Source organism: Cupriavidus sp. WKF15, assembly GCF_029278605.1.
Classification (GTDB): Bacteria; Pseudomonadota; Gammaproteobacteria; order Burkholderiales; family Burkholderiaceae; genus Cupriavidus.
On record NZ_CP119573.1, the window covers coordinates 1,131,955 to 1,188,139 of the forward strand.

The window sequence follows — 56,185 nt, forward strand, 5'->3', positions numbered from 1 at the left end:
AACTGGTAGGTGGTGCCGCCCACCACGCCGCTGGCGGTGGCCACCGCCGCCGCCGTGACCGAGCCGGCGCCGAGCGCTACGCTGTTGGCGTCCGATGCCACGGCGTTGCGGCCGAGCGCGAGTGCGCTGTCGCCGGTGGCCGTTGCGTTGTAGCCCACCGCTGTCGATCCTTGCCCCTGAGCGTAGGCGTCGGCTTGCGGCAGCCCCGTGTCGTTGGTGCGGACATAGCGGATGCCGCGCCCGTTCTGCTCGGTGTACTCGGTCGACTGGTCGCCAGCGAAATTGTTGATGACGGCGTTGGTCTCGTTGAGTTGCGACATGTTCACCGCGTCGCTGTCATTGACGCCGCGTGCCACATTGGTGATCTTCGTGCCTCCGGCCTTGGTCACCGAATTGTACGTGTCGCCGCCCATCGTCACGCTGTTGTAATTGACCGTGCCATCGGCATTCGTGTCGTACTTTACGGCGCCCTGGTCCAGGGTCGAGATGTTCGACGCGATCTGCTCGATGGCCTGGTTTGTCGCATACAGCTGGGAACCGTTGACAGCATCGGTGCTGTCGGCACTGATGCGGCCAGCGGCCACATTGGTGATGGTGCGCTCGGCGCCGGCGGCGCCGACGCTGACGGTGCTGGTCGGCGCGGTGCCTGCAAAAGTGTAGTCCTTGCCGGCGATGGTCACGTCCGTGGTGGCCACCGCGGCGGCGGTGACCGAGCCAGAGCCGAGCGCAACATCGCCCGCATTGGCGGCGACGCTGTTGTGGCCGATTGCCACCGCATCCGCTCCGGCCGCATTGCTGTCGCGTCCCATGGCCACGGCACTGTCCCCGGATGCCTGCGCGTTATAGCCGACTGCGGTCGAGGCCTGCCCCTTGGCGTAGGCGTCAGCCTGCGGCAGACCAGTGTCATTGGTGCGGACGTAGCGGATGCCGTGGCCGTTCTCTTCCGTGTACGTGGTCGACTGGTCGCCGGCGAAGTTGTCGACCGTATTGGTGATGCTGGTCACGTCGGCCTTGACTTCATTCAGCTGGGACACGTTCACCGCATCGCTGTCAGCCACGCCGCGCGCCACGTTGGTGATTCTCGTGCCGCCGGTCTTGGTCACCGTGTCATACGTCTCGCCCCCCATCGTCACGCTGTTGTAATTGACGGTGCCGTCCGCAAACCGGTCGTACTTGACCGCGCCCTGGTCCAGGGCCTCGATGGCCTCGTTGGTCGCATAGAGCTGCGAGCCGTTGATGGCATCGGTGCTGGTGGCGCCGATGCGGCCGGCGGCTACGTTGGTGATGGTGCGCTCGGCGCCGATGTCGCCAACGCTGACCGTGCTGGCCGGCGCGGTGCCGGCGAAGGTGTAGTCCTTGCCGGCAATCGTCGTGCCCGCCGTGCCAACCGCGGCCTGCGTCACGGAACCCGCGCCGAGTGCCACGTCGTTGTCGTTGGCGGCCACGGCATTGCGGCCAAGCGCCAGCGCATCGCCGCCGAGTGCGACGGCGTTGTAGCCCAGTGCGGACGAGCCGACGCCTTGCGCGTGCGCATCGTCCAGCGGCAGGCCGCTGTCGTTGGTGCGCACATAGCGGATGCCGCGGCCGTTGTCGTCGATGTACGTATCGGACTGGTCGCCGGCAAAGTTGTTGATGATGGCGTTGGTCTCGTTGAGCTGCGACATGTTCACCGCATCGCTGTCGTCCACGCCGCGCGCGACGTTGACGATCTTCGTGCCGCCCGTCCTGGTCACCGGGTTGTAGGTATCGCCACCTAGCGTCACGCTGTTGCGGCTGCTGTCGTCGTACAGGACCGCATTCGCCGTGGCAGCCTGCAACTGGCTTACGTTGACAGCGTCGTTGGCCGCCGTGCCGGCGGTCAGGCCGGTGATCTTGCCGCTGCCGCCGTCATTGACGGTGACGTTGCCGAATTTCGGCGCGTCGGCCAGCTGCAGGTTGATCGCGCCCGAGATCGGGTCGGTTACGGTTTTCAGGTTGCCGCCGGAGTAGGTGCCGGCGGTGGTGGCGGCACCGGTGATCGCCAGCGTGTCGCCGAGATGGCGGTCGACGCTGCCGCCGCTGTTGCCGCTGAAGCTGAGCGGCTTGTCCAGTTCCTGTGACACGGCATGCAGTTGCGAGCCGTTGATGGCGTCGGTGCTGGTGGCGCTGACCTGGCCGGCCGCAACATTCTGGATCTGCCGGGGAGCCGCCGCGGAACCTACGCTCACCACATCGCCCGCCGCCAGCGACCCGCCGGCAAAGGTGTACGCAACGCCATTCACGGTCATGCCGGGTGTGGGCGTGGCCGCGGACACCGTGGCATTGTTGCCCAGCACGACGGCACCGCTCAGGCCGGCCGGAACGGACACATTGTTGCCCACCACGAACGCATTGTCGGCGTCGATGGTGTTGTTATTGCCCAGTGCGTAGCTGCCGGAGCCGTTGATGGTGTTGGGGTCGCCGATGGCGCCGGAATGATCTCCGTTGACGAGGTTGCCGGCGCCGATGCTGATGGATTGCACACCAAGTGCCTGCGCCGCCTTGCCCACGGCAATGGCCTCGGTATTCGCTGACTTTGCGCCATCACCGGCGGCGATGGACGACGTGCCGCTTGCGAAGGCATAGTCACCCAGCGCAAGCGCCTGGTCGCCGGCCGCTGTCGAGAGCACGCCCACGGCGACAGCGGCGTTGTGCGAGGCAACGGCCCCACGCCCGAGCGCGACGCTGTAGTTGCCCGTGGCAAACGCCGCGGTACCGACGGCGGTACCGTCAAGGGCTGCGGACGAATCCACCCCGAGCGCTACGGCGCCATCACCGGAGGCACTGGTGTTGCTGCCGAACAATGTCAACCCTGCATGCTCGTTCGCGTTGGCGTTGTTGCCGACAATGGTCGAACCCGCGCGAGGCAGCGGGCTTCCCCATGGGTCGGTGGTCATGGTGGGATAGAAGTAAGTCGGGTACGAGATGCCCGCCGCGTTGTCGCCGATGACGAGGTCGCTGGAAGCGCCGGTCGCGTTGTCCCCGATCGGCTGGAATGCGTAGGCGCCTTGCATGGCGCCTTGGGCAGCCATGGCAAGCACCGCGACGACAATCGTGCGGCGGGCGAGCTTGAGGCGCCCCTTGGCGGTTTCGGGCGCGGCGACCCATGTACCCGTGGATGCGTTGTAGACGCTGCGGTATGTCTTGTTCATGATGGCTTCCTGTTGGCTAGGGACGGCAGGGCAGGCGCTCGACGCCAGTGGCCTTGCCTGGGGCAACCCACATAAACCGGGCGTGAGTTCGCCCCTGCCGCATGCGCGGCATGTTCAAAAAGTGGGGGAATGGAAGGGATCAGCCGGTCGTCACCACGCCGGCCGGCCGGTGCGCTACTTCACGCCGGTGGAGCGGATCTCCACGCGCCGGTCGGGCGCCAGGCACGCAATCAGCCGGGTCCGGGGCATGGCGCCGCAGCGGCTGACGGGGTTGGCCTCGCCACGGCCTTGTGCCGTTACCACGCGGCTGTCCACGCCTCGCGCGACCAGCAGGTTCTTCACCGTCTCCGCGCGCCGTTGCGCCAGGCGCTGGTTGTAGGCGGCGGAGCCGAGGCGGTCGGTGTAGGCGTACACGTCGACATGCCTGAGCGATTTCATCGCGGCCAGCTCCCTGCCAAGTGCATCGACCAGGCGGCGGCCTCCCGGCAGAAGGTCGGCCGGACCCGAGCCGTTGAAGGCGAACAGGGCATCGGCGCCCAGCGTTGTGGTTCGTTCGGTGACGGCAGGCATCACGGCGGGGGCTGCCGGCGCGGGCGTGTCCGGGTACTTCAGGAATGACGCGCACGATTCGGGCGCCCAGTAGTACGAGCGCGACAGCATGTCCGTGTCGAACAGCACCTTCATCTGGCATTGCACGACATCGTCCAGTGCTGCGTTGCCGGTGCGGAAATTGAACAGGTAATCCCACTCGCGCACATCGAGCATGCCCTCCTTGAAGTGCGGGCGGCCGATCAGCGCGTAGTGCTGGTCCTTGGTCATGCCAGGGCGCAGCTGCCGCAGGTTGTCGAGGTTGGCGAAGGTGCCCTGCGCGGGCCACGCGCTGGCCTTGTCGGGGAATACGACCTGGCTCGACGTGCCCTGGTGGGTTGGGGGGCTGGAGGTCGTGGAACATCCGGCCACGATGGCGGTGGCCATGGCTGCCGCGGCGAGGGAAGAGGTAGTCAATCTCATAGTGATGCCTCGGTTTGATCGAAGAATTCCGATCCGCGGCAAGCACTGTTCTCGGCCAGACGATCTGACCGGGAGATTGGGTTCAGTCGGAAAGAGAGCGGGCGATGTTGTCGCCGCGCCGGGTCTCCCGCCGCGCCGATCACTCGGGTGACCAGCGCGGCGTCGATGGAGACCGGTGCTGAATGCTGCGGATCTTCGCCTCGTAGACTAGGGTTCCGCAGCAACGGAAACTATAGAAGGACTTCGATTCTGCGCGGGTTTCGTGTGCGGGCGGATGCCGCGGTTGCCGCGGCTGGGTGGGGCGCGTTGATCGCTGATGTCGTGCTGATGCGCTGGCTGTTCAGATAGCGCCTTCCGCGCGCAGCGCATCCACCTGCGCGTCGCTGAATCCCAGCGCACCGAGAATATCCGCCGAGTGTTCGCCGAGCGCAGGCACGCTGCCCATGCATGCCTGCGCGCGGGACAACGTGGCGGGAGGCAGCAGCGCCTGCTCCGGCCCGGCCGGCGTGGCGACTTCGCGCCAGCGGTCTCGCGCGGCGAACTGCGGATGCGCCCAGACCTCGTGCATATCGTTCAACGGCGCATTGGCAATGCCGCCCCGGTCGAGACGTTCGATCAGCTGGTCGCGCGTCATGTGCGCAAGGCACGCGCCGATCTCGGCATCGAGCGCGGCACGGTTGGCCACGCGCTGCAGGTTGGTCGCGAAGCGTTCGTCCGCGGCGAGCGCCGTGTCGCCGAGCACCTCGCGGCAGAAGCATTGCCACTCGCGATCATTCTGCAGGCCGAAGATCACGCTGCCGCCATCGCCGGCCCGATACTGGCCGTACGGTGCGATGGCCGGATGGGCAAGGCCGGTGCGCGCCGGCGGCGTGCCGCCATAGTGGGCGAAGTTCAGCGGGTACGACATCCATTCGCCCAGCGCTTCGAGCATGGTGACCTCCACGCGCTGGCCCTTGCCGGTGCGCGCGCGTGCCAGCAAGGCCGAGAGGATGCCCGAGTAGGCGTACATGCCGGCCGCGATATCGGCAATCGAGATGCCCGCGCGCGACGGGAAGGTTGGCAGAAGTACCTGCTACGCAAGCGCTTGCCGGCGCAAGGCTGATATCCCTGCGGCGGCGGTGGGCGACAGCGAACTGGCTATCATCGCCTGTCGCATGCACTACGGCGATCGGTAGTTCGCATGGCCGCTGGCTCGCGGCCGAAAGCGAGTTTTCAGGCCACCGGCGGCGCCGCTGTCGACCCACGCACAATCAGTTCAGGCTTCAGCTCGACCGTCACAGCGTCGGCCCCAGGCTCGCGGATCTGCTTGAGCAGCAGCCGCGCCGCTTCTTCGCCCATTTCATGGACGGCAATGCGCACCGTGGTCAGCGGCGGAGTCAGCGCGTCGACGAACGGCATGTCGTTGTGGCCGATCACCGAGATGTCTCCGGGGCAGCGCAGGCCGCGCGCGCGCAGGCAGTCATAGCAGCCCATGGCGATCAGGTCATTGCCGGCGGCAATGGCCGTGATGTCCGGGAATTCGGCCAGCAGCCGTTCGCAGGCTTCGCGGCCGGCATCGCGTGAATAGCTGGCCGCCTCGATGACCTGCCATTGCCCGGCCCGCAGGCGGTGGCGCCGCACGGCGCGGACAAAGCCCTCGCGGCGCAGGAAGCCGGTCGAGAGCGTGGCGGGCCCCGCAATGTGGCCGATGTTGCGGTGCCCGAGCCCGACCAGGTGGTCCACGGTCAGGCGCATGGCCAGCAGGCTGTCGCTGACCACGCACGATGCGCGGCCGGTGTCCTCGCCGCGGTTCACCATGACCACGGGAATGCGCTGGGCCACGCAGTACTCTAGGACAGGGTCGTCGCGCTCGGCGGTGGCCAGCACCAGCCCTTCGACCTGCCGCCCGAGCAACTGGTCGATGACGTAACGCTGGCGTGCCTTGTCCGTGCCGGCATTGACCACGATCGGCACATAGCCTTGCTGGCTCAGCACCGCTTCAATGCCCGCCAGGATCGGCGGGAACACCGGGTTGGCGATATCGGGCAGCACCACGCCGACCAGTCCCGAGCGCTGCGTGCGCAAGCCTGCCGCGATCCGGTTCGGCCGGAACCCGCGTTCGTCGGCCAGCGCCAGCACGCGCGCCGCCACGTCTTCCGCCACCAGGTGCCGCGTCGCCGGGTTCATCACGCGCGACACCGTCGAGTAATGCATATTGATCTCGGCGGCGAGGTCTTTGAGGGTCAGGCGTTTGCGCTCGGACATGTCGGCGGAAGGCGGTGCGGCGGCGCCTGGGGCGCTGGGCGAACTGGGAATGCGCCATTCTACGGCACCCGCTACAGCCAGCGGGCGCCGCGCCGCCCGCGCTGGCGTTCTACTGGCCGCCCTTGACGCCCGACTGCTTCACGACCGGCGCCAGCTTCGCGATCTCCGCCTGGATGTACGTGGAGAACTCCTGCGGCGTGGATGTCCTGGGCTCGGCCCCCTGCACCGCGAGCTTTTCCCGGACGTCGGCAGAGGCCAGCGCCTTGCCGATCTCGGCATTGAGCGCGTTGACGATCTCCTTCGGCGTGCCGGCGGGGGCGAGGATGCCGAACCACGAATCGAAGGCGTATCCCGGCAGGCCGGATTCCGCCACCGTCGGAATATCGGGCAGGGTGCCGGCCCGCTTCGCGGTGGTCACGGCCAGGGCCTTGAGCTTGCCCTGGCGCACGAACGGCATGGCCGACACCGTCGGCGCGAACATCATGTCGCCACGGCCGGCCATCACGTCCGTGAGCGCCTCGCCGGTGCCCTTGTACGGGATATGGACCACGTCGATGCCGGCCTGCATCTTGAACATCTCGCCGCTCAGGTGCGTGGAGCTGCCCGAGCCGGCCGAGTCGAAGTTCATGGCACCGGGATTGGCCTTGGCCGCGGCGACGATGTCGCGCACGGAGTTGTACTTGCTGGCGGCATTCACCACCAGCACATTGGGCACGCTCGCCACCAGCGACACCGGCGCGAAGTCCTTGACGGTGTCATAGGCCAGCTTCGGGTACAGCGTGGCGTTGATGGCATGGCCGACCGAGACCAGGATCAGCGTGTAGCCGTCCGGCGCGGCCTTGGCGACGCCGGTGGCGCCCAGCGTGCCGCCGGCACCGGGGCGGTTGTCGACGATGATCTGGTAGCCGGCGTTCTGTCCCATCCTGGTCCCGATGATACGGGCCAGGATATCGGTCGCGCTGCCGGCCGAGAACGGCACCACGAGGCGGATCGGCTTGGACGGGTATTGCGGCTGCGCCATGGCGCCAGGGGCTGTGGCCAGCATGGCCGCAGCGGCCGGCAGCGTGAACAGGGCACGCAGGGTCTTGCGACGAAGGGGGCGGTTCATCGTATGTCTCCTCACAACAATGGGTTCAGAAGAAGTGGGCCAATCGCGAAGGTCTGCGGGTCCGCACCGGCGCTCATACCGAGTTCGTTGATGGCGAAGTCGTAGCTCGCGTTCTTCTTGTTGTCGATGCGGCTGTAGTAGTGGGTTGTCTCCCCTACCTGTGATGCTTGTTCTGGAAGAAGGTCCCCGCAATGTGGAGGACGGCGCCATGCCGTGGCGCCGGATACTGCGCACTGCCTGTCGTGGCTGCCGGCTCAGGCCTTCGGGTAAGGCATGGCCAGCAGCAGCATGGCCGGGCGGTTGCCCGGGTTTGACACCTGCCGCGCTTCGCCCGGCGCGAGCCGGACCGAATCGAACTGCTGCAGCGTCACGGCCTCGTCGGGTGTGCGGATGCAGACTTCGCCTTCGAGCACGACGTAGTGCTTCTCGACGGCGGACGCATCCATGCTGGTGTGTCCACCGGGCAGCAGCACCGACACCCCCAGCCACAGCGACTCGGATGGCCCGGCCTCATGCCCTTGCAGGCGCAGGCAATGCATGCCGTCGTGGTTGGGCGGAAAGTACGCCGGCGCCTGGGCGAAGCGGGTCGTGTTCATGGCTTGAGCACCACGCGTTCGGTCGCACCCTGCAGCACGGCGCGGTAGGCCTCGGCAGCGTCAGCCAGCGCGTAGGTGTACTCGGGCAGCACGGGGAACGGCTTCAATGCGCCGGACGCGAACATCGGCGCGAGCTGGTCGAGGATGCCCGCGCAAGCGCTGCTGTCCAGCGCGAGCGTATCGACGCCCACGTAGGTGTGCTGGCCGCGGTAGAACGCGAAGATGTCGAACGGAACCGGGCGCTCGATGGTGGAGATGAAGATCTGCGCCGCGCCGATCGCCATGGCCTGGTTGGCCTGCTCGAAGTACGGGCTGCCGACGGTGTTGTAGACGATGTCGGCGCCGTGGCCGTCGGTCTCGTCGCGCACCACCGTGGCGATGGCTTCATTGCTGGCATCGATCATGCGCACCGGCGCGCTGGCGTGGCCGCGATAGCGCTCGGCGGTGCGTTCCACGGCGAACACGCGCGCGCCCAGCGCGGTGGCGATCTGGATCGTGGCCTGTCCGACCTTGCCGTTGCCGCCGCACACCAGCACGACGCTGCCCGGCTTCGGCATGCCGGCGCGGCGCAGGCCTTCAAAGGCGGTGATGAAGGGCACGCCGACCGCGCCGGCTTCCAGCAGCGAGACCGTGGCCGGCTTTTCGCGCACCGCTTGCGCGGCCACGCGCAGGTACTTGCCGTGCGTGCCGTCGCGGCGGATGCCCAGTTCGCCGCCACTGCCCCATACCTGCAGGCCGACCAGGCCGCTCGGGCCGTCGATCACGGTGCCCGCATAGTCGCGGCCTGGCGTGCGCGGCCACACTGCATGCGGCATCAGGCCAAGCGTGGCCTTGACGTCGCTGGGGTTGACGCCGGCGCTGGCCACTTCGATCACGCACTGGCCGTCGCCGGCCTGGGGGCGCGGCGTACCCACCAGTTGCAGTTGCAGGGTGTCGATGCCGGCGGCTTTCTCGCTGACGCGAATCGTGTTCATGTTGTCTTCCTTGTTCAGTGTCTGTTGCCGTGTCCGGCTTGGTTCAGGCTTCGCGCAGGCCAAGCGTGCGACGCGCCTCCTGCGATGACGCGATCTCGCCGCCGAGCGAGCGGACGATGTCGCGCGCCTTGGCGACCAGTGCGGCATTGCTCGGTGCGAGCACGCCCTTTTCCAGGTAGATGTTGTCTTCCAGCCCGACGCGGACATGGCCGCCTGCGAGCCACGCCTGCGCCACGATCGGGAACTCCGCGCGGCCGATGCCGAAGGCCGACCAGTGCGCGCCGGGCGGCAGCATGTTGCGCGCATAGAAGATGGTTTCCGGCGTCGGCGCGAAGCCGTATTTGACGCCGAGTACGAAGGTCCACAGGCCGGGGCCGTCGAGCACGCCTTCGCGGATGAAATCGAGCGCCATGTTGAGGTCGCCCGAGTCGAAGATCTCCAGCTCCGGCATGACGCCGGCCGCGCGGATCACGGCCGCCATCTTGCGGACATTGGCCGGCGTGTTGATGACCACGTCGCCGCCCGAGTTCATGGTGTTCAGGTCGAGCGAGCACACGTCGGGACGCAGCGCGGCGATGTGCTCCACGCGCTTGGCCGGGTGCAGCAGCGTGGTGCCCGGGGCGGCCACGCGCGGTTCGTCCTCGCTCGGCACGAAGCGGCCGCCGGGGCCGGTGGTCAGGTTGATGATCAGCGTGCGGTTGCGCTTGCGGATGCGGTCGATGACGTCGTCGTAGTACTCGAGCGACATCGACGGACGCCCGGTCTCGGGATCGCGCACGTGGATGTGCGCGGCCGCGGCGCCGGCTTCGGCGGCCTCCAGCGCGGCATTGGCGATCTGCTCCGGCGTGACCGGCAGGTTGGGGTATTGCTCGGGCGTGACGATGTTGCCGGTCACCGCGCAGGTGATGATGGTCTTGCGTGCGTGCATGGTTGCGTTGGCGAATGAGTGGAAAGCAATCAGCCGAGCTGGCGTCCGCCGTCGACGACGATGGTGGTGCCCGTGGCAAAGCGCAGCGACGTGGCGCAGGCGACGACGGCGTCGGCCACGTCCTGCGCCTGGCCGATGCGGCGCAGCGGCGTGGTCCTGGCCGCGCGTTCGTTGAAGCTTTCGTCGCGGCCGGGCACGAAGCCCGTGTCGACCACACCCGGCGAGACGTTCAGCACGCGGATGGCCGGCGCCAGCGCGCGGCCCAGCGACATGGCCATGACGTCCAGCCCGGCCTTGGCCGCGCAGTACGCCACGTTGCTGCCCTGGCCCGTGCGCCCCGCGATCGAGCCGACATTGACCACCAGCCCGTCGCCGTTGGCGCGCAGGTGCGGCGCGAATGCGCGGATCGCCGCGAACTGGCCGCGCCAGTTGATGGCGAACAGTTCGTCGATCAGGGCATCGTTGAGCGCATCAAGATCGGCGTGTGGAATCGCCCGCGTAAAGCCGGCGGTATTGACCAGGATGTCGACGCGCCCGTAGTGGCGGCTGACCTCGTCGGCAAGCGCGTTCAGTGACGCGGTGTCGCCGATCTCGGCGGCCGCGCCCATGTGATTGCCGGCCGGCAGCGATGCGGCCGCGCTGTCCGCGCTGTCGCGGTTGCGGCCGGTCAGGACGACGCTGGCGCCGAGCTGCGCCAGCGCATTGCCGGTAGCCAGGCCGATGCCGCCGGTACCGCCGAGGATCACGGCAACCTTGCCGGAAAGGGAGAAGAGGCTCATGGTGTTCAGTCGTGCTGCGTGAAAAGCGAGGGGGCCGGGCGGTCAGTCGATCGGCGGCTTCGGGAAGGTCTGTTCGCCGGGTTCGAGGGTGAAGTCGAAATCGAGCGTGTAGAACGGGGCGGGCAGGTTGCCCCAGGGGCTTTGGCCATGTTCGACGTGTTCGAGATGGCCGACGAGCTGCCGGTGCACGCCGAAGGTCACGTCGGATTCCAGCGCTTGCGGCTCGTCCACGAACACCTGCGTCACCAGCGTGCGATAGCCCGGCGCCGCGACGATGAAATGGATATGCGCGGGCCGGTACGGATGGCGCTGCTGTGCGTCGAGGAGCGTGCCGATCGGGCCGTTGGTCGGCACCGGATAGCCGGCCGGGCGTACGGTGCGGAAGTGGTAAGCGCCTTGCTCATCGGTATGGAAGCAGCCACGCAGGTTGCGGTCGGGCTGGCGCGGATCCTGGTTGTCGTACAGGCCGACCGGAGAGGCCTGCCAGATTTCCACGAGCGCGCCGGACAGCGGCATGCCATCGGTGCCGCGCACGGTGCCGCGCACGAATAGCGGCAGGCCGGGGGCGTCGTCCTGGACCACGCAGTCGCCGCAGGCATAACGCGGGGCGTTGGCGCGGTAGAACGGGCCCAGCAGCGCGCCGGGGGTGCGGCCGTCCGTGGTGTTGTTGTTCATCACGGTCACCAGCGTGGACAGGCCCAGCACGTCGGCGGCCAGCACCACTTCATTGTTGGTCGCATGGGTGGCGTGACCCAGTGCGGCGATGAATTCCAGCGCCTGTTCGAACTCCTCGTCCGTGGGGCGTACCTCACGCAGGAAATCGTGCAGGTGCTGGACCAGCAGGCCCATGACGAAGCGCAGCCGCGGGCTGGCGGCCTGCGTCATGGCGGCCTGGACGATCTGGGTGACGGAATGCTCGTCCTCGATCAGGCGAAGGGGGTGGGGTGGCTGGGGCTGTTGTCTGGTCTCCATCTTTCTGCTCCTTGCAAACGTTTGCAGCAAACGTTTGCAATTATGCGTCAGGAATGGCGTTGGTCAAGGGGATTTTTTGGGAGTTAGCCGGCGGGGAGGATGTGCCGGGTTAAAAACGCAGGAAAAACAAGGGATTGCCGAGGGTGGGGCGAACCCTTATGGTTCTTGGCGGGGCTGCCTATACGAGTCATCCGGCTTTCGATGGAGGGAGGAATCAGAGGGGATGCAATGGGGAACCAGGGTCATCGAGCCACGATCGAGCCGTCGCAGCGGCTCCCCGGTCCCTAAACCCCCCGGCGCTATACTGACCCCCTCCATCAAAGAGGACGACCCGCTTGCCCGATCCCGACCTCTCCAGGCTGAAAATCGACCGCGGCCCACTCACCGCACCTTCGCGGCGGCGCCGCTGGCTTCCGTATATCGCCATCGCGGTGGTGCTGGCCGCGGCGGCCGCCGTCACCTTCAAGCTGGCCAGCCCCACGGCAGTGGAAACCGTGACGGTCTCATCGGCCTATCCCTCCCAGAACTACACCCTGCTCAACGCTACCGGCTACGTCGTGCCCCAGCGCAAGGCGGCTGTCGCTTCGAAGGCGCAGGGCAGGTTGGAATGGCTGGGTGTGCTGGAGGGCTCCCGCGTGAAGAAGGGCGAGATCATCGCCCGCATCGAAAGCCGCGACGTGGACGCCACGCTCGCGCAGTCGACCGCGCAGGTGAAGGTCGCGCAGGCCAATCTGGAGCTGCAACTTGCCGAGCTCCGCGACGCGGATGTGAACCTGCGCCGCGACGAACAGCTGCTGGGCCCGAAGGCGATCTCCGTCCAGCAGTACGACGCCGACCTGGCCCGCTTCAGGAAGGCGCAGGCCTCGGTCGCCAATTCGCGCGCGGCGATCGTGTCGGCGCAGGCCAGTGCGCGGGCCGCCCAGGTGGCTGTCGACCAGACCGTGATCCGCGCGCCGTTCGACGGCGTGGTGCTGGTCAAGCATGCCAACGTCGGCGACAACATCACGCCGTTCTCGTCGGCGTCCGACACCAAGGGCGCGGTCGTGACCATTGCCGACATGGATACGCTGGAAGTCGAGGCGGATGTCGCCGAATCCAATATCGCGAAGATCCGCGCGGACCAGCCTTGCCTGATGCTGCTCGACGCGCTGCCCGATGTCCGCTTCGCGGGCCAGGTGTCGCGCATCGTGCCGACGGTCGACCGCTCCAAGGCGACCGTGCTGGTCAAGGTGCGCTTTGTCGACCGCGACGCGCGCGTGCTGCCCGATATGAGCGCCAAGATCGCGTTCCTGTCCAAACCGCTGCCCGAGCAGGACCGCAAGCCCGTCGTGGCCGTGCAGCCCGCTGCCATTGCCACGCGCGACGGGCGCAAGGTGGTGTTCGTGATCCGCGACGGCAAGGCGCATGAGACGGCAGTGACGACCGGCGAGCGCATCGGCGAACTGGTGGCCGTCAGTGGCGTGGCCGCCGGAGCTACGGTGGTGCTGGCGCCGGCCGACAAGCTGCGCGACGGCGCCAGCGTCACGGCGAAGAAGAAGTAACGTGGCAGCCGATCCGCTCGTACGCATCCGCCATCTCGCCAAGTCGTACCGGCGCGGCATGCAGACCGTGCCGGTGCTGACCGATATCACGCTCGATATTGCCGAGGGCGACTTCATTGCGCTGATGGGGCCGTCGGGCTCGGGCAAGAGCACGCTGCTCAATCTGATCGCGGGCATCGACCGGCCCGACAGCGGCGAACTGCTGGTGGCGGGGCAAGACATTACCCATCTGGCGGAGTCGGAGCTTGCCGCCTGGCGCGCGGCCAACGTCGGTTTTATCTTCCAGTTCTACAACCTGATGCCGGTGCTCACCGCCTTCGAGAACGTGGAGCTGCCGCTGATGCTCACGCGCCTGTCGCGCCAGGAGCGGCGCGCGCGCGTGGAGATGGTGCTCGGCATGGTGAACCTGGCCGACCGCATGAGCCACTATCCGTCGGAACTGTCCGGCGGGCAGCAGCAGCGCGTGGCCATTGCCCGCGCACTAATCACCGACCCGGTGCTGATCGTGGCCGACGAACCCACGGGCGACCTCGACCGGAACGCCGCCGCGGACATCCTGGCGATGCTCCAGCGGCTGAACCGCGAGGCCGGCAAGACCATCATCATGGTCACGCACGACGCGCATGCCGCCAACGCGGCGCGCTCGCTCTTGCACCTCGAGAAAGGGGAACTGAACCATGGCAACAGCGCCTGAACGGCACTGAACGGACGCGCCATGTTCGTGCTCAAGCTGATTGCCCGCAACGCGCTGCGCCACAAGCTGCGCACCGCGCTGACCGTGACCGGGCTGGTGGTCGCGGTGCTGGCCTACGGGCTGCTGCAGACCGTGGTGGACGCCTGGTACGCGGGTGCGGCCGCGGCTTCGAGCGGGCGGCTGGTGACGCGCAACGCGATCTCGCTGGTGTTCCCGCTGCCGCTCAGCTATGAAAGCCGCATCCGCGGCGTGGACGGCGTGACGCTGGTAGCGCGCTCCAACTGGTTCGGCGGCGTCTACCGCGATCCCAAGAACTTCTTCGCGCAGTTCGCCGTCTCGGACAACTACCTCGACCTGTACCCCGAGTTCGTCGTCACGGCGCAGCAGCGCGCCGATTACCAGCGCGACCGCAAGGGCTGCCTGATCGGGCGGCAGCTCGCGGACCAGTACGGCTTCAAGGTCGGCGACGTGATTCCCATCAAGGGCACGATCTATACGGGCACGTGGGACTTCATCGTGCGCGGCATCATGGAGGGGCGTGATGAAAGCACCATCACGCGCCACATGGTGTTCCACTGGGAATACCTGAACGAGACCGTGCGCAAGCGCTCGCCGAAGCAGGCCGACCAGGTCGGCGTGTACATCCTGGACATCGACAACCCCGACAACGCCGCCGCGATCTCGCGCGGCGTGGATGCGGTGTTCCGCAATTCGCTGGCCGAGACGCTCACCGAGACCGAGCAGGCGTTCCAGCTGGGCTTCGTGGCCATGTCGAACCAGATCATCGCGGCCATCCGCGTGGTGTCCTACGTGGTGATCCTGATCATCATGGCCGTGATGGCCAACGCGATGGCGATGAGCGCGCGCGAACGCACCACGGAGTACGCCACGCTCAAGGCGCTCGGTTTCGGGCCCGGCTTCCTGGCGCTGCTGATGTTCGGCGAATCGATGTTCATCTGCCTGGTGGGCGGTGGCATCGGCATGCTGGCCACGCCGCCGATGGCCGCGATATTCAAGCAGGCGGTCGGCGGCGTGTTCCCGGTGTTCACCGTGTCGCGCCAGACCATGTGGATGCAGGCGGCCTGCGCGCTGGCCGTGGCGCTCGTCGCCGCCGTGGTGCCGGCCGTGCAGGCGGCGCGCGTGCGCATCGTGGAAGGCCTGCGGGCCATCGGCTAGGCGAGCGCATGGCGATCCCGTTCAGCTACATCGCGCGCAACCTGTGGGCCCGGCGCCTGACCACGGCGCTGACGGCCGGCGGCCTTGCGCTGGTGGTGTTCGTGTTTGCCACCATGCTGATGCTTGACGCGGGGCTCAAGCGCACGCTCGTCACCACCGGCGAGCCGGACAATGTGGTCATGATCCGCAAGGGCGCAGAGACTGAGGTGCAGAGCGGCATCAGCCGCGACCAGGCCAGCATCATGGAGATGCACCCGTCGGTGGCGATGGACGGCAACGGCCGGCCCATGGCCTCGAAAGAAGCGGTGGTGCTGATCTCGCTGACCAAGCGCGGGTCGGATACGCCTGCCAATGTCGTGATCCGCGGCGTGTCGCCGAAGGGCCTGGGATTGCGGCCGCAGATCCGGCTGGTGGCGGGGCGCACGTTCCGGCCGGGCTCGTCGGAGATCATCGTGGGCAGCAGCGTGGCCCGCGGCTTCACCGGGGCGCAGCTTGGCGGGCGCCTGCGCTTTGCCCAGCGCGACTGGACCATCGTCGGCGTGTTCGACGCGGGCGGCAGCGGCTTCGATTCGGAGATCTGGGGCGACGCCGACCAGCTCATGCAGTCGTTCCGCCGCACCAGCTATTCGTCGATGGTGGTGCGGCTGTCGCGGCCGGAAGCCTTTGCGCGCCTGCGCGCCGACATCGACGTCGACCCGCGCCTGACCGCCGAGGCCAAGAGCGAGCAGGCCTTCTACAGCGACCAGTCCAAGGCGCTGTCGACGTTCATCAACATCCTGGGCCTGACGCTGTCGACGATCTTCTCGATCGCGGCGATGATTGGCGCGATGATCACCATGTATGCGTCGGTGGCCAACCGTGTTGCGGAGATCGGCACGCTGCGCGCGTTGGGTTTCCGGCGCACCAACGTGCTGGCCGCATTCCTGGTCGAGGCGCTGCTGCTCGGGCTGGCCGGCGGCGTGGCCGGGCTCTGCTGTGCGGCGCTGATGCAGTTTGCGTCGTTTTCCACGACCAACTTCCAGACGTTCGCGGACCTGTCGTTCCGCTTTATCCTGACGCCGGGCATTGTGGCAAAGACGCTCGGGTTCTCGATGGCGATGGGCCTGGTCGGCGGCTTTCTGCCGGCGCTGCGCGCGGCCCGCATGAACATCGTCGATGCGCTGCGGGCGCGCTGACGTTCGCCGATCAGCTCGCGGCAAACTCCTGGGGCGCAGGCGCGCGCCGCGCCAGCCCGAGCGTCAGCATGGTGCCGCCGGCGAGCAGCGCGGGCACGCCGATCAGCACGAACAGCGTGGGCATGCCCAGTCCCAGCGACAGCATGGTGGCACCGCCGACGGAGCCGACCACCGAACCGAGACGGCCCACGCCGTTGGCCCAGCTCACGCCCGTGGCGCGGCAGTCAGTCGGGTAGAAGCCTGCCGACAGCGCGTTGGCGCCGACCTGCGACCCCGATACGCAGAAGCCCGCGAAGAACACCGCGACACTGGCCAGCGCAGGCGTATCGGCGAGACTGCCGATAGCGGCGACGAACACGCCGGCCAGCGCGTAGCTGACGGCCAGCACGTAGTGCGGGTTGAAGCGGTCCATCAGCCAGCCCAGCACGATGGCGCCGAGCGTGCCGCCGACCTGGAACATGGTGGTGACCAGCGCCGCGGTGCGCAGCGACAGGCCGGTGCCGCGCAGCAGGGTCGGCAGCCAGCTCGAGAGCAGGTAGATCACCAGCAGGCTCATGAAGAAGGTCAGCCAGAACAGCAGCGTGCCGCGCACCAGTTCAGGCTTGAACAGGTGCCGCACCGGAGAACTGGTGCTGCGCGTCTCGGCCACGGTAAAGGTCGCGCCGCGCAGGTCGGCCTGCGGGGCAATGCGCTGCAGCGTGGCGGCGATGCGTTCCGGCGCGCGGCCTGCCATCACCAGGTAGCGCACGGACTCCGGCAGCAGCAGCGCCAGCAGCACTGACAACGCCAGCGGCAGCACGCCGCCGACCACCAGCACCGAGCGCCAGCCGTAGGCTTCGATCAGCCCGGCAGAGGCCAGCCCGCCCAGCGCGGAGCCGAGCGTGAAGCCGCAGAACATGGTCGTGACCAGGAACGAGCGGCGCTTTTCCGGACAGAACTCGGACGTCAGCGTGATGGTATTGGGCATGGCGCCGCCCAGGCCAAGGCCGGTCAGGAAGCGCAGCGCGATCAGTTCCCACAGCTCGCCCGACCACGCCGATGCGAGGCTGGCCAGGCCGAAGAACAGCACCGAGAACACCAGCACGCTCTTGCGGCCGAAGCGATCGGCCAGCGGGCCGAACAGGAAGGCACCGGCCATCAGGCCGCCGAGCCCGGCGCCGAACAGCGGGGCCAGGTGTGCCGGCGTCAGCTGCCATTCGGCGCGGATGGCCGGCGCGATGAAGCCGATCGCGGCGGTGTCGAAGCCGTCGATGGCGACGATCAGGAAGCACAGCACCACGATCATGACCTGGAACGCCGATAGCGGATGGCGGTCGATGAACGCAGAAATATTGATTCTCTGGCTGGCAGGCATGGGTTGTCTCCTCCTCGTTGCCTGTTTCGGGACAAATTCGGGCTGGCGGCCGTGTCGGCCGCCAGTCACCGCGGTGGTCACTGCATGGTCTTCCGGAAGTTCAGAGCCAGGGCGTCGGGCTCAGGCAGCGTTCGGCACGCCAGCCGTGCAGCCACTGCAGCGCGTCGTAGTACTGCGCCTGCGTGCGGCCGGTCCACAGCGTGTTGCGCACCATACGGTCGACACCCTTGGCGTGGTACACGCGGCCCATGTCGCGCGCGGCGTAGAGCACGCGTGCGGTGCGCGGGATGCGCGCCTGTTCGTACAGCTTGAACGCCGCTTCGAAGTCATTGCCGGCCGCTTCCACCGCGGTGCCCAGCGTGACAGCATCTTCGAGCGCCTGGCAGGCGCCCTGCGCGACGTATTGCGTCATCGGGTGCGCGGCATCGCCCAGGATGGTCGCGCGGCCGAAGCTCCAGCGTTCCACCGGATCGCGGTCGGCCGTGGCCCAGCGCTTCCATGAGGTCGGGCGATCCAGCATCTGGTGCGGCAGCGCGTGGATGCCGTCGAAGTACGACAGCACTTCTTCCTTGCTGCCTTCGCGCACGCCCCAGGTCTCCTGCTCGCGGCTGTGGAAGGTCACGACCAGGTTGTACTGCTGGCCGCCGCGCAGCGGGTAGTGCACCAGGTGGCAGTTCGGGCCGGCCCAGACCACGGGCGCGTTGACCCGCAGGTCCTTCGGCATGTTGTCGACCTCGACCACCGCGCGATACACGACGTGGCCGGTCACGCGCGGCGCGTCGCCGATCAGCGCCTCGCGGATGGCGGACTTGACGCCGTCGCAGCCGACCACGGCATCGGCATGGTGGCGTTCGCCGCGCTGGTCGATGACGGTGACGCCGCGCTCGTCCTGCTCCAGCTTCTCGACGCGCGTGGCGGTGCGGAAGCTGATCAGCGGGTGGTCCTGCACGGCCTCCAGGATCGACAGGTGGATGTCCGCGCGGTGGATCACCGCATACGGGTTGCCGAAGCGCTCGCGGTAGGGCGTGCCGACATCGACGCGGGCGATCTCGTGCGTGTCGATCGCGTCGCGCAGGCTCAGGTAGTCGGTGAAGACCGCCCGGCCGCGCGCGGCCTCGCCCACGCCGAGCGCGTCCATGGCCGCGAAGGCGTTGGCTGCGAGCTGGATGCCTGCGCCGATCTCGCCGATCTGCTCGGCCTGCTCCAGCAGCTCGATGCGAATGCCCTTGCGCGCGAGCGCCAGCGCCGCGGCCAGGCCGCCGATGCCGCCGCCGATGATCAGGACTTTGCGCCCCGTGTCTTGTGGTGTGTTCATGCTTGTCTCCTGGCCTGGATCGGTCGATCAGGCCGTGTAGTCCGGTTGCTGCGTGGGCGCCGCCTTGGCGAAGGCGGGGTGTGCGCTGGCGTGCGCATACACCGCCAGGGCGCGCGGGTAGGCCGACAGGTCGCAGCCCATGCGCTGGGCGTTGGCGACCTGGGGCACCAGCGTGACGTCGGCGAGAGTCGGGCTGTCGCCAAAGCACCACGGGCCCTTGCCGTGCAGCGCGAGCAGGCGTTCGACGCCGGCCATGCCTTCGTCGATCCAGTGGCGGTACCAGGCGTCCTTCTGTTCCGGCGTCACCTTCAGCACATCCTGCAGGTAGCGCAGCACGCGCAGGTTGTTGACCGGGTGGATGTCGCAGGCGATCAGGCTGGCCAGTTCCAGCACGCGCGCGCGCTGCTCCGAGTCCTGCGGCAGCAGGCGCGGTTCCGGGAAGCGCGCATCGACGTAGTCCATGATCGCGAGCGACTGTCCGAGCGTGAATTCGCCGTCCACCAGCGCGGGCACCGAGGCGGACGGGTTGATGCCCTGCACGTACTCCGCCTCGCGGTGCTGGCCGGTGCGGATGTTGACCGGCAGGGTCTCGAAGGGTAGGCCCTTGAGCGCCAGCGCAATGCGCACGCGGTAGGACGTGGAGCTGTTGAAGAAACTATAGAGCTGCATGATGGCTTCGCTGCTTGCCGTATTCCGGATTCAGACCACGCGGACCTTGAGTTCGCCGAGACCTTCCACGCCGGTCACCATGGTGTCGCCGGTCTTGACCGCGCCCACGCCTTCCGGGGTGCCGGTGAAGATCACGTCGCCCGGTTCCAGGCGGAAGAACTGCGACAGGTAGGCCACCGTTTCGGCCACCGACCAGATCAGGTGCGTGACATTGCTGCGCTGCTTGTCCTGGCCATTGACGGCCAGCCAGATCGCTGCCTGCTGCGGGTGGCCGATATCGCTGGCGCGGTGGATCGGCGCGATCGGCGCGGACGCGTCGAAGGCCTTGCCGATTTCCCACGGGCGGCCCATCTCGCGCATCTTCATCTGCAGGTCGCGGCGGGTCATGTCCAGGCCCACGGCGTAGCCCCACACGTGCTCGAGCGCCTGCTCGACCGGGATATCGGCGCCGGCCTTGCCGATCACGGCCACCAGTTCGGCTTCGTAGTGGTAGTTCTGCGTCTGCGCCGGGTAGGGCAGCTCCAGCGTCTGGCCGTCTGCCACGGGCACGATGGCGTCGGCCGGCTTGCAGAAGAAGAACGGTGGCTCGCGGTCGGGGTCGAAGCCCATTTCGCGCGCATGGGCGGCATAGTTGCGGCCCACGCAGTAGACGCGGCGCACGGCGAACTGGTCATCGGTGCCGGCGACGGGAATGGCGACGGTGGCGGGAGGCGTGAAGACGTAGGACATGGTCGGTTCGGTCAGTCAGGAGGTGTAAGGGGCCGGGGTGCCGCGCCATGCGCGCACCCGGGCATCTGGATTCGGACGAGTTGGGTTTAGAAGGGGCTCAGGTGCGCGCTTCGCGCAGCAGGTTCAGCGCCGACAGCACGGGGCGGTCGGAGTAGCTGAACAGCACCGCGTCTTCCATCGCGCCAAGCTGCACCGGCGCCCATGACGGCGCCACGAACACGTCGCGCGGCTCGAACTGGAACTGGGCATCGCCGATGCGCACTGTGCCGCGGCCTTCCACCACGCTGTAGACGGTGGCGTCGGTGCTGCGGTAGGTCTTGCCCTGGAAGCCGGCCGGCAGGTACTGCATGAAGGTGGCGATGGTGGGCATCGGCCAGCCGCCCGTGGCCGGGTTGACGTAGCGCAGCTTCACGCCGTCCCACGCATCGAGTTCACCGTTGCGGTAGAGCTGGTCGAGCGCCTCGCGCGAGCGGTCGTACGGATAGCTGAAGACCGGCGAGGTCGGGTCGGTGACCTTGTGGCGCACCGGCATCATGTTCTGGCCGAAGCGCGCAAAGCTGTCGCCCTCGGCGCGCGTGACGGGTTGCTGGGACTCGGGGTAGTTCTCGGCAAAGCCGGCGTCGAACTGCTGCACCAGCGGGATGTCGAGGCCGTCCAGCCACACCACCGGCTCGCCGCTGTCCTCGAGGCTCGGGTTGCCGTGGTCGTGCCAGGTCCACGACGGCGTGATGATGAAGTCGCCCGGATGCATGGTGGTCCGCTCGCCATTGACGGCGGTCCAGGCGCCCTTGCCTTCGACGATGAAGCGCAGCGCCGACTGCGTATGGCGGTGACTCGGCGCGATCTCGCCCGGCAGGATCAGTTGCAGGCCGGCGTAGAGCGTCGACGTGATGCTCGACTTGCCCGGCAGTCCCGGGTTCTCCAGAATCAGCACGCGGCGCACCGCCTCTTCGGCGCTGATGACCTCGCCGGCCTGCATGACCAGCGGGCGCAGGGCGTCGTACTTCCAGATAGCCGGGACGATCTGCGGGCGCGGCTGGGGCGGCACCAGGCTGTGCAGCGATTCCCACAGTGGTGTCATGTGGCAGCGGCCGATTTGCTCGTAATAGGCGGTGCGTGCGGGATCAGGCGTATGGTCGGACATGCTGTCTCCGTGGCTTTCTGTGGTCTCCGGCGGCATTGCCGGGCTGTTGCTTGGAGTTATACGTCGGTCGATATAAGATTTGAAATGAAGAATTACTCTTATCCATACGATTAATCGTATAGGTGAACCCGACGATCAGACATGGACTGGACCCAGCGACTGCGCTTGCGCAACTTGCAGATGCTTCTCAGCCTGGCCGAGACCGGCAACATGAGCCAGTCCGCGGCGCTGCTCAATACGACCCAGCCCGGGCTTTCCAAGTGGCTCAAGGACCTCGAGGACGACATCGGGCTGCCGCTGTTCGAGCGCCAGGCACGCGGGCTGCAGCCCACACCGTATGGCGAGTCGCTGATCGAGCACGCGCGCCGCATTGCCGCGCAGCTCGACACCGCGCGCGACGACCTTGCCGCCATGCGCGAAGGCGGCAGCGGGCTGGTGGTGGTCGGCACGTCGGGGGCATCGGCGGCCGACACCGTGCCGCTGGCGGTGCTGCTTCTGTTGCAGCGCATGCCGCGCGCGCAGGTGCGGGTGGTCGAAACGACCATGGACCGGCTCATGAACCAGCTTGCGCACAATGAGCTGGATATCGTGGTGGGGCGTTCCGCGCCCGAGCTGCAGGACGCGCAGACCGTTGGCGAATCGCTCTACCTCGAGCCGATCCATTTCGTCGCGCGTCCGCGCCATCCGCTGGCCACGCAGGAGGCGGTAACGTGGGACGCGCTGCACGGCTACCGCTGGGTGGTATGGCCGCGCGGCACCCCGATCCGCAATGCGCTGGAGGCCGCACTGGCCAGCGCCGGCCGGCCGTTGCCGCCGGACTGCGTGGAGTCGAACTCCACCGTGCTGAACCTCACGCTGCTCAACAACAGCGACATGATCGGCCTGGCCTCGCACCGGACCGCGCGCCGGCTGGAAGCGATGGGCGCACTGCGCATCGTGCCGCTGCGGCTGGCCGGTTTTGGTTCGGTGTCGATGTACTGGCGGGAGGACACGATCAAGCGCTCGGCGGTCGCGGCCATGCTCGACAGCCTGCGGCGCGCGGCCGACCGGGACGTGCCGGACGCCGTCGTCTCCGCGCCTTGAGGGCCAGCGCTCTGGCGCCTACATTGGAGGCTCACGCCGGCGCCCCGGCGTACTGCACATCCACCATGGAGGCGAGACATGGAGTTCCTGAATTCCGGCAAGGTCCTGCCAGCAGGACTGCCATTTTCCGAAGCGGTCCGCATCGGGAATGTGCTCTACCTGTCAGGCCAGTTGGGCATCGTGCCCGGCAGCACGCGGCTCGTTCCGGGTGGCATTCGCGAAGAAGCGAAACAGGCCTTGATGAATATCCGCACCACGCTGGAGGCGCATGGCGTGACGATGCGGGATGTGGCCAAGTGCACGATCATGCTGGCGGATATTGGGGAGTGGCAGGTTTTTAATGAGGTTTATAAGGAGTTCTTCGAGGCTCCTTATCCGGTCCGGAGCGCGCTTGGCGCCAATGGACTGGCGTTGGGGGCTAGGGTGGAGGTGGAGTGTTTGGTGGTGATTGGGGGGGCGTAGATTTGGGGGTTTTTGTGCTTGGCGGGCGCTGCTGCAGCGCCCGCCAAGCACGCGGACCTACCCAGCCCGCCAAACGGGTCAGCGCACCGCTGGGTATGTGCCGGCCCGAATACCGGCGTCTGCACTTCGGGATTTGACTGCGGGCCACAGCGTCTAAACTGCAGCCGGATCAACCCGGAGACGTTCATGACACAACAGGCCCATTACGAACTGCTGCACGCTGGCAAGGGCCACCCGGTCAAGATGTGGACCCGCGGCGTCCCGGTGGAGGAAGAGGCGCGCCGCCAGCTCGCCAATACCGCGCAGATGCCATTCATCTTCCACCATCTGGCGGTGATGCCGGACGTCCACCTTGGCAAGGGTTCGACCATCGGCTCGGTGATCCCCACTGTTGGCGCGGTGATTCCCGCCGCGGTCGGCGTGGACATCGGCTGGTCTTCCGACATCAATCTGTTACCTCGGAACTTACCTGCTCTGCTGTGGGGGGTGTTGAGTAGCCCAAGCCTCTTTTAGAGGCGAGTAGCCCTGTTTTTCGCATTATGAAAAAGTAATTCCAAAGGCGCTCACGCCCGAAGGCGCCACGACTTTTTCAGACTTGCCTTTCGAAGAGTCTGTTGGGGTTGCCCGCGTGCCGGCTCCTAGGCGGTAACACGGTGCTACGCTTTAGTGCGAAAAGACGGAGGTTTGTATGGCGCTGACACCTGCCCGCTGGGAACACTTCCGGCACGACGCAGATGTCGGCGTGCGTGGCATTGGTGCGACCGCCGAGATTGCATTTGAGCAGGTCGCAGTCGCCTTGACGGCCATCGTGGCTGAGGTCGAGCACGTGCGAGCAAACGATGCGGTGGAGATTGCCTGTCAGGCTCCAGACCTCGAATTGCTGCTAGTGGAATGGCTAAACCGCATCATCTTTGAGATGTCGGTACGACGGATGCTTTTCAGTTCGTTCCGCGTGACGCTGCAGCCTGGCGGGCTCTCCGCTGTGATAGGTGGAGAATCCATCGATATTTCTAGACACCAACCAGCGGTGGAGCCCAAGGGAGCCACCTATACGGCGCTCAGCGTAAGACAGGATTCAGACGGTTCGTGGCTGGCGCAATGCGTCATCGATGTCTAATGGCGTTGGAGGATGCGACCATGGAATCGGCTAACCTGACCCGCCATGGCGAATATGAGTGGCATATATCCCCAGTGCGCGGAATGCGTGTACCCGGCGTCATTTTTGCGGACAGTCACCTCATCCACGGTATGGACGACAAGGTCTGTCAGCAGGTCTGCAACGTAGCCAAGCTGCCCGGAATCGTCGGCGCCTCGTTTGCCATGCCAGATGCGCATTGGGGCTACGGGTTCCCAATCGGCGGTGTCGCAGCATTCGACCCCGACGAGGGCGGCGTCGTCTCGGCAGGCGGCGTTGGCTTTGATATTTCCTGCGGCGTAAGAACTTTGCGCACGGGGCTCGAACGTGAAGCGCTTGAAGGCGTCAAAGCCCGTCTGGCCGATGCACTATATACCGCAATTCCTGCTGGCGTCGGCAGCACCGGCGTAGTTCACCTCTCGCACGGCGACATGCATGACATGCTCATGGGAGGTGCTCGGTGGGCCGTGGCCCAAGGCTACGGAGAGGAGGACGACCTCGAGTACATCGAGGAGCGGGGCACGATGCAGAACGCCAAGCCAGGTGCGGTTTCCACTTCTGCAAAGCGCCGCCAGCAGGACGAGATGGGGACGCTCGGCTCGGGTAACCACTACCTTGAAGTTCAGGAGGTTGCCGAGATTTTCCATCCAGCCATCGCCAAAGGATTCGGGCTCGAGCCAGGGCAGATAGTTGTGTCGATTCACTGTGGCTCGCGAGGCCTTGGGCATCAGATTGGCACCGAATTCCTTAAGGAAATGGTGATTGCCGCAAGCAGTTTCGGTATTGAACTACCGGACCGCGAGCTTGCATGTGCGCCAATCCAATCGGAACTGGGTGAGCGCTACCTGGGCGCGATGCGTGCGGCTATTAACTGTGCCCTGGCCAACAGGCAGATTCTTACGCATCTCACGCGGAAAGCGTTTGCCAAGGTGCTGCCGCAGGCAAAGCTCTCGCTCCTCTATGACGTATCCCACAATACCTGCAAGGTAGAAGAGCATTTCATCAATGGCCGAAAGCGGCTGCTCTATGTTCATCGCAAGGGTGCTACCCGCGCTTTTGGACCGGACCATCCGGACCTCCCGGACGCCTACAAGGACCTGGGGCAGCCCGTGCTCATTGGTGGCAGCATGGGTACTGAATCGTACGTGCTTGCTGGTGTCAGCGAGATGCCAGGCCTAGGGCAGGCGTTCAGTTCCGCATGCCATGGAGCGGGGCGACAGATGAGCCGGACCGAAGCCCGCAGACACTGGCAGGGAAGGGCCGTAGTCGACTCACTCGCCGGGCGCGGCATCCTTGTGCGCAGCCCTTCCATGCGGGGCGTGGCGGAGGAAGCGCCGGATGCGTACAAGCCGGTTGCGGATGTCGTCAACTCAGCCCAGGAAGCTCGCCTAGCATGCAAGGTGGCACGGCTGCTCCCGGTTATCTGCATAAAGGGCTGACTGGGCTGCCCACTACTGGTCGTCAGTCGACAAGCGAACGAGCAGCAATAGACAGGTCGAGCGGCACTGGGCCAGAAGAGCGCGCCCTTGAAGCGGCATGCAACCACCACCCCCAGTCTTCCCGGCTGAGCCCACTTTCCGTGGTTTGACAGCGTTATTCCTGTATCGCTACTCAGCAAAGGGAGCGAGCAACGTCCCATTCCCGCTGAAACTTGGATTCACGAATGTCACGCCGAGCGGCGTCACTTGCAAATTGCTTCGCCGGGGCATGCTTGACGCGCCTTGTGGCGGCTACTTGTTCAAGGCTATCCTGCTTTTCCACTCCTACTCAGGAGCGTGCCATGGAGAGCACTAGCGGATTCTATGGTTGGATGTTTAGTGGCGAGACGGTCTTCCGGACCTTCGCGCCGATGTATCCTCTGCTGTCTGATAAGCGCTACGCAGGAGGGAGGGTCACCTTCGAGACGTTTCCGCACGCCATTACTTGTTCGCTTCTCGGCAAGGAAGTCGCCTCAGCCAAACTGAAGCGAGTGCAGCGGCGCAGATTGCTGGAAGATGCCGGTATCGAAACTACATCGCTTACCTCAATTGATGCAGTGGATGCTGCGCTCTGTGCGCTGACTGCGCATTTTCTGCTCCGGGAGAAAACGCGAGCCTACGGGGACGCCTTTAGCGGACACATCTTCGTACCTGATGCCGACTCGTGGAAAATCTGCCACCGCTCTTAAGCCATTGCTCCCTTCAACTACCGGCCTCCCTTGCGTCCCTTCGCTGGCGCCAAGCCGAGCCCGTCGAGCACCCGATAGAATGCCGAGGGCGACCAACTGACCCGTACTTTTTGCACCGCTCTCGAGCGCTAACTTGTAAGCCGTGGTCACTTCCGCGTGTTCATAATCATGATAGTAAAGTTACCTGTAACGCTGGACCGCGACAGACTTCCTCGACTGTTTGGCGAGCTCGACGCCACGCGGGACCAGCAGGAGGTCACCGTAGACTTCGCGCCACTGCGGTTCTCGCTGCCGACGGGCATGCTAGCGCTAGGTTCGAAGCTCCGCGAGTGGGTCGCCTATCGAAAGCAAAGGAATCTCTTCTCGTATGCGTTAGGAATTAGTGGCGCGAGGCAAGCTCATTCATATCTGATGCACTTGGGCTTCTTTCATTTCATCGGTTTGGAAGCGGGGCTAGATGTCGGCGAAGCCAGAGGTTCCCGCAGCTATGTGCCGATTACCCGCATTGTTCGTCCAGACATCGATATTGGCCGGCAAGGTCTGGAAGATTGGTACACGGCGATAGAAACGGAAGCCCGTCGAGTTGCCGGAATTCTTGCTGGCTCGTTTGATGACTCACAGCCGCTCAGAACCTATACGTACTCAATTCGAGAGGTTATTCGGAATGTCTTCGAACATTCCCAAGCTGCGGAGTGCTATATCTGCGGCCAGCGTTGGAACAACGGACAAGTTGAGATAGCGATTCTCGACGAGGGAATTGGGATAGCCAGAACTCTTTCGGAGTCGCATGGGGCTGCAACCGATGCCGATGCGCTGTTGATGGCGGTTCGTCCAGGGGTTTCGCGAACAAGCAACTACGACAGAGAGCAGAACATCTACGATAACTCTGGGTTCGGGTTGTATGTCATGAGCGAACTGGCGGCAAATTTTGGTTGGTTCGCCCTAGGAAGCGGAGATGCCTTGCTGTTTGGATATCAGCAGCAGCGTACAGTGAGCGACGCTTCATTCCGAGGTACATTCTTTGGAATGAAATTTCTTAGTACTCCTGCAAATATCCGTTCCGTTCTCGATGACATCATCGCTGCCGGTGAGGAAGATGCTCAACAAGCTGGCATTCGCGTCCGAGCATCCGGTCGGAGTCGAATCGTCCAGTGATGTGACATCCCTCGCGCTCTGAGAATTGCGGCCACAATCGCGCCTACACCGTAGGTGCACTCTCATCGGGGCGGAACTCATCTGGGTCGAAGCTCGTCCCGCGAAATCCACTTCCAGCCCTGCACATAGGCTCCGCCGTCTTCGGAGAGTGGTACAGGGCATCCCCCATCGAACTCCCAATCCCCTTCGCTTACTAGGTTCTCGCAAGCATAGTCTGAGTATGCGCGTTCCAGTGGCGAGCAGTTTTCGGTGAATACCCGGTTGAACTTGAGGTGGTCAACATCGACGCCGACATTGGCGTCCAGTTCCATTATTTAATTGGCGGGTAGAAGCGCACAAGCCAAATGCGTCTGAGCAGGCGTGCTGAGGAGCGATTCGGACTTACCAACGGAGCGTTTGATTGAGCTTGTGGTCGTTATGGTCGAACGAGAATTGCCAGTCGCGCCGGCCACACTGGGTCCTGGCGCCATTCCGCGAATCCCTTGAGTTGTTTCTGGCCGTACTTATCCGCGCAGCTACTTGACTGGCGAGACAACGTCTTCCGGGGGCTCTACCCGCGCGCCATCCTGCGGGGTGCTGGCGGCGCCTTCCTCCAGCGCGTTGTACGAGATGAATCGGTTCTTGCCTGCACGCTTGGCTATGTACAGCGCAGCGTCCGCCTGCCGAAAGAGTTCGTGCTGAGCAGTGGGATGGCAGGCAGTGTTCACGGCAATGCCGACCGACGCGCTGCACGCGACGGGGTGACCATCGATGAGGTAGGGGTCGGACACTGCCGAGACTATTGTTTGAGCGATACGCTCCGCCGTCTGTATCGAGGAGATGCCCTGGGCAATCACGGCAAATTCATCGCCACCAAATCGGGCCACAGCGTCAGTGGCACGGACCGCTGATTGGATGCGTACGGCACACATTTTCAGCAGGGCGTCGCCAGCGGCGTGCCCATGGCTGTCATTTACGGCCTTGAAGCCGTCGAGGTCGATAAGGAACAGCGCCAATTCACGTTCGGCGGCGCGCGAGTTTGCCAGTGCGGATGCCATGCGGCGGTCAAATCCCTTGCGATTCAGCAGTCGAGTCAAATGGTCGTGACCGACATGCCGCTGGACGCCGCCGATGATGAGTACCATCAAGAAGGTCGAGAAAAGGCCGACGCTCAAGGTCCATGCCAGGCGCGCCATGATTAGCTTGCGGCGCGTGGTGTTGACGTCCTCGACATAGAGTTTTGCGGCTACCACCCAGTCCCAGCCAGGCAACGGACGCGCGGCGGAAATTTTTTCGGCCAGCGTGCGGTCCACCAGCCTGTCAAACGCGGCGACATGGCCCGTGTCATTGGTCCGTGCCAACGCTGCCAGTTCCACATAAGGGCGACGCCCCACGGCATCGGTGAGGTTCTCGACCGATTTGCCTACCAGCCTGGGCTTGCCAGGATTCAGCAATAGAACGTAGTCCCTAGTGAATGCATACACATAGCCGCTGCCGTGAAATCGCATCAGTTCCCATTGTGTGAGCACTGCCTTTTTGGCGTCGTCCTCAGTCAGTTCGCCTCTCGCGACGCGCTCCTGGTACGACTCCGCGATACGTATGGCGACGTCCAGTATATTGTGCAGACCTTGTCGGCGTTCGGTAAGTACTCGCTGGTGGGCATCAATGGCGCTTTCAATGCTTACGGCGAGTAAGCCGGTCCACATGAGCGCGAGTGCTAGCCACAGTTTTGTACCGAACGATATTCTTTGATGCATGTCACGCGTTGGCCTGAGCTGACCTTGCGCGGCGGCGCGCACGTGTTGGCTGCAGGCATCTCCTCTTGTGCCAACGCAGCCTGTGCAACAGTATGTTGGCTTTCTATTTTTTGGGCGCCAGCCGATAGGCCATGTATGCCGGGCGTTCGAAAAGAGCGCTGTTATTTAGTCATGCTTGCAGTCAAATATAAACCCCACCAATGTGGGGCGATGCCTCCTATCTCATTCTTCTTGGTGCGGTCGAGTTCATTGAAATTTTGCTGTGACCGCTCCCATCCCCGGGTGCTTATAAGCCATAAGTGTGTCAACGAGTGTGTCAAAGCCCCATATATACCTCTCTTGTGGGGTCTAAAGCTTATGGAAACGCTCCGATAGTTGGATGTGACGATGGGGATTTGGTGAGCTGTTTTTGTGGCGCAAGCTATTGCTGAAGGCGTAACATTGCAAGGTTTGTGCTCTTGTACCAACTCGCCCATGTCGCGTTGGGGTGCTCGCCGCCAGTTTGGTGCAGCGTAAAAAATGATAACAAACGAGTTGAGATGGAATTCTTGAATAGGATGACCGTTTTTAAGCGAGTGATGTTTGCCTTCATGATTGTGCTGGCAATGTCATGCTTTCTTGGGATATTTTCCATCTTCGAAATGGCGAGGGTTAATGACACAACCAACGAGATAAAGAATAATTGGCTTCCATCTGTCCGTTTCTCGATGGAGATGCGAAACAACTTGTCAGCATTTCGCTCTGCAGAATTGCAACACATCCTCTCTGTCTCACCTGAGGACATGGACAAGTATGAAAAGCGCATGAGCAAAGCTCTCGCTGACTATCGTGGTGCCGAGGAAAAATACGTGCCTCTGATTTCGGAGCCCGAGGAGAAGATGCTGTATGGGGAGACGCAGAAGCTGATGGAGCAATATCTCGCTGTACACGAAAGGGTTCTGGAGCTTTCCAGGAAGCAGGAAAACGATGCGGCGCTCGCCTTGATGCGAGGGGACTCCATTCGCCTGCGAAACGAGGTTGACCAGCGGTTGGCAAAGATTGTTGAAGTGAATGTCGCAGGTTCCGACCGTAGCGGGAAGCAGGCGGAGGATGTCTATTTGACGGCTCGAACGCTCATTCTCAGTGTACTCGGCGCCACGACGATGCTGGGCGTCGCGCTGGCATTCGTGTTCGCGCGCAACTTGGTTAGGCAACTTGGTGGCGAGCCAGCTTATGCTGCCGAAGTTGCGGGCCAGGTCGCAGCCGGCAATCTTGCTGTGGAAGTACAACTCCGGCCGGGCGACACGTCGAGCATGCTCTACGCGATGAGCCGCATGCGTCGGACCTTGGCTGATATTGTGCTTCGCATTAAGGCATCAAGTGAAGCCGTTGCAACTGCATCCGGGCAGATTGCCCAAGGCAACATGGACCTGTCCCAGCGGACGGAGGAGCAAGCTTCCGCGCTTGAGGAGACTGCAGCGAGCATGGAGGAACTGACGGTCACTGTGAAGCAGAACGCCGATAATGCAGGGCAGGCAAACCGACTGGCATTGAGCGCTTCTGGCATCGCCGAGCGCGGCGGTCACGTAGTCGGCCAGGTAGTGACCACGATGCATGACATCGCCACCAATTCCACCAGAATTGTTGACATTATTAGCGTCATTGAAGGCATTGCTTTCCAAACCAATATCCTCGCCCTAAACGCGGCAGTTGAGGCAGCGCGTGCCGGCGAACAAGGACGAGGATTTGCTGTCGTGGCTGGCGAGGTGCGTTCGCTCGCGCAACGCAGCGCGGCAGCAGCTAAAGAAATCAAGGAGCTCATCGAAGGGTCGGTGCAGAAGGTGGACAAGGGCTCAACCCTGGTCGATGAGGCGGGTAAGACGATGGAGGAAATCGTCCGCGCCGTTAAGCACGTCACCGACATCATGGCGGACATATCAGCTGCCTCGGCGGAGCAAACCAGCGGTATTGAGCAAGTCGGGTCGGCAGTGGCGCAGATTGACAAAGTGACGCAGGAGAATGCGGCGTTAGTCGAGGAGGCTGCCGCTGCGGCGGCATCGCTCAATGAGCAGAGCCAACAATTGCTCGACGCTGTCTCGGTCTTCAGGCTAGGAGCCGAAAGGACAGATGCTTTCGGCGCTCGGGCCAGTGAGGTGAGGAATAGCTTCTCCAAGCAGGCGGGGACCGTAACAGCCTAGGTCTGGGAGTGCATTGGCCTTTCGTCAGCCTGCGCAAGCCAGGGGCATCGCGGCAATCTCGACCAAGATGGCGCGTGGCTCCCGGCTCATCAAAGCTCAAGCCAGATGAGCCGGCGGACATGGCTTCTATATCTCGTAACACCGTAACAAGGTAACACTACCCGTCGCTTTGCCGGGGCTAACTCTAGTTGGGGCGGCATCGTGTGCAATGGCCAGGGGCGGGACTCAGGGCGCCACCTTACTCCGCCCAAACTTCATCCACGTCCCGCATCAGGTGCCCGGCGAGAATGTAGTCCCCCTGACTGGTTGCCTTCGCTTCCATTGCCTCAAGGTCATTAGCTGCGAGGCGGTCCAAATTGAACTGGCAGTACAGATTTCGCTGCCGGAAGGTTCTCTTGGGCCGCTTGAGGCCAGCAATCAGCGCTGCACGCGAATTGACCGCAATGCTTTCGTGACCGCGATACTCAACGCGTATCCCGCGCTTGTCGCCAATGCGGCCGAGCTCGATGGCGTCTTGCCAGCCTGACTCGTAGTCCAGTTCCACCACTGTTACTCCCTGTGTTTCCAGGAGCTTCAGCGCCTCCTCTCTGGTGCCAGCCCGAGCTGTCGCCATTTTTTTCCTCCACCGCATGTAGGGCGTGTGGTTATTTGTACGCTTCTTCGGCCCCGGTTCATATTGCATTGCAGCATTGTAAGCGGGGAAGAGCATTCTTTGCTGGATGCGGCCCTGTGGCGACTGGGAACCGTACATAATGTTTTGGGAGAATCCTAGTCTTTGTGAGTGTCGTCTGCATCACAGGAAACACTATGCAACCGAAGCAGGCTCCTGCGCAAAATGACTTCCTGAATGCGGCACGCAAAGAGCGAAAGCGGGTCGACGTGTACCTCATTAACGGTGTCAAGCTGACCGGTTCAATCGCGTCATTTGACCACTTCGTGGTGATGCTAAGCGCGCCGGGCGGCGACATGCAGACAATCTACAAGAGTGCAATCTCGACTATTCAGCTGCAAACTGGGATGCGTCCATCGAGCTCGGGTACGCGTCCTCCTGCGCGGAACTCGCGGCATTGAGTTCGGGAAACTTGAGTGGTCGCGCGGGAATGCCGGCCTTGGTGACCTGGGGGCACGGCACTTCTGCCCCTTTGAACTCCCCCGCGCACTTCCTTGCGTTACGACAAGCCACTTTGGCATATCTTCTGGAAGATAAGTATTAGTTTACGCCAAGTATTCGTGGCAGGTCGTGATATGGGTTCTCGGCCAAAGTATTACGTTCCATTACCGTGTGTGCGGTAAACAGCTTTTGGAATTAGAGTCGATAGCTAACATTGCCTAATGTTTCGTGTGCAGGTTCCGGACTCGGCCTGCAGGCCCCTCGTTCGCGCCCCGCATGTCTCCAGCATCGGGACACTTTTTACAGGGGAAGGACACCGGAAGCACACACTGCGCGTCGAATGCCTTCTCGCATTGCGGGCGTCGGATGGTGAGGAAACACCTTGCGACTGACCGAAGGGAACGAAAGCAAAGCGGGCTGCGGTAGGTAATGACTTATTGCTGCAACAACACCCAATCGAGCATATCAGGTCGCGTAATAGCGAGAAGAAGTTGTCACGTAATCAGTCGCTGGGTCGACAGACTGCGGGCGGATTTGATGAAACACGTAGGAGCCTTGCCTGGCATGACAGCACGGGTGTCGCAGAAGCACCCGGCTGCGGGCACAACGCATTCGAATGTCTTCTAGCCGGGTTCTCGGAGCAACCCTATCAGGGCGGCTCTTTGGCTCTTTTGTTTTGGGCTGCAGTGTTTGAGACTTCCCGAAGCAATGTCAATGTGAGTCCGCGCGGCCATCGAAATCGGAAGAAACCGCTTGCGACTTACCGAAGACAACGAACCTAGCTTTGCCGGCATGTTTAGCCGCGTAAAGTGCAGTGTCTGCTTTCAAGAAAAGCTCGTTCCGAGTGCTGTCCTCATCCGGTTTGTGGAGCACGCCGCCAACGCTCGTGCTGCAAGTAATCCGGTGACCGTCAAGGATACAGGGCTCAGCGGTCGCTAGAACTATCGCTTCGGCGACACGTTCCAATGCTTGCGACGTCGAAATGTCCTCCAGTACCACTGCAAATTCGTCTCCGCCGATTCGCGCGATAGCGTCGTGCCGGCGAACACAGGACCTGAGGCGCGTCGCGAGGACGATTAGAAGTTTGTCACCAACCGCGTGGCCGTAAGTGTCATTCACAAGCTTGAAATTGTCGAGGTCGACGAGAAGCAATGCCATTGCCTTTGCGCCTCCCTCGGCCTGTTCCATGGCCGATGCCAGACGCCGGGCAAAGCCTTTCCGATTGAGCAGGCCAGTCAGGTAGTCTGACAGGGTCATTTGCTCGAGCTCCCGCATCTTCTGGCGCTCTACAGTTATATCTCTGGCAAAGACATGCACGCCAACGACGGTGTCTGCGGTGCCGTTCCAGGCTGGTTGATATGTGACCTCAAGATAAACCGGCTTGTTCTCGTAGTGATACTCAGCGTCAAACGTAACGAGGTCTCCTGAGAGCGCGAGATTGAGGTGAGGCCTTATCGCTTTCGCATAAACGTCCTCGCCCCAAAGATGGCTGGGTGTCAGACCGATGATTTTGCTTGCAGGCATCCTAAATCGCTGTTCGTACGCCTGGTTGACGAACACGTAGCGCTTGTCCACGTCGAGATAGGCAACGAGGTCCGGTATGTGATTGGCAACGGCATGGATGCGTGCCTCCCGTTCCTCCGCCACCCTTCTAGCTTCCAGCAAGGCACTGGTGCGGTCTGAAAGTTGGCCCATCACGCTCGAAAACGTTCTGGCTAGTGCGCCGATTTCGTCCGCTCTGGAAGTGGGAAGCGCAGCGCGAACTGACAAGTCCATCGCACTCTGCTCTACGGCCCGCTCCAGGTTTCCCAACGGTGCCAGCAGGCGACGGGCTACTCGCCACATCAGCAATCCAGCAATAGCCAAGGCTGCTCCCGCCGCAGTCAGAATCTTCACTCTGGCACGGGTGATTGGCGAGAAGGCTTCTCTCGCCGGGAGCGTGGCGACCAATTCCCACCCTGCCGTTTCAAGCCGATGTCGAGCAACAATGGGTCGTGTCGGCCAAGCCGATTCCCACATGAAGTTGGCCCGGTCAGTACCGCACGATTCACCTACGGAAGCCGCAGGCTTGAGTATCTTTTCTGGGTCAGCATGCACGACGTAGCGAGGGGATTGACCCGATGAGATAAGGCAATAGGTTCCCGTCATGCCAATGCGACTGCGAGACAGCGCCCGGAGGAAGTTTTCGCGCCCGAGGTCGAAGCTTCCCACCAGAACCGCCAGCACTCGTCCATCAGCCGAACGCACGGGTACAGCGATACCGATGCCCGGCGCGCCGGTTACCTTGGTTATCACCGGTTCGGAAATGACGACAGACGCGCCGCCCAGAATGTCACGAAAGTACTTTCGGTTCGAGATGTCGGGGTTCTGGTCTATCGGCCTCGTATCGAATGCCCGCTTACCGTCCGGCCAAGCGAGAAATACCCAATCAAACAATTCGGGAATAGGCGCGGCCTGCTCAGTGACGCGCTTCAGTTCTTCTGGGCCACGGGCCAGCAGCGGGGCAAGGTGCTCAGCAAGCCGGCGCAGGATGACGACACGTGTTTCGAATTTGTCGTTGAGTTGCTCTGCAACCAGTCTCACCTGCGCATCCTGCTGTGCCTGCAGGGAATCCTTTAGGTTGGCGAAAATGTACTGGCGGGCAATCAATAACAGCAGGACCGCGAGAAGAAGAACCACAACGACTGTTGAGGCGACCACCCGGGATTTTAATGACCAGCGCACCATTCTTCAGCCTTTGCTCTTCTTCCCTGGCCAATCGCACGCTGTCCAGTTGCCCTGAGGTGGAGGTGAGCGGCATTACTCGGGACAATTGCGGCAGGAGGTCAATTAACCCTAGACGTGTAGGGGTCTTAAGAGGCAATGTTAGCGGAATCTTGGACATTACAGTCGCGTTTTCGCCTGCGTACGAGCCATTCCCCCTAACATTCGTTAATGGGCGGTCAAGCAGACATCTATGCTGCCCGCAACAGGGGAGACAATCTGAGGCCTTCCGACCGCCGACCGCTTGAGGACGGTGGGGCAAGTATTAGCTGAGCGGTCGCATCCGGGGAAATTCAGCGTGCCAACGGCCCATCGCCTCGCACACTTTGTGAAGAGCGCCCATGCAGAGTGGAAGAATCAGTCCCGTCTCCTTGGCCACGGATTGGTGCCAGCGCACCAGAGCTTCCACCCCCACTATCTCGTCGGTCTTCGAACTCAGAATTGGTCGTGGAGGACGAATTCATCATTTTGCAGGACGCGCCGCAAATGGGTCACCATTTCAAGGCGGTTTGCCGCTTACCGATGCATGGAGTGCTCGTAGACTTCGTGGCGCCTCTTTTCCTGGCGTCTTTGCCCGGTACATTGCCAAATCTGCTTAGCTGAGGATACTCACTGCCGATGGAACCTATAGTTTTCCCTATGCAGTTCGTGAAATCAGGTAGCATATTAATGTTACTTAACAAAGGGACTTTTAAGTGGCCACCTACAAGCAGCTCATGGCAGAAAAGAAAGCGCTCGAAGCCCAGCTCGCTGAAGTTCGCGCGACTGAAATTGCTGGCGTCATCGAGAAAATCCAGGGGTTGATGGCTGAGTATGAGCTGACGGTGGACGACATTGCCACGACGCGTCGGCGCGGGCGACCCGCCGCTGCTGGGAAAGGTACGACTGCTGCCAAGGAAAAGGTGTCGCTGCCGGCAAAATATATGGACCCGAAGACTGGCGCGACGTGGTCAGGACGCGGGCGTGCGCCGGCGTGGCTCGGCAAGAATAGGGCGAAGTTTTTGATTGCAGAGGCCTGAGAAGGAGCGCCCAGCAGCGAGCGGCGGAACCCTTTGAAGCTAGCTGAAAAGGGTGGTGTCGAAGCTGCCGTTCGTGAAGCTCAGGCTATTGCGGCCAAAGGCGAGTTTTCGCACGAAACGTCCTGCCCGCAGGTCCCCACGAGGAGTGCGCGGAGCGCATTCTCATCGATAAGTCCCTCGCCGCACGCCAGGCATCCAAGGATGTCCAGCAAGGCTCTCTGCCCATCCTGCGGAGAAGCTATTTCAAGAGAAATTGCAGACAAATCAGCTTGCCCGCAGCTTGGGCACCGAGCGAGGTCATTCAAGGTCGGTGGTAGGTCAATGACGAGTAGAGGCGCGTCGACTGGCGCCCGGCGTGCACGCGGTTCTTGCGGCATCATCGGTTCGAAATCGAACTGGACGGGGTACAGGTGCTCCATTCTTCCATGAGATTGGGCAAGCAAACCGAATTTGACCCAATAAAGCGAGCACTCATTGCGCTACGTCCCTTCCACGTACAACTGGAAGGCTCCAGGAATAGCGCACCGCTAGGGCGCGGAGCCCAAAACAAGTCAAAGCGCCGAACCACGGCGTGAGCGCGAATTTCCACTCCATGAGTTGCCCAAGCACCTGGATGGCTGCCCCGACCAGCGCTGCAATGGCGTAGATTTCTTTCTCGAGGATAATGGGTACGCGATTGAGGACCACGTCTCTCACCACACCACCGCCAACGGCGGTCACCATGCCGAGAAGAATCGCAACTTCGACGTTATGGCCGAACTGCAGCGCCTTGTGCGCGCCAATGACGGCGAAGAAGCCCAGCCCTAGCGAGTCGAAGAAAACAATGGGGTGTTTGAGGTGGTCAATGATTGGACGCGCCCAGATTGCCAACCCGGCGGCTAACGCCGACGTCGCGAGGTAGCGCCAGTCCGAAATGCCGACTGGCGGCAGAGCACCGAGGCACAGGTCACGAATTACTCCCCCACCGCAAGCCGTCAGGTAACTGATGGCCAGCACGCCAAACAGGTCAAGCCGCCTCTGCTCAGCGGCAAGGGCGCCACTGACCGCGAACGCGAAGGTCCCCAGCAGGTCCACCAAAACGAAGAGGTTATGTTCCATCACGCCTCGGGAGCCGTACAAAGCCACGCCGAGGCCGCCGTCAACATCGCATGCAGGCCCGTTTCGAGCGTCGGGTGAATCACGGGTGCGAACTTCGGCGAATGATTGCTCGGTATTTTGTTCAACTGCTTTTCGGCCTTGGCCTGCGCATAGACTTCAGGGTCGGTGCCGCCAATGAACCAAAACACGTAGGGCACATTCCAGGCTCGGCCAAAGACGCTAAAGTCCTCACTGGCCGAGGCCGGCCGTGCCTCATAGGCCTTATCGCCAAACTGCGCCTTGAAGGCGTCGGCCACCTGACTTGTGGCTGCGATATCGTTCTCCGTCAGAGGATACGTGCTGAGCGTGGTGAACTCCGGCGGCCGCTCAGCGTTGGATGCATCGCACTCCGCACAACAGATTCGCCGGATGGATGCCAGCATGTACTCGCGCACGTCATCGTCGAACGTGCGCATATTCAGCTTGATAGTGGCTTCGTCCGGAATGATGTTTTCCTTGGTACCCGCTTGCAGGGAGCCAATGGTCAGCACGGCGTTGTCCATCGGCGAAATCTCACGCGAGACGATGGTCTGCAGGCGTAGCGTCGTGGATGCGGCCATAATGACCGGGTCGATGGATGTTTGCGGCTGCGAACCATGCGAGCCACGCCCGAACAGCTTGATTTTCAGACTGTCTCCCGCTGACAGAATGACGCCCGGGCGATAACTGACGGTGCCGCTGGGGCCGACCATGACGTGCTGGCCCAGAATGATGTCTGGCTTGGGAAAGCGTTCCGCATCCCAGTCATCGACCATGCTGCTGGCACCTCGTCCAACTTCTTCGCCTGGTTGAAAGACCAGCATGACCGTGCCCTTCCAGGCGTCGCGGTGCTCGGCCAAGACACGCGCCACCCCCATCAGCCATGTCACGTGCATGTCATGCCCGCAGGAATGAGAGACGTCGACTTCGACGCCGTCTTCATCTTTGGCCTTTATGCTGCTGGCATAGGTTAACCCGGTGTTCTCGGCCATGGGTAATGCGTCCATGTCTGCGCGGAGCATCACCGTGGGGCCCTCGCCGTTGCGCAACACACCAACGACACCAGTGACGCCTACCTCACGCGTCACTTCATAGTCCAGGGCCTCGATGTAATCTGCGGCGACCTTGGCGGTCCGGACCTCCTGCATCGACAGCTCGGGGTGCTGGTGAAAGTCCTTGTAGATGATTTCGAGCTCCGCCAGCAACTGGTCGCTGCGGTTCGCCAAAGCTTGGACGAGTGCGTTCATGAAACACCTCCGGACATTTAGTGTTCAGTTTGCTTCATCCGGGTTGCTTCGTCCAAGAAGAGCAAACCTTGGCCTTTCCTTGAATGGACCTATTGCTACGCCGTTCTGCCGCGTCGGAACCCAAGCTGAGGTTGCGTTGCCTCTCCGGAAGCCCTTGAGCTGTTCAAAGCCATTGAGGTCGGCGGTCTACGAGGTCGCTGTCGCCAGCCGAGGTGTTGGGGCATACCGACACGAACTTCGTCAAAAATTTGTCTCCCTGATTGGAGACGTATCGGCCATGCCCGCCATCGGAAGTTTAGGTGACAGGGCCCGGGCACATTGTTCATATAAGAGAAATAATTATCCATATTTTAGGACAATTGCTTACATGTTACTGTCACATTTCTGTCGCAATATCTCGCAGCCGAGTCGGTGGGGAGTCGCGGCTCGCGTACTAGCCGCGACACCACCGCCAGGAACCTTCGCTCAAAAAGAAACCGGGATTGACAGTGAAAAAAACTCTCCTTGCAGTGGCAGTCACAACTTGCGCCATGTCCGGCGCCGCGTTTGCCCAATCGTCCAACGTGACGCTCTACGGCATCGCTGATGCTGGCATCAGTTTCCAAAGCCATGTCAATGGCGGCGCCAATGGAAGCGGCTCCGTAACTGGCGTAACTTCTGGCGGTCTCTCTGGCTCGCGTTGGGGCCTGCGTGGAACCGAGGACCTCGGCAACAATCTGAAGGGTATTTTCGTGCTGGAAAGCGGTTTTGACATCGACACTGGCAAATCTGCCCAGGGCGGCCGACTGTTCGGCCGCCAAGCCTATGTCGGGCTGCAAGGCGACTTCGGCGCTGTCACGCTCGGCCGGCAGCAGAACTCGCTGTATGACCTGTTCGGCGCCTACGACCCGATGGCAGTGGGACCGATGTACTCGCTCAACTCCGTCGATAATCAGTTCAATGGCCGCGCGGACAATGCCATCAAGTACACCGGTAAGTTCGGCGGTCTGACGGCAACCGGTTTCTACAGCTTCGGCCGCGATGTCACTTCCGGTCTCGGCGGTGAAGTGCCGGGTCATTTCAAGGTCGGCACCAATTTTGGAGGTGGCCTGGCCTATGCGAACGGCCCCTTCTCGGTGGGCGCTGCCTATGACCAGTTCCAGGGCAGCACCCTTGCGTCGGCGGACCTGACGGCCAAGCGTGCTGCGATTGGCGCCTCGTATGCCTTCGGTGACGCCAAGGCATTCGCCGGCTATCGCTGGATGCGCGACGAAGTCACCACCGGTACGGCCCGTCACGACAACTTGTATTGGTTGGGCGCGAACTACAAGTTCACGCCGGCCTTTACTCTGACTGGTGCGGCTTACTATACGGATGCCCGCACTGACAGCAAGGATTCGTGGATGTTTGTGCTGAACGCCGACTACGCCTTCTCCAAGCGCACCGACGCGTACCTGCTGCTCGGCTATGTGAGCAACAAGGGCAATGCCACCTTTGGTGTGACCGGCACGGCCAATACGTTGCCGGGCCAGAACCAGACTGGCGCCATGGTCGGCGTGCGTCACCGCTTCTAATCCGCCTTGGCGCGAGAATCGGCACACCCGCTGGGTGTGCCATGACAGCTCATATCGACCTTGACTTGTCACTGGGTTAAGGACGTTGGCCGGCAGCAATGCCGGCCTTTTTTTCGCCTGTAGCTGTGATTGTCGTTGACGCGCCAGTGCCGTCTCCGAGTTGGAAGCGCTAGCTGTTGTCATGAAGCGATGGCTCAATTGGGGGGCAGCCAAGTCAATGCTGCCAGGAAGGACGCGTGGCGGTATGGCTATCGCGAGACTCCGCCGGCCGCCGGACAGTCAGTCTCATCGCGCACCGTCGCGGGAGGACTCATGATGAGAGACATTTCGATTCGTGCAGCGGCAACGGGTGAGTGGGTGCCACTGGTCGACCTTCTAGAGCAAACTGGGTTAGATACTTCCGATGTTGACCTGGCCAGGACAACGCTCCACGTTGCTGTGGCGGCGAAAGTGATAGCAGGATGCGCGGGCGCCGAACGTCACGGCACCACAGCTGTCGTAGGGCCAGTTGCAGTGCTCCCCCACTACCGAGAACAGGGTATCGCATCACATCTGGTTCAGGCCGCCCTGATGAGAGCACAAGCCGACGGGTGTCGGCTGGCAGTGGTTCTATCGATGTCTTGCGCGAACTTCTTTTGTAGGCATGGATTTTCGTTGACGCCCTATAGCGCACTGCCAAATGAGGTACGAGCTGCGAAGGCTTATCAGCGTGCCAATAGCCAAGCCGACCAATGCATGACTCGGGACTTGACTCGGGGGTGGAATACTTGGACGTATTCAAATTCGCATTAACCCGAATAGTCTGAGAGGTTGTCGTCCTGTCACAGTTCAAGAATACGTGCGTGTGCCTCGGCCTCTTCCCGCCGCAGGAGGACTGTTCAGTATCCAGGTGACCTATGACGACCGTAGCCGGATGAGCCTGCCAGCACGAATATCTCTGCAGATTCGATGAAATGCATGTAACGATTCGTACCATTACCATCCCGGGAACTCGGAGCCGGGCGCCTCAGCATCAAGCAGCCGTGTACCCTACGACGGAACAGGACGCCGAGCCACTGATGAAAAGTGGTTGGGGTCAGCGGGAGCCGGACGTGTTTAAGGCAGCCCAGAATTGGGCACAACGGAATCATTACACCGTCTCGAATCCTCGGTCCGGCTCGCTTTATGGAATCGTTGCCGGCCGTCTCCCATTCCCTTGACTGGTACGTGCAGCTAGAGTTCAGCTTTCAGTAGCGTGGCTTCACTGATATTGGTGTTAGCAAATTCACGGGAAGCCAGTAATTCCAGTGGGACGTCCGCACGGTCAGCAGGCGTGAACCCAAGGCCGGAGAAATAGCCGGCAGCCACCTTAGTCCCGACGACCAAGGTATCGATGCCACGCAGGCGGACATCGGCGACCAGCGCGGAAACCAGCAGGGCAGCTAGCCCTGCCCGTCTCGCGCGCTGGACGACAGCGACCCCTCGCAACAGGCCAACGCTGCCGCCGAATTCCTCGACTCCAGCGCACCCAAGGAGGCCAGTTCTGTCCCGGCTGACATGAAATTGCACCGCTTCACCACATATCCCACCAACGGGGAGTGAGCACGACCGAAGCAATGCTTCCACATCACGAAGGTCTGCCTTGGTCGCATGACGGGGCCGCATGGTACTACGTGAAAATCCAGGGTGATGGTGTCTTGAGGATGCCGCGATGCCTCTAATCGATTTTTCGGGTAGGGCGGTGTGCGGATATTAGGCGGCGAGAAGTGTCAGGGGGTGCTCGATGGCTGTGGTGAGGTGTTCCGGTGGAATGCCTGCCTTGGCGAGCACGCGCAATCCCGCGATGTTGGTAACAATCATGAGCGCGGCTTTGGCCGAGTTGAGGTTTCGCTTGAATTCTCCGGACCGCTGCCCTGCGAGGACGAGAAGTTCGAACGCATCGACGACGGACTGAAAGCAAGACTGCAGGAGTTGTCGTACGCCAAAGTCGTGCTGACCAAGTTCAGCAGCCGTATTTACCAGAAAGCAGCCCATACCGTCGTCATTGTTTTGCGCGATATCGACCAGCAGCGCGCGCATCTGCCCAAGTACATCGGGCGAGCCGGCTATCTTGCGGATGGTTGTGGCCCTTACATCGGCATATGCAGCGAGGGACTCGAGCAGGAGTTCCCGTTTGGTTCCAAATGAGTTGTATAGCGAGGACTTGGACAGGCCCATTTCTTCCGCAAGAACGGCAGTCGGAAGCCTCTCATAGCCGTAGCAATGGAACGCGTCCATGGCACGCGCCAACGCCTGGTCTCGGTCAAACTCCAACGGTCGCCCTGCCATCTTTCGGCCTCAGTCTAAATTGGACCAAGCGTATCAAAATTCGATGTAACGAATATGACACCTCTTCCGTGACCGCCTGACGATGCCGTTGGCTCGCGCTGTGGCCTGGGTTACGCAGGACGACTTTATCCTGTGCGCGTTATCTAGTTGTCACACTTGTGTAAACCGGGTGTCTTAGCTTGGCCGCGACCCGTGGGGAGAGGGAGCGATGGAAGGCAAGGTTGGGCGGTTGGAGAAAACGGAAGCCGGTCGGCAGGAGCTTACCGGGCGAAATGGGACGCTTGACCGTCGCAGCCGCGCGCTGCTCATCATGGTGGATGGGCAGACCCGCTCGCGGGACCTTCGCGCCCGTGGGGAGCATCTCGGGCTTGACCCTGATACGCTGCGCCAATTGCTACAAAGGGGATTCATCAGGCTGGTCCCCGAACGCATCCATGAAACGGCTACCTGGCAGTTGGAAGAACAACCTTCAGCCATCCCGCCAAAGCTGGTTGGACAGAAGCGCTCCCTTGCCGCCGCCCGGATGTATCTGATGGATGTGGCAGAGCGAACGCTCGGCCGAACAGGGCACCCTATCAAGACGCGTCTGGTTGAGGCAATGGACTTGGCATCCATCGAACTAGCCTTCCAAGAGTTTCTCGACATAATGCGTCGGAAGGCTACCCCGGCCATCGTGGCTCATATCGAGGAACGTTTCCGAAACGTTCTTCCCCTTAGCAATGAGAGTTTGGGGCGTGGTTCGTCGGAAAGCGACTGAGTTCGTCGTGGAAAGCCTCGGCCGACGTACACTCGCGGTCATCCTATATCTCGCATGAATGGGTCACGCCGCTGTTTCCTGCCCATCCGGCCTCTCTTGGTCCGTAGACACCGGGCAATGGAGCATTGGTTTGTGGTCCGCTCTCGAAAGCCCATATGAACCTTTTGCCGAAGAGAGTTGGCAGGCTTAAGCTGCGGGCCTTTGCGATTTCAATAGTTGGACACATCATGTCTGTGAGCACAGTTGCACCTGTTGATGTACAGCCGCTCGTCACACTTAAGCGCTGGCGGGTTCGCGAAACAAGGTCGGGTCAACGACATTTTGTGGGGTACTGCGTCGAGAACAATGAGGCTCGAGTGAGCAGCGCAATCCAATCCTTTGACAGAGAAACAGCGGTCGGCGTCACCTCAAGCGGGCGGCGATATATGCTGTCGGGCTCGCCGTGCTTCGATGGTGAGGCTAGGCGTGTTTGGGACGAGATAGCCGGACAGGATGGCATCGGCAACACCAAGGATGTCAGCATGGATTTTATGGCGTCGGGTAAGCCGTGAGAGCGCATACAGCTAGTGCTCCTCTTCGTGCAGAGCTAGAAGACCGAATCGGTACCGATGGACTTGATTCTCCCTGCGCAGCCAGGGGCGCTCGGGCGCCATGGGTCTGTTCAATGTGGGAGAGCTCTTATGCAAGCAGATAGAAGCGACGCGCCCATCGAGACGCGGCTGGTATGCGGCTATGGTCTTGTGCAGGGTATCGGCTATAGGGAGGCGAGCGTGCGCCGTGCCCATGAGCAAGGGGTTACCGGTTGGGTCCCCAACCGCATGGACGATACCGTAAAGGCAATGCTTCAGGGCTCGCCAGAGCAGCTCGTCGACATGTGCGGTTGGTTGAGTGAAGGCATGTCGGCAGCGCTTGTGGACGAGCTTGAAGTTACTGAAGTGAAGCCACCCTTTGCACGCTTTGACCGGTTCGAGCGCTTGCCAACCCTGTAAGGGTGTTCATCGCGCACCGTATTCGTTGACTGCTAGCCCGACACCTGCGTCAGGACGAAAACTCCTCAAATGCCGCGAGCGCGTGCGTGGCGTACATCATCGACGGCCCGCCTCCCATATACACGGCTGTTCCCAGCACTTCCTCTAATTCAGCTCGGGTGGTTCCGAGTTGGACAAGCGTTTTGACGTGAAAGCCAATGCAGTCATCGCAGCGGCACGCGATTGCAATACCCAGCGCCACTAACTCCCGGGTCTTTTTGCTTAGCGCGCCTTCTTTGGTGCCGGCTGCGGCCAGTTGGCTGAAGGCCGTCATCAAGTCCGGCTGGCTCTCTCGCAGGCCGCGCATTTGCGCCGACACGTCTTTGACCACAGTCTTGAATTCTGGCAGGCCACTCATGAAAACCTCCTTCATCTTGAGGCCTGCGATGGCAGGCCGAACGATATGTGGACTTACTTGGCACCAGACTTCGATGACGCGCAGGTCTTTACACCAAGAATGCTGTAAGCGGGGCAGACGCGCACGATGCCTGTCAGCAGAGGCAGGACGCCAATCCAGCCCCAGGCGCCAATGCGACCTGTCGCGGCCAGACCAATGAGGACCAGCCCGACAACAATCCGGAGGACTCGGTCAACGGTTCCAACATTTGCTTGCATGACTGGCTCCTTGCCAATAACAAGATGGGGTGGATGAAAAGCGGAGTGGGTTGCTGCTGAGAACATTGAGTTCTGGAAGCGAGAGCTACTGAATAGTCTCGCCCCCTACAGGACGTCAGGTGTTGACGTGGCGCAAGCTCATGCGGAGCGAGTAGGCTGTCGGCGCTGGGCTGAAGCTATCGTGCGTCCTTCGGTTTGTCGCCCTTTGGCCAATCTTTCACCCTGGCGGCATAATCGGGCCTCGGCTGCTGCGTGAAGTAGGCTGCAACGTCTACGGAATCCTGTGCCGATAGCGTTCCACCCTGGCCAAGCGGCATGTTGTGCTTCACAAAAGCAGCGGCGGTGTACATGCGCGCCATCCCGGCTCCTACATTGAAGGAGTCCTTGCCCCAGACGGGCGGGAAAATATAACCGCCTTGCGGGTTCTTGGTGCCAAGCCCCTCCGCCCCGTGGCAGGACGCGCATTGCGCTGCATAGATTGCCTTACCGTGCTCACGGTTTGGGACGAGCGCGGTATCAATCTTTTCGAAACCTCTGCCGGTCATGTTGGTGCCAGTCGGGACCCCCGTAGACAGCCACTTCATATAGGCCATGATGGCATTCATTTCGGCCGAGTCGAACGCCAATGGCTTGCCATTCATCGAGCGCTGGAAGCAGTCGTTGATGCGCTCCTGAAGGGAGATGACCTTGCCGCTCCGGGACCGGTATTCGGGGAAGGCGCCAGCGAGTCCAACCCAGGGCGACGCATAGGCGGTCGTCCCGGCATTCAGGTGACAACTCGTGCAATTCAGGCCATTACCGACATTGTTTGGAAGTTGTTTGTGGGTGTCCGTCAGTAAGACCTTCCCACGTCTGATGGCGTCGCCCATTGGCCCCTTGGGAATCGAGGCCTCGTCTGGCACGGGCATAGGCATCGCCTGCGTTTCAGATAGCGCTGGCGCACTGGCGGCAACCAGCATTGCCAGGGTCAAAATGCGCAGCTTGATTGTGTTCACGAATGTCTCCTCAGAAATGGTTGTATCGACTAATGTGTTCGCTTTGGTATTCGCATTAGGCAGCCATGGCGACTCTCGCGACCATGCCGATGGCAATCAGGCCGGCGACCACTGCAAAACCTTGTTGCAGCCTGTGGCCGCTTAACCGGCTGGCGACGAGCCTGCCCCCTAACATGGCAGCTACGGCACCTCCAGCGAACGGCACACCAATCTGCCAGTTCATGCGCCCGGCAATCGCGGTCGAAATGACGCCGGAAGCGGAGACCAGCGTGATGACTGCCAGGGACGTCGCCACGATGGCCTGCACTGAGGCGTTGGTGGCCTTCTTCAGAGCGGGAACAATGACAAAGCCGCCACCAACACCGAGCAGGCCGGAGAGAAAGCCGGCGCCTACACCGGAGAGCGCAAGGGCGCGGGTGCAGGAAGCGGTCCAGACAAAGCGGCCGGTGCGATTGTCCAGTTGGCAAGGCCGCAACAGGCCGGCTCCCGTTGGGTGTTCCGGCGTGCTCCCGGTCGCTTGCCAGAACATCCGCCATGCCACAAAGGCCAGCACGGCTGCGAATAGCAGCGTTAGTGGGCCGTTCGGCAGACGGTGCGCGAGCCACAATCCGACAGGTGAGAACAGCGTGCCGGCGATAGCCATCAGCATGGCAGCGCGGTAATGCACAATGCCTGCGCGTAGTCCAAGTATGGCTCCTACGGCGGCAGACAGGCCCACCGCAAGCAGCGCGACCGGCGCGGCCTCCGCAACGTTCAGATGCAGAACGAAGAGCAGTAGCGGCACAGCGAGAATAGCGCCACCTGCCCCGGTCAACGCCAGGATGAGACCGACTACCGAGCCCAGCGCTGCACTGACGGCAAGTACGTTTTCCATCGATGTACGGCTTAACAGATGCGTTCATTGGACGTCGCCGCCGGGTGCTGGCCTGCTTACGCCCGTTGCAGGGGCGACTTGGCCCGCTCTGCAACTTCGAATACGACCATGCCGGCCACCATCGCCACCACAAAGCCAACGGCCTTTGGATAGCCAGCGCCCAAGGCCACCAGCGCGGGGCCGGGGCAGAAGCCTGCCAGACCCCAGCCGATGCCGAACGCCGCGCTGCCGAGCACCAGCCGCAGCGTCACGGTGGTGCTTGCGGGCAGTTGCACAGGCAGCCCAAGGAAAGAGCGCTTGCGGCGTTTGGCAATCAGGAAGGCGAGTGAGCCGACGGCAATCGCACCGGCCATCACAAAGGCCAGCGACGGGTCCCAGGTTCCTGCCAGGTCGAGGAAGCCCTGTACTTTGGCGGGGTTGGCCATGCCGGAGACCATCAGGCCGATGCCGAAGAGCAGGCCCGCGAGCAATGCGGTAATGGCGGTCATGTCAGCCTCCAATTAGGTGCCGCTGTACGAAGACAGTCAGAAATCCCGCCACCATGAACGTCAGGGTGGCGACCAGGGAGCGGACGGAACCGCGCGAGATGCCGCACACGCCGTGACCGCTGGTGCAGCCGCTGGCGTAGCGGGTGCCAAGGCCAACCAGAAAACCAGCGACCAGGATTTCTCCCCAGCTCGCCTGGATATCGGCAACAGCGGGCTTCCCGAGCAGGCTCGCAAGTACTGGGGCGCCGACCAGTCCGGTAAGGAAGGCTAGGCGCCAGGCCATGTCCTTTCGGGGCAGGCTGAGTAGGCCGCCAAGAATGCCACTGATACCGGCAATGCGGCCGTTGAACAGCACCAGCACGGCTGCTGCCGCGCCGATGACGAGTCCGCCAGCCAGCGACAGACCGGGCGTGAAGTTACCGAGGTCAATCAACATGTCGCCTCCTATTTGGCGTTGGCGCAGAACTGCTCATAAAGGACTGCCATGACGGCGAGCGCCTCAGGGCTTGCCACGGAATAGAAGATGTTCTTTCCTTCTCGGCGCGTTGCGACGAGGCCGTTTTCGCGTAGGACGCCAAGTTGCTGCGATAGCGTCGGCTGCCGAATGCCAAGTTGCGCCTCCAGTTCGCCGACTGACAGCTCGCCCTGTGAAAGCTGGCACATCAGCAGCAGGCGGTCCGGATTGGCGAGCACCTTGAGCAGCGCACAGGCATTCGTCGCAGCAGCTTGCATTGTGGGGAGGTCAATGGTCGGGTGGGGCTGGTCCATAGGTCGTCTAAACTTTGTGTCTTGATAGTATATTGAAAAATAGAATGTGTGTGAATAGAATGTATTGCATCCAAGGAGGCACGCATGCAACCGACCATTCAACCGTTCTTCGACCCGGCGACCTGGACCGTGACCTACGTGGTCTATCAGGAGGGGCGTCCCGAGTGCGCCATCATCGACTCGGTACTCGACTACGACCCCAAGGCGGGGCGGACATCAACGACAAGTGCCGATAAGGTCATCGCCTTCGTGCACGAGCACGAATTGCACGTCGAGTGGATTCTCGAGACGCATGCGCACGCCGACCACCTGTCTGCGGCGCCCTACCTCAAACGCCACCTCGGCGGTCGTATAGCCATCGGCCAGAACATTCGCCGTGTGCAGGGGGTGTTCAAGACGCTCTTCAACCTGGAACCTGAGTTCCGGCTCGACGGGTCGCAGTTCGACCACCTTTTCGAAGAGGATGAGACGTTTGCCATCGGTGGCCTGACCGGCAAGGCGATTCATGTGCCCGGCCATACCCCTGCCGACATGGCTTACCAGATTGGGGACGCGGTCTTTGTCGGCGATACGATGTTCATGCCGGACGTCGGCACTGCCCGCTGCGACTTTCCCGGGGGCAATGCGCATGAGCTGTACCGCTCCATCCGCAAACTCTTGGACTTTCCGGGCGAGACGCGGCTCTTTATGTGCCACGACTATCCGCCCGAGGGGCGGGGTCCGGCCTGGGAAACCACAGTGCGCGACCAACGGAACTGCAATATCCACGTCCACGATGGCGTGAGCGAGGACCAGTTCGTGGCGATGCGGCACGCACGTGACGCAACGCTGGCAATGCCGACGCTGATATTGCCGTCGGTCCAGGTCAACATCCGCGCCGGCGAATTGCCTCCACCCGAGTCCAACGGGGTGCGCTATCTGAAAATCCCGCTCAACGCCATCTGATGAACGGGCCTCGTTGCACCCATGCTATCCCCGACAGCCATTGTTGTTCTCGCCGCTCTCCTGCTTGGGGAGACCATTGCCTTCTGGCTGGGTCGCCGCTCGAAGGTCGATATCGACAAGAGTGTCATCACCATCGTGGTAGCCGGGGCCATCAGTGCACGCCTAGCCTTCGTCTGGAAGTGGCACACCGCCTATCTGGCAGCGCCGCTGAGCATCCTTGATATTCGCGATGGCGGATGGAGCCTTACCGCTGGCCTGGTAGTTGGCTGCGTTTTGGTACTCTGGATTGGCCTGCGCAACGCCACCCTGCGAAAGCCCCTGGCCGCTGCGATGCTGGCCAGCTTCAGCGTTCTGGGCATTGGGTCTGTTGTCGTTGACAGGCTCGATTCTGCCAAGCTTGCTCAAGGCAGGCTGCCTGAGCTTCCTCTAGCCTCGCTCCAAGGTGAAGCTGTCGTGCTGTCAAGCTTTGCCGGACGACCAACAGTACTCAATCTGTGGGCCAGCTGGTGTCCTCCGTGTCGGCAGGAGATGCCGATGCTTCGCGCGGCACAGGCAAATCATTCGGACATCAACTTTGTTTTTGTGAACCAGGGCGAGACCGCTCATCAGGTGCGGCGCTACCTTACGGAGCAGCACCTCACGATGTCCAATTTGCTTCTCGACCCGCAGAGCCACACGGCTGCTGCCCTTGGGCAAATCGCATTCCCGACGACCTACCTGTTCGATGCCACCGGACGCTTGATTGACGTCCGAGTCGGGGAATTGTCCGCCGGCACGCTAGCTGAGCGTCTTGCTCGCCTGATAGCACAGGATGGCAAGGCGAGTGCAGGCCAAGCTTCCCGAACCCACGACTAGCCATCCAGAACATACGCGACTTCGTTGTCGCCTCCCCCATACCATGAAATTTCCCCGCAATACCTCGCCCTCACTCCGCATTGCCTTTCCGCTTTGGCGCACTGGCATCTAAATGACCGCGTCCACGCATCGCATCATGATAGAAAACCCAAGAAACGTTGACCGTTTGCTTTTCGGATTCAGCAAACTAGATTTCCTGGACATAGCTTGGCTGCGGGACCGGTTCAAAAAGGCCGAAATTGCATTCGAGGCCTACGCCGGCATACAGCTCAAGAGTACATTCCCGGAGCTATCGTTTTCGACTGAGTGGCTGGCGAAAGCATGGTCGCTTTTTGAGCGGTACGCCAAGCATGGCAGCCAAAATCCTACGCGCCGGGAACTTCCTTTCCTGCTTTTTATGCTCGGGCTCAAGGCTGCGTGGCCAATGAAAACGCACTTCTCGCGCGAAACCTGGGAACTCGCCATGGAAGAAGGAACGGCCCGTGCGAAACAGATGCTCATGATAGTTTTTATTTTTCATGAGGACGGCGGGCCTTTGCTTAGGCTTGACACGGGACACCGTTAAGCCAGGTAAAGCAAACGCGAGACGAGGGATTCCCGTCAAACCGCACGGTTTACTTATCGTGCGGCCGAGGGTCCAATCATGGATGCCTGTCTGGTGATTCCTTTCGCCAGCACATTTCACATCTTACTGAGCTCTCTGGCATGGATGTACAGTCCAAACGACCCACTGGCGCAAGGCGGTAGCCGACCTAGAAGTTCAATCGTTAAATTTCTTGTTCTGTAAAAGTCGAACAGAAGCGAAGTGTTTTTGGTTAACGTAGCAACCGAATTTAGCCAATCCTCTGACGTGCGTGCGCCGCCAAAAAAGTCAGCGTGCGGGGTTAAGGCGCGGATGGGTTTCCTCGCCCCACAGGTAGAGCAGCAGTCCAGACAGGAACATTGTGCCTGCCACAAACCAGAAAGCGCTCTCAATATTGCCTCCCAACGCGGCGGTAATACCCAGTCCGAGCGCCCCGATGCCATAACCCAGGTCACGCCAGAAGCGATAGATGCCGATGGCCGAGGCTCGCCAATTCGGATGAGCAATGTCGGCAACGGCCGCGCTCAGGTTCGGGTAGAGCATTGCCATCCCGAGTCCTGCTATAGCAGCAGCAGTGCTCCACCACATTGAACCCGAGCCAAGCGGCAGGAGCGCAACCCCGCCGCCGCAAATCCACATGCCTAACGTGTTGAGCAAATGACGGCCCAGGTGGTCCGACAGTTTTCCGGTGAAAAACTGTGCTGCGCCCCAAGTGAAGCCGTAGACGCCTACAATCCAGCCGATGCCCGGCAGGCTCACCCCGCGCTGATGCAAATAGACTGGCCAAAATACCCATACCAGAGCATCGACGAACTTCTCGACCATTCCTGCCTGGCACAGTACCGCCATTCGCCGGTCCCGCCAGGTCATCAGTGCGAACATTTCTGCGGTCGTCGGCTGTGGCCCCACAACTGCCGGGTACTTGGGCCGCAATGCTTGAGTTCCCGGACTCGTATGGCGCTTCACTTCATCACGTGCCCAGGGGAGGGTCTCGGTGATGGCCAGCCAGGCCAGAATCGTGGCTAACCCGATGACGACGCTGCCGAACCACAGCAAGCCTTGCCGGGGGCCGAGCATTGAGGCGAGATAACCTGTCATGATGCCCGCTAGCGCGACGCCGACGTAGCCAGAGAACTCATTTAGCCCAATGACAAGACCGCGCTGGTCAGCGCGTGTGATGTCGAGTTTCGCAGTCTGAGTCATGGACCATGTCAAGCCTTGGTTGACGCCCAGCAAAATGGTGGCGAACACAACCCATGACCAACTGGTCGCAAAATAGACCAGAGGGGGGATGGGTAGTGCGACGACCCAACCCAGCAGAAGGACGCGCTTTCGGCCAAGCTTCTCAGCCATGCGTCCTGCGACGAAGTTCATCGCACCCTTCACGAAACCGAAGGCGACGACGAATGCCACCAACAGCATGAATGAGCCACGCGGGACGCCGAACTCGGATTCGGCCAATGCGGGCACAACATTGCGCATCATGCCTATGGTGAGACCGACGAGCAGCACCTGCAGCAGTTGCTGCAAGAATTGACTCAGATTTACTCGAATGCCAAAGAGCACGATATTTCTACACCTCTGTTGTCTCAGGGAGCACGCAGCGCAGGGTTGCTCCCACGATGCGGGCCATCTCCGCTGGTTGAGGCGGAATCTCTTTCGTCAATGACTCGATGAACGCAGCTTTCGGCAAGGAGAGCATGGGATTGAAGCGCTTCCCGAAGGTCGTCCAGAAAACCGGGGCCTTGTCGTTCACGTTACAAGTACGCTCGCTGCCATAGAGCACATCATTCAGTACGAGCAAGGTTTTCAAGAACTCTCCTTACACTTCGACCGGCAGTCCGCGAGCGCGCCACTCAGCGACGCCATCGGTCAGATGGAACGCCTGATACCCGCGCTTGCGTAGTAGCTCGACGGCGTCTTTGGCCATCAAGCAAAACGGGCCTCGGCAATACGCCACAACAGGGACGTCTTTCGGCAACTCGCTAAGACGCTTTTTGAGCTCCGCAACCGGTAATGACCGCGCGTGCGGGAGGTGTGCCACATTGAATTCGCTCTGAGGCCGCACGTCGAGAACAACAACTTCCCCCGCAGCCGCCTTTCGAAGGATTTCTTTCCGGTCCATGCCACGCAATTCGTCGCGATGTTCCACTAAGCTTGCGACCGCCATTTGTAATTCGACGAGCCGCGCCTCCGCTTCAGTGCGCAAGGTGACCCACAAGTCTGCAACGCTATTGCTGGCCAAACGGTAGAGCACGTATTTGCCTTCCTTCCGGCTTTCAACCAAGTGAGCATGACGAAGCTCCTTGAGGTGCGCGCTAGCCAGCTTCATGCTGATGTTGGCCTGTTCGGCCAGGGTCTCGACAGTCTTCTCACCCTGGCACAAGAGCTCAATCAGCTCCAAGCGTTTGGGGCTGGACACCGCCTTGCCGATGCGGGCGACCTGCTGGTAGAGGTAGTCTTTGACTTCTCGCATTCTTTCATTCTAACGGCTATTTGAATATATCTTAAGCGCAATACGTGGGGGCTGGGGGTGTCGTCAAGGATACAAGGCGCTTAAGCGGCGACGGGGCACGTGCGGCGAAGATTCAAGGGGCCACGATACCAACAAGCGTTTCATGCCCATTCACGCTCTGCAGTGACGCCAACGACTCAAACTGTCTGCCGGCGAAGGGGAGTTCCCCCAACGGGGTGCGAAAATCACACTGTTTTTCTTACGTGTTCTCCTTGCTTGCTCTACGATACGAATGATTCGTATTTGCGAAATAGGGGATGCGATGTTCTCAATGCTCATGGTCACCTTTCGTGAGGGGGTGGAGGCATTCCTGATTGCGGCCGTCACGCTGATGTTCCTTCAGAAGACGGGGCGCCAGTATTTGGTGAGCGCGGCGAGGGCCGGCATTCTCGCCGCATTGCTCCTCTCGGCGGTGCTGGGCTTGCTGCTGTATCGCTTGGGCGGAATGAGTCCCTTTGCCGAAGCCTGGCTGGCACTATTGGCAGGCACCCTCGTGGTTTCATGCACCTGGCATATGCTCAAACACGGCAAGGCGATTGCCGGTGAGATTCGCGGCCGGCTTTCCAGGGTCCCGGACGAGAGGTCGGCGGGACCATGGCTTGCCGTTTTTGCTTTCATGCTGCTGATGGTCGGGCGAGAAGGTGTCGAGGCAGCAACGATGATTGCCTCGCTCTCCGCTGGTGCGGCAACCGGTCACTTGGCATTGGGCGGCGCTCTGGGCGTGATTTGTGCTGGTGTCTTGGCATGGGCGTGGACCAAGTATGGGCGGAGGGTCAACCTGTCGCTGTTCTTCCAGGTCACTGCCATATTCATGGTCTTGTTCTCGGTTCAACTGGCCATCTACGCCGTCCATGAATTTTCCGAAGCTGGTGCACTGCCGTTCGTCAATAACGAGTATTGGCACGAAATGACCGAGCCTTTCGGCCCCGAGGGGATGTACGGCATCTGGCTTAGTTACGGCTTGGTACTTGCGCCACTCGCATTCCTCGTCTTTGCAAGATTGAACGGCCGGAATCAGTCAGCGCCAGCTGAGAAGGGCTGACCCTCATTTTGTGCGTCCCAATCCGCCGAACAGCATGTCGCGCGCCAGACACTGGTCGCTCTATGCCGTATTTGGAATCTGGCTTGCCACGGGGCTTGTGTGGCTCGCCATAAGCTTCGCGACTTGACAGCGTCGGAATGGTTGGGTGGAGCATGAGGCTCCACGGCGCTGCGGGCCTTCATGTCGATGTTCCTGCTCGGCGGCATTTGGTCAGCGCATATTTCATGTTCCTGGAAGCAACACCGCAATTGGTTGGCTGGGATGAGTTTCGCCGGCGGTGTGGCTGTGTTGGTGGTGACCGGATACGGCCTCTACTATTTCAACGGTGAGGAGCTCCGTTGCTATCGGAATGGGTCCACTGGACCGTTGGGGTAGTGCTTGGCTTCCTGTTCTGGTACCACCTTGCTCGCTGGCGTCGGGGGCTGCACGGGCGTTGAGGACCTACTAAGCTCTTATGGGGAGTTGCTCAGCAGAGTTCGGAAGACGGGCAGAATCTTGTGTTGCATCGACGGGACCAGAAGCCGGCAATAGCCGGCTTCTCTTGTCTCCGCGCGCAGGTCACACTATCCCCGCAAAACGTCTGGCCAAGTGATAGAACCCGGTCGCGGGGGGAATGGGCTCGAATTTGCCATCGTTCGGCTTGCTGCTTCGCACCTCGCTGGAAGAGTCAACGTGCCGCATACTCGCATCGGATGGTCTGCCGAGCCACGGGGCGCACATGGATTTTCTCGGATAACTGACGAAAATCTGGCGTTTTGGAACCAATGACGCCACGAATCCTTGGTCAGCATTGACTCCGAAGAGAAAAATGAGAATGACTACATCTGCTGGTACCTTGCGTCAGATTCCCTTCAGCATATGGATGCTGGGCTGCGTGAGTCTGCTGATGGATGTCTCCTCGGAAATCATCCATAGCCTGCTTCCTGTGTTCATGGTCACCACGCTTGGCGCTAGTGCCATGGCGGTTGGGCTGATAGAAGGCGCGGCGGAGGCGACGGCGCTGATAGTGAAGGTCTTCTCGGGTGCCTTGAGCGACTATCTTGGGAAGCGGAAGGCATTGGCCGTACTTGGTTACGCGCTCGGGGCACTTTCAAAGCCATTGTTTGCAATCGCCCCCGGTGTCGGAGCCGTGCTGACCGCTCGTTTGACCGACCGAATTGGCAAGGGCATTCGAGGCGCGCCGCGTGACGCACTGGTCGCGGACATCGCTCCGCAGCACATTCGCGGTGCTGCCTTTGGCTTGCGCCAGGCGCTGGACACCGTCGGCGCCTTCCTGGGCCCCTTGATTGCCATCGGCCTAATGTTCCTTTGGAAGAACGACTTCAGGTCGGTGTTCTGGGTGGCCGTCATCCCCGGTGTCTTGTGTGTCGCCGTGCTTATTCTCGGCGTACAGGAGCCCGAGGCACACCAAGGAGCAGAGCGTGTGAACCCCATCCAGCGGGCAAACCTCGCATCTCTGAGCCCAGCTTACTGGGGTGTGGTTGCGGTCGGGGCGGTATTCACACTGGCACGATTCAGCGAGGCGTTTCTGGTGCTCCGGGCTCAGCAGGCCGGGCTGCCCCTATTCCTGGCACCTCTGGTTTTCGTTGTGATGAACATCGTGTATTCCGTGTCGGCTTACCCATTCGGAAAGCTGGCAGACCGGCACAGTCATGCGAAGTTGTTGGTGTGGGGGATTGTCGTCCTGACTGGTGCCGACTTAGTGCTAGCGACGGGTTTACACTGGGTCGTTGCGCTGTGCGGGGTTGCACTATGGGGCCTGCACATGGGTATGACGCAGGGCCTGCTCGCGACAATGGTGGCCGATACAGCACCGCCGGAATTACGGGGTACGGCATACGGGGTTTTCAACCTTGCGAGCGGCCTCGCTATGCTGATTGCGAGCGCATTGGCTGGTTGGCTTTGGGACAGCATCGGAGCAGCCTTCACGTTCTACGGCGGAGCCATGTTCTGCGGGGCGGCTATTGTGTTGATTCTATTAATAGGGCGAAGAACGAGCTGACGCTATGGTCGCAAGGTCGAGGAGCCTGAAGCCAAAGCATGAGAAATGGCTGGCGGCAGCTTTGGTTCTGGGCGACCAGGAATTCGATGCCGCGCAATCGTAAATCGG

At 62.0% G+C, this 56,185-nt stretch carries 52 protein-coding genes and 4 pseudogenes (1 of these 56 cut by a window edge); 24 read left to right on the forward strand and 32 right to left on the reverse strand.

Translation table 11 applies throughout. The features are described from left to right. The 10 genes and pseudogenes from CupriaWKF_RS22485 to CupriaWKF_RS22530 form a co-directional block, all read right to left on the reverse strand. Positions 1–3,170 carry the 5' portion of a YadA-like family protein gene (locus tag CupriaWKF_RS22485; protein WP_276102953.1) on the reverse strand. Its footprint begins 475 nt before the window's first position, so only the first 3,170 of its 3,645 coding nucleotides appear in the window; the start codon lies at positions 3,168–3,170; its stop codon lies off the left edge, out of view. A gap of 174 nt (positions 3,171–3,344) precedes the next feature. Beyond that, positions 3,345–4,181 carry an outer membrane protein assembly factor BamE gene (gene bamE, locus CupriaWKF_RS22490; protein WP_276102954.1) on the reverse strand — a complete coding sequence of 279 codons (837 nt, stop codon included), beginning with the start codon at positions 4,179–4,181 and terminating at the stop codon, positions 3,345–3,347. A gap of 340 nt (positions 4,182–4,521) precedes the next feature. Then, positions 4,522–5,232 (reverse strand): annotated as a pseudogene (locus tag CupriaWKF_RS22495) (CaiB/BaiF CoA-transferase family protein); the annotation flags it as partial. A 161-nt stretch (positions 5,233–5,393) separates the two neighbouring features. Beyond that, positions 5,394–6,425, reverse strand: a complete 1,032-nt coding sequence (locus CupriaWKF_RS22500; protein WP_276102955.1) for a LacI family DNA-binding transcriptional regulator — start codon at positions 6,423–6,425, stop codon at positions 5,394–5,396. 109 nt (positions 6,426–6,534) lie between these two features. After that, entirely contained in the window at positions 6,535–7,533 is a 999-nt protein-coding gene (locus CupriaWKF_RS22505) for a tripartite tricarboxylate transporter substrate binding protein (protein WP_276102956.1), read from the reverse strand. Between the two features lie 254 nt (positions 7,534–7,787). After that, a complete protein-coding gene (locus tag CupriaWKF_RS22510) occupies positions 7,788–8,129 on the reverse strand; it encodes a cupin domain-containing protein (protein ID WP_276102957.1) in 342 nt (113 codons plus the stop codon). After that, a complete protein-coding gene (locus tag CupriaWKF_RS22515; RefSeq protein WP_276102958.1) occupies positions 8,126–9,103 on the reverse strand; it encodes a zinc-binding alcohol dehydrogenase family protein in 978 nt (325 codons plus the stop codon). Before CupriaWKF_RS22515 ends, CupriaWKF_RS22510 begins: the two co-directional genes overlap by 4 nt. Before the next feature lie 43 nt (positions 9,104–9,146). Continuing rightward, positions 9,147–10,031: a 3-keto-5-aminohexanoate cleavage protein gene (locus CupriaWKF_RS22520; protein ID WP_276102959.1), complete on the reverse strand. Its 885-nt coding sequence runs from the start codon at positions 10,029–10,031 to the stop codon at positions 9,147–9,149. Between the two features lie 29 nt (positions 10,032–10,060). Further along, entirely contained in the window at positions 10,061–10,810 is a 750-nt protein-coding gene (locus CupriaWKF_RS22525) for an SDR family oxidoreductase (RefSeq protein ID WP_276102960.1), read from the reverse strand. A 42-nt stretch (positions 10,811–10,852) separates the two neighbouring features. Beyond that, entirely contained in the window at positions 10,853–11,782 is a 930-nt protein-coding gene (locus CupriaWKF_RS22530) for a dioxygenase (RefSeq protein ID WP_276102961.1), read from the reverse strand. 335 nt (positions 11,783–12,117) lie between these two features. Between CupriaWKF_RS22530 and CupriaWKF_RS22535 the strand changes: the two genes are divergently transcribed. Genes CupriaWKF_RS22535 through CupriaWKF_RS22550 form a run of 4 tightly spaced genes read left to right on the forward strand, consistent with a single transcriptional unit; the run spans position 12,118 to position 16,368 of the window. Continuing rightward, positions 12,118–13,323 (forward strand): efflux RND transporter periplasmic adaptor subunit, encoded by a 1,206-nt coding sequence (locus tag CupriaWKF_RS22535; protein WP_276102962.1) that lies wholly within the window; start codon positions 12,118–12,120, stop codon positions 13,321–13,323. 58 nt (positions 13,324–13,381) lie between these two features. Then, the gene (locus CupriaWKF_RS22540; RefSeq protein ID WP_276103167.1) at positions 13,382–14,017 is read left to right on the forward strand and encodes an ABC transporter ATP-binding protein; all 636 of its coding nucleotides are present in this window, start codon (positions 13,382–13,384) and stop codon (positions 14,015–14,017) included. A gap of 21 nt (positions 14,018–14,038) precedes the next feature. Next, entirely contained in the window at positions 14,039–15,193 is a 1,155-nt protein-coding gene (locus CupriaWKF_RS22545; RefSeq protein ID WP_276102963.1) for an ABC transporter permease, read from the forward strand. Positions 15,194–15,201: 8 nt separating this feature from the next. Continuing rightward, positions 15,202–16,368 carry an ABC transporter permease gene (locus CupriaWKF_RS22550; protein WP_276102964.1) on the forward strand — a complete coding sequence of 389 codons (1,167 nt, stop codon included), beginning with the start codon at positions 15,202–15,204 and terminating at the stop codon, positions 16,366–16,368. Positions 16,369–16,378: 10 nt separating this feature from the next. Here the strand turns inward: CupriaWKF_RS22550 and CupriaWKF_RS22555 are convergent, their stop codons facing one another. The 5 genes from CupriaWKF_RS22555 to gtdA form a co-directional block, all read right to left on the reverse strand. Then, entirely contained in the window at positions 16,379–17,722 is a 1,344-nt protein-coding gene (locus CupriaWKF_RS22555) for an aromatic acid/H+ symport family MFS transporter (protein WP_276102965.1), read from the reverse strand. A gap of 100 nt (positions 17,723–17,822) precedes the next feature. Further along, positions 17,823–19,037: a 3-hydroxybenzoate 6-monooxygenase gene (locus CupriaWKF_RS22560; RefSeq protein ID WP_276102966.1), complete on the reverse strand. Its 1,215-nt coding sequence runs from the start codon at positions 19,035–19,037 to the stop codon at positions 17,823–17,825. A 27-nt stretch (positions 19,038–19,064) separates the two neighbouring features. Then, on the reverse strand, positions 19,065–19,706 hold the full coding sequence (gene maiA / locus CupriaWKF_RS22565) for a maleylacetoacetate isomerase (protein WP_276102967.1): 642 nt from the start codon (positions 19,704–19,706) through the stop codon (positions 19,065–19,067). Between the two features lie 30 nt (positions 19,707–19,736). Further along, on the reverse strand, positions 19,737–20,435 hold the full coding sequence (locus CupriaWKF_RS22570; protein WP_276102968.1) for a fumarylacetoacetate hydrolase family protein: 699 nt from the start codon (positions 20,433–20,435) through the stop codon (positions 19,737–19,739). A gap of 97 nt (positions 20,436–20,532) precedes the next feature. Further along, a complete protein-coding gene (gene gtdA, locus CupriaWKF_RS22575; RefSeq protein ID WP_276102969.1) occupies positions 20,533–21,579 on the reverse strand; it encodes a gentisate 1,2-dioxygenase in 1,047 nt (348 codons plus the stop codon). A gap of 141 nt (positions 21,580–21,720) precedes the next feature. On the opposite strand from gtdA, the gene CupriaWKF_RS22580 reads away from it, so the two are divergent. The 7 genes and pseudogenes from CupriaWKF_RS22580 (at position 21,721) to CupriaWKF_RS22610 (ending at position 27,581) form a co-directional block, all read left to right on the forward strand. Then, on the forward strand, positions 21,721–22,662 hold the full coding sequence (locus CupriaWKF_RS22580) for a LysR substrate-binding domain-containing protein (protein ID WP_276102970.1): 942 nt from the start codon (positions 21,721–21,723) through the stop codon (positions 22,660–22,662). 78 nt (positions 22,663–22,740) lie between these two features. Beyond that, the gene (locus tag CupriaWKF_RS22585; protein WP_276102971.1) at positions 22,741–23,124 is read left to right on the forward strand and encodes a RidA family protein; all 384 of its coding nucleotides are present in this window, start codon (positions 22,741–22,743) and stop codon (positions 23,122–23,124) included. Between the two features lie 186 nt (positions 23,125–23,310). After that, positions 23,311–23,556: pseudogene (locus tag CupriaWKF_RS22590) on the forward strand (RtcB family protein); the annotation flags it as partial. Positions 23,557–23,812: 256 nt separating this feature from the next. Beyond that, complete coding sequence (locus CupriaWKF_RS22595) at positions 23,813–24,241, forward strand: archease (protein ID WP_276102972.1); 429 nt, start codon at positions 23,813–23,815, stop codon at positions 24,239–24,241. 20 nt (positions 24,242–24,261) lie between these two features. Next, a complete protein-coding gene (locus CupriaWKF_RS22600; protein WP_276102973.1) occupies positions 24,262–25,698 on the forward strand; it encodes an RtcB family protein in 1,437 nt (478 codons plus the stop codon). A 302-nt stretch (positions 25,699–26,000) separates the two neighbouring features. Continuing rightward, positions 26,001–26,426 (forward strand): annotated as a pseudogene (locus CupriaWKF_RS22605) (DUF429 domain-containing protein); the annotation flags it as partial. A 156-nt stretch (positions 26,427–26,582) separates the two neighbouring features. Then, positions 26,583–27,581 (forward strand): ATP-binding protein, encoded by a 999-nt coding sequence (locus tag CupriaWKF_RS22610; RefSeq protein WP_276102974.1) that lies wholly within the window; start codon positions 26,583–26,585, stop codon positions 27,579–27,581. Between the two features lie 515 nt (positions 27,582–28,096). Here CupriaWKF_RS22610 and CupriaWKF_RS22615 read toward each other — a convergent pair. Then, complete coding sequence (locus CupriaWKF_RS22615) at positions 28,097–29,359, reverse strand: diguanylate cyclase (protein WP_276102975.1); 1,263 nt, start codon at positions 29,357–29,359, stop codon at positions 28,097–28,099. Positions 29,360–29,856: 497 nt separating this feature from the next. On the opposite strand from CupriaWKF_RS22615, the gene CupriaWKF_RS22620 reads away from it, so the two are divergent. Further along, a complete protein-coding gene (locus tag CupriaWKF_RS22620; protein WP_276102976.1) occupies positions 29,857–31,494 on the forward strand; it encodes a methyl-accepting chemotaxis protein in 1,638 nt (545 codons plus the stop codon). A 238-nt stretch (positions 31,495–31,732) separates the two neighbouring features. Here the strand turns inward: CupriaWKF_RS22620 and CupriaWKF_RS22625 are convergent, their stop codons facing one another. After that, complete coding sequence (locus CupriaWKF_RS22625) at positions 31,733–32,107, reverse strand: PHA-granule associated protein 4 (protein ID WP_276103168.1); 375 nt, start codon at positions 32,105–32,107, stop codon at positions 31,733–31,735. A gap of 194 nt (positions 32,108–32,301) precedes the next feature. Between CupriaWKF_RS22625 and hfq the strand changes: the two are divergent. After that, positions 32,302–32,523: pseudogene (hfq, locus tag CupriaWKF_RS22630) on the forward strand (RNA chaperone Hfq); the annotation flags it as partial. A 793-nt stretch (positions 32,524–33,316) separates the two neighbouring features. On the opposite strand, the gene CupriaWKF_RS22635 reads toward hfq, so the two are convergent. After that, positions 33,317–35,332, reverse strand: coding sequence for a diguanylate cyclase (locus CupriaWKF_RS22635; RefSeq protein ID WP_276102977.1), 2,016 nt, complete (start codon positions 35,330–35,332; stop codon positions 33,317–33,319). A 731-nt stretch (positions 35,333–36,063) separates the two neighbouring features. Between CupriaWKF_RS22635 and CupriaWKF_RS22640 the strand changes: the two genes are divergently transcribed. Beyond that, positions 36,064–36,387 carry an H-NS histone family protein gene (locus CupriaWKF_RS22640; RefSeq protein ID WP_276102978.1) on the forward strand — a complete coding sequence of 108 codons (324 nt, stop codon included), beginning with the start codon at positions 36,064–36,066 and terminating at the stop codon, positions 36,385–36,387. 471 nt (positions 36,388–36,858) lie between these two features. On the opposite strand, the gene CupriaWKF_RS22645 is transcribed toward CupriaWKF_RS22640, so the two are convergent. Together CupriaWKF_RS22645 and CupriaWKF_RS22650 are read right to left on the reverse strand one after the other, a co-directional pair. Continuing rightward, positions 36,859–37,485 (reverse strand): trimeric intracellular cation channel family protein, encoded by a 627-nt coding sequence (locus CupriaWKF_RS22645; RefSeq protein WP_276102979.1) that lies wholly within the window; start codon positions 37,483–37,485, stop codon positions 36,859–36,861. Then, positions 37,485–38,750: a M20 family metallopeptidase gene (locus tag CupriaWKF_RS22650; RefSeq protein WP_276102980.1), complete on the reverse strand. Its 1,266-nt coding sequence runs from the start codon at positions 38,748–38,750 to the stop codon at positions 37,485–37,487. The genes CupriaWKF_RS22645 and CupriaWKF_RS22650 overlap by 1 nt, the downstream gene beginning before the upstream one ends. 488 nt (positions 38,751–39,238) lie before the next feature. Here CupriaWKF_RS22650 and CupriaWKF_RS22655 point away from each other — a divergent pair, with 488 nt between their 5' ends. Further along, on the forward strand, positions 39,239–40,303 hold the full coding sequence (locus CupriaWKF_RS22655; protein ID WP_276103169.1) for a porin: 1,065 nt from the start codon (positions 39,239–39,241) through the stop codon (positions 40,301–40,303). A 315-nt stretch (positions 40,304–40,618) separates the two neighbouring features. After that, the gene (locus CupriaWKF_RS22660; RefSeq protein WP_276103170.1) at positions 40,619–41,095 is read left to right on the forward strand and encodes a GNAT family N-acetyltransferase; all 477 of its coding nucleotides are present in this window, start codon (positions 40,619–40,621) and stop codon (positions 41,093–41,095) included. A 420-nt stretch (positions 41,096–41,515) separates the two neighbouring features. Here CupriaWKF_RS22660 and CupriaWKF_RS22665 read toward each other — a convergent pair whose 3' ends face one another. Then, the gene (locus CupriaWKF_RS22665; protein ID WP_276102981.1) at positions 41,516–41,851 is read right to left on the reverse strand and encodes a GNAT family N-acetyltransferase; all 336 of its coding nucleotides are present in this window, start codon (positions 41,849–41,851) and stop codon (positions 41,516–41,518) included. 183 nt (positions 41,852–42,034) lie between these two features. Beyond that, positions 42,035–42,559, reverse strand: a complete 525-nt coding sequence (locus tag CupriaWKF_RS22670) for a TetR/AcrR family transcriptional regulator (RefSeq protein ID WP_276102982.1) — start codon at positions 42,557–42,559, stop codon at positions 42,035–42,037. A gap of 259 nt (positions 42,560–42,818) precedes the next feature. Between CupriaWKF_RS22670 and CupriaWKF_RS22675 the strand changes: the two genes are divergently transcribed. The 3 genes from CupriaWKF_RS22675 to CupriaWKF_RS22685 all read left to right on the forward strand — a co-directional run bounded on the left by CupriaWKF_RS22675 (position 42,819) and on the right by CupriaWKF_RS22685 (position 44,356). Then, positions 42,819–43,367, forward strand: a complete 549-nt coding sequence (locus CupriaWKF_RS22675; protein WP_276102983.1) for a hypothetical protein — start codon at positions 42,819–42,821, stop codon at positions 43,365–43,367. A gap of 227 nt (positions 43,368–43,594) precedes the next feature. After that, on the forward strand, positions 43,595–43,918 hold the full coding sequence (locus CupriaWKF_RS22680) for a hypothetical protein (protein ID WP_276102984.1): 324 nt from the start codon (positions 43,595–43,597) through the stop codon (positions 43,916–43,918). A 129-nt stretch (positions 43,919–44,047) separates the two neighbouring features. Further along, positions 44,048–44,356: an acylphosphatase gene (locus CupriaWKF_RS22685; RefSeq protein ID WP_276102985.1), complete on the forward strand. Its 309-nt coding sequence runs from the start codon at positions 44,048–44,050 to the stop codon at positions 44,354–44,356. 49 nt (positions 44,357–44,405) lie between these two features. On the opposite strand, the gene CupriaWKF_RS22690 is transcribed toward CupriaWKF_RS22685, so the two are convergent. The 7 genes from CupriaWKF_RS22690 to CupriaWKF_RS22720 all read right to left on the reverse strand — a co-directional run bounded on the left by CupriaWKF_RS22690 (position 44,406) and on the right by CupriaWKF_RS22720 (position 48,135). After that, entirely contained in the window at positions 44,406–44,753 is a 348-nt protein-coding gene (locus tag CupriaWKF_RS22690) for a carboxymuconolactone decarboxylase family protein (RefSeq protein WP_276102986.1), read from the reverse strand. A 53-nt stretch (positions 44,754–44,806) separates the two neighbouring features. Next, on the reverse strand, positions 44,807–45,010 hold the full coding sequence (locus CupriaWKF_RS22695; RefSeq protein ID WP_276102987.1) for a DUF2892 domain-containing protein: 204 nt from the start codon (positions 45,008–45,010) through the stop codon (positions 44,807–44,809). A gap of 176 nt (positions 45,011–45,186) precedes the next feature. Beyond that, positions 45,187–46,005: a c-type cytochrome gene (locus tag CupriaWKF_RS22700; RefSeq protein ID WP_276102988.1), complete on the reverse strand. Its 819-nt coding sequence runs from the start codon at positions 46,003–46,005 to the stop codon at positions 45,187–45,189. A gap of 55 nt (positions 46,006–46,060) precedes the next feature. Then, positions 46,061–46,879, reverse strand: a complete 819-nt coding sequence (locus CupriaWKF_RS22705; protein WP_276102989.1) for a sulfite exporter TauE/SafE family protein — start codon at positions 46,877–46,879, stop codon at positions 46,061–46,063. A gap of 56 nt (positions 46,880–46,935) precedes the next feature. Further along, positions 46,936–47,367, reverse strand: coding sequence for a YeeE/YedE family protein (locus CupriaWKF_RS22710; RefSeq protein WP_276102990.1), 432 nt, complete (start codon positions 47,365–47,367; stop codon positions 46,936–46,938). A gap of 1 nt (position 47,368) precedes the next feature. Next, positions 47,369–47,803, reverse strand: a complete 435-nt coding sequence (locus CupriaWKF_RS22715) for a YeeE/YedE family protein (RefSeq protein ID WP_276102991.1) — start codon at positions 47,801–47,803, stop codon at positions 47,369–47,371. Positions 47,804–47,811: 8 nt separating this feature from the next. Further along, the gene (locus CupriaWKF_RS22720; protein WP_276102992.1) at positions 47,812–48,135 is read right to left on the reverse strand and encodes a metalloregulator ArsR/SmtB family transcription factor; all 324 of its coding nucleotides are present in this window, start codon (positions 48,133–48,135) and stop codon (positions 47,812–47,814) included. A gap of 84 nt (positions 48,136–48,219) precedes the next feature. Here CupriaWKF_RS22720 and CupriaWKF_RS22725 point away from each other — a divergent pair, with 84 nt between their 5' ends. From CupriaWKF_RS22725 to CupriaWKF_RS22735, 3 genes are all read left to right on the forward strand, one after another. Further along, complete coding sequence (locus tag CupriaWKF_RS22725; protein ID WP_276102993.1) at positions 48,220–49,080, forward strand: MBL fold metallo-hydrolase; 861 nt, start codon at positions 48,220–48,222, stop codon at positions 49,078–49,080. Positions 49,081–49,101: 21 nt separating this feature from the next. Then, complete coding sequence (locus tag CupriaWKF_RS22730) at positions 49,102–49,935, forward strand: TlpA disulfide reductase family protein (RefSeq protein ID WP_276102994.1); 834 nt, start codon at positions 49,102–49,104, stop codon at positions 49,933–49,935. Between the two features lie 112 nt (positions 49,936–50,047). Beyond that, positions 50,048–50,500, forward strand: coding sequence for a hypothetical protein (locus CupriaWKF_RS22735; protein WP_276102995.1), 453 nt, complete (start codon positions 50,048–50,050; stop codon positions 50,498–50,500). 306 nt (positions 50,501–50,806) lie between these two features. Here the strand turns inward: CupriaWKF_RS22735 and CupriaWKF_RS22740 are convergent, their stop codons facing one another. From CupriaWKF_RS22740 to CupriaWKF_RS22750, 3 genes are read right to left on the reverse strand one after another with little or no spacing between them, the layout of a single operon-like run. Next, a complete protein-coding gene (locus CupriaWKF_RS22740) occupies positions 50,807–52,048 on the reverse strand; it encodes an MFS transporter (protein WP_276102996.1) in 1,242 nt (413 codons plus the stop codon). Positions 52,049–52,091: 43 nt separating this feature from the next. Continuing rightward, a complete protein-coding gene (locus CupriaWKF_RS22745; protein ID WP_276102997.1) occupies positions 52,092–52,331 on the reverse strand; it encodes a hypothetical protein in 240 nt (79 codons plus the stop codon). Between the two features lie 9 nt (positions 52,332–52,340). Beyond that, entirely contained in the window at positions 52,341–52,994 is a 654-nt protein-coding gene (locus tag CupriaWKF_RS22750) for a metalloregulator ArsR/SmtB family transcription factor (protein ID WP_276102998.1), read from the reverse strand. A gap of 301 nt (positions 52,995–53,295) precedes the next feature. Between CupriaWKF_RS22750 and CupriaWKF_RS22755 the strand changes: the two genes are divergently transcribed. Both CupriaWKF_RS22755 and CupriaWKF_RS22760 read left to right on the forward strand, forming a co-directional pair. Next, positions 53,296–54,075: an FTR1 family protein gene (locus CupriaWKF_RS22755; RefSeq protein WP_276102999.1), complete on the forward strand. Its 780-nt coding sequence runs from the start codon at positions 53,296–53,298 to the stop codon at positions 54,073–54,075. Between the two features lie 814 nt (positions 54,076–54,889). Continuing rightward, on the forward strand, positions 54,890–56,077 hold the full coding sequence (locus tag CupriaWKF_RS22760) for an MFS transporter (protein ID WP_276103000.1): 1,188 nt from the start codon (positions 54,890–54,892) through the stop codon (positions 56,075–56,077). The last annotated feature ends 108 nt before the right edge of the window (positions 56,078–56,185 follow it).

Excerpts from the sequence above, each read along its gene's own strand:
- bamE (WP_276102954.1), bottom strand. The coding sequence starts at position 4,181 with ATGAGATTGACTACCTCTTCCCTCGCCGCGGCAGCCATGGCCACCGCC.
- CupriaWKF_RS22500 (WP_276102955.1), bottom strand. The coding sequence starts at position 6,425 with ATGTCCGAGCGCAAACGCCTGACCCTCAAAGACCTCGCCGCCGAGATC.
- CupriaWKF_RS22505 (WP_276102956.1), bottom strand. The coding sequence starts at position 7,533 with ATGAACCGCCCCCTTCGTCGCAAGACCCTGCGTGCCCTGTTCACGCTG.
- CupriaWKF_RS22510 (WP_276102957.1), bottom strand. The coding sequence starts at position 8,129 with ATGAACACGACCCGCTTCGCCCAGGCGCCGGCGTACTTTCCGCCCAAC.
- CupriaWKF_RS22515 (WP_276102958.1), bottom strand. The coding sequence starts at position 9,103 with ATGAACACGATTCGCGTCAGCGAGAAAGCCGCCGGCATCGACACCCTG.
- CupriaWKF_RS22520 (WP_276102959.1), bottom strand. The coding sequence starts at position 10,031 with ATGCACGCACGCAAGACCATCATCACCTGCGCGGTGACCGGCAACATC.
- CupriaWKF_RS22525 (WP_276102960.1), bottom strand. The coding sequence starts at position 10,810 with ATGAGCCTCTTCTCCCTTTCCGGCAAGGTTGCCGTGATCCTCGGCGGT.
- CupriaWKF_RS22530 (WP_276102961.1), bottom strand. The coding sequence starts at position 11,782 with ATGGAGACCAGACAACAGCCCCAGCCACCCCACCCCCTTCGCCTGATC.
- CupriaWKF_RS22540 (WP_276103167.1), top strand. The coding sequence starts at position 13,382 with ATGCAGACCGTGCCGGTGCTGACCGATATCACGCTCGATATTGCCGAG.
- CupriaWKF_RS22545 (WP_276102963.1), top strand. The coding sequence starts at position 14,039 with ATGTTCGTGCTCAAGCTGATTGCCCGCAACGCGCTGCGCCACAAGCTG.
- CupriaWKF_RS22550 (WP_276102964.1), top strand. The coding sequence starts at position 15,202 with ATGGCGATCCCGTTCAGCTACATCGCGCGCAACCTGTGGGCCCGGCGC.
- CupriaWKF_RS22555 (WP_276102965.1), bottom strand. The coding sequence starts at position 17,722 with ATGCCTGCCAGCCAGAGAATCAATATTTCTGCGTTCATCGACCGCCAT.
- CupriaWKF_RS22560 (WP_276102966.1), bottom strand. The coding sequence starts at position 19,037 with ATGAACACACCACAAGACACGGGGCGCAAAGTCCTGATCATCGGCGGC.
- maiA (WP_276102967.1), bottom strand. The coding sequence starts at position 19,706 with ATGCAGCTCTATAGTTTCTTCAACAGCTCCACGTCCTACCGCGTGCGC.
- CupriaWKF_RS22570 (WP_276102968.1), bottom strand. The coding sequence starts at position 20,435 with ATGTCCTACGTCTTCACGCCTCCCGCCACCGTCGCCATTCCCGTCGCC.
- gtdA (WP_276102969.1), bottom strand. The coding sequence starts at position 21,579 with ATGTCCGACCATACGCCTGATCCCGCACGCACCGCCTATTACGAGCAA.
- CupriaWKF_RS22580 (WP_276102970.1), top strand. The coding sequence starts at position 21,721 with ATGGACTGGACCCAGCGACTGCGCTTGCGCAACTTGCAGATGCTTCTC.
- CupriaWKF_RS22585 (WP_276102971.1), top strand. The coding sequence starts at position 22,741 with ATGGAGTTCCTGAATTCCGGCAAGGTCCTGCCAGCAGGACTGCCATTT.
- CupriaWKF_RS22595 (WP_276102972.1), top strand. The coding sequence starts at position 23,813 with ATGGCGCTGACACCTGCCCGCTGGGAACACTTCCGGCACGACGCAGAT.
- CupriaWKF_RS22600 (WP_276102973.1), top strand. The coding sequence starts at position 24,262 with ATGGAATCGGCTAACCTGACCCGCCATGGCGAATATGAGTGGCATATA.
- CupriaWKF_RS22620 (WP_276102976.1), top strand. The coding sequence starts at position 29,857 with ATGGAATTCTTGAATAGGATGACCGTTTTTAAGCGAGTGATGTTTGCC.
- CupriaWKF_RS22625 (WP_276103168.1), bottom strand. The coding sequence starts at position 32,107 with ATGGCGACAGCTCGGGCTGGCACCAGAGAGGAGGCGCTGAAGCTCCTG.
- CupriaWKF_RS22635 (WP_276102977.1), bottom strand. The coding sequence starts at position 35,332 with ATGGTGCGCTGGTCATTAAAATCCCGGGTGGTCGCCTCAACAGTCGTT.
- CupriaWKF_RS22645 (WP_276102979.1), bottom strand. The coding sequence starts at position 37,485 with ATGGAACATAACCTCTTCGTTTTGGTGGACCTGCTGGGGACCTTCGCG.
- CupriaWKF_RS22650 (WP_276102980.1), bottom strand. The coding sequence starts at position 38,750 with ATGAACGCACTCGTCCAAGCTTTGGCGAACCGCAGCGACCAGTTGCTG.
- CupriaWKF_RS22660 (WP_276103170.1), top strand. The coding sequence starts at position 40,619 with ATGAGAGACATTTCGATTCGTGCAGCGGCAACGGGTGAGTGGGTGCCA.
- CupriaWKF_RS22670 (WP_276102982.1), bottom strand. The coding sequence starts at position 42,559 with ATGGACGCGTTCCATTGCTACGGCTATGAGAGGCTTCCGACTGCCGTT.
- CupriaWKF_RS22675 (WP_276102983.1), top strand. The coding sequence starts at position 42,819 with ATGGAAGGCAAGGTTGGGCGGTTGGAGAAAACGGAAGCCGGTCGGCAG.
- CupriaWKF_RS22680 (WP_276102984.1), top strand. The coding sequence starts at position 43,595 with ATGTCTGTGAGCACAGTTGCACCTGTTGATGTACAGCCGCTCGTCACA.
- CupriaWKF_RS22685 (WP_276102985.1), top strand. The coding sequence starts at position 44,048 with ATGCAAGCAGATAGAAGCGACGCGCCCATCGAGACGCGGCTGGTATGC.
- CupriaWKF_RS22690 (WP_276102986.1), bottom strand. The coding sequence starts at position 44,753 with ATGAGTGGCCTGCCAGAATTCAAGACTGTGGTCAAAGACGTGTCGGCG.
- CupriaWKF_RS22695 (WP_276102987.1), bottom strand. The coding sequence starts at position 45,010 with ATGCAAGCAAATGTTGGAACCGTTGACCGAGTCCTCCGGATTGTTGTC.
- CupriaWKF_RS22705 (WP_276102989.1), bottom strand. The coding sequence starts at position 46,879 with ATGGAAAACGTACTTGCCGTCAGTGCAGCGCTGGGCTCGGTAGTCGGT.
- CupriaWKF_RS22710 (WP_276102990.1), bottom strand. The coding sequence starts at position 47,367 with ATGACCGCCATTACCGCATTGCTCGCGGGCCTGCTCTTCGGCATCGGC.
- CupriaWKF_RS22715 (WP_276102991.1), bottom strand. The coding sequence starts at position 47,803 with ATGTTGATTGACCTCGGTAACTTCACGCCCGGTCTGTCGCTGGCTGGC.
- CupriaWKF_RS22720 (WP_276102992.1), bottom strand. The coding sequence starts at position 48,135 with ATGGACCAGCCCCACCCGACCATTGACCTCCCCACAATGCAAGCTGCT.
- CupriaWKF_RS22725 (WP_276102993.1), top strand. The coding sequence starts at position 48,220 with ATGCAACCGACCATTCAACCGTTCTTCGACCCGGCGACCTGGACCGTG.
- CupriaWKF_RS22730 (WP_276102994.1), top strand. The coding sequence starts at position 49,102 with ATGCTATCCCCGACAGCCATTGTTGTTCTCGCCGCTCTCCTGCTTGGG.
- CupriaWKF_RS22735 (WP_276102995.1), top strand. The coding sequence starts at position 50,048 with ATGACCGCGTCCACGCATCGCATCATGATAGAAAACCCAAGAAACGTT.
- CupriaWKF_RS22750 (WP_276102998.1), bottom strand. The coding sequence starts at position 52,994 with ATGCGAGAAGTCAAAGACTACCTCTACCAGCAGGTCGCCCGCATCGGC.
- CupriaWKF_RS22755 (WP_276102999.1), top strand. The coding sequence starts at position 53,296 with ATGTTCTCAATGCTCATGGTCACCTTTCGTGAGGGGGTGGAGGCATTC.
- CupriaWKF_RS22760 (WP_276103000.1), top strand. The coding sequence starts at position 54,890 with ATGACTACATCTGCTGGTACCTTGCGTCAGATTCCCTTCAGCATATGG.